Raw genomic sequence first — 48,101 nt, forward strand, 5'->3', positions numbered from 1 at the left:
GAGCGCCGAGACCTTGACGACCGGAACGTCGTCGCCCGGGAACTCGTACTCGGAGAGGAGCTCACGAACCTCGAGCTCGACGAGCTCCAGGATCTCCTCGTCGTCCACCATGTCGGCCTTGTTCAGCGCGACAACGATGTACGGCACGCCTACCTGGCGGGCCAGGAGCACGTGCTCCTTGGTCTGCGGCATCGGGCCGTCGGTGGCCGCGACCACGAGGATGGCGCCGTCCATCTGCGCCGCACCCGTGATCATGTTCTTGATGTAGTCGGCGTGACCCGGGCAGTCGACGTGCGCGTAGTGACGCTGCTCCGTCTGGTACTCGACGTGCGCGATCGAGATCGTGATACCGCGCTGGCGCTCCTCGGGAGCCTTGTCGATCTGGTCGAAGGCCGAGGCCTCGTTCAGGTCCGGGTACGCGTCGTGCAGCACCTTGGTAATGGCGGCCGTGAGGGTCGTCTTACCGTGGTCGATGTGACCGATGGTGCCGATGTTGACGTGCGGCTTAGTCCGCTCGAACTTTGCCTTCGCCACTGGGGTCCTCCTGAGTGGTTCTGTACGCCTTGCTTCATCGGCGCCAGGTGATCTTTGCTGGAATGCCGGTGCCGGGGGCATCCGCCACGCCGCTTACGCGGCGCTACGCATGCCCGACCGGGCTCCGGTGACAAGCCTAAAGCGTGAGCTCGGGAGAGCTACTCGCCCTTGGACTTCGCGATGATCTCCTCGGCGACGTTCCGCGGAACCTCGGCGTAGGAGTCGAACTGCATCGAGTAGCTTGCGCGACCCGAGGTCTTGCTGCGGAGGTCTCCGACGTAGCCGAACATCTCCGAGAGGGGCACGAGGCCCTTCACGACGCGAGCGCCGCTGCGCTCCTCCATGGCCTGGATCTGGCCACGGCGGGAGTTGATGTCGCCGATCACATCGCCCATGTAGTCCTCGGGCGTGGTGACCTCGACGGCCATCATCGGCTCGAGAAGCACGGGGGACGCCCTGCGGGCACCCTCCTTGAACGCCTGCGAACCGGCGATCTTGAAGGCCAGCTCCGAGGAGTCGACCTCGTGGTAGCCACCGTCGAGAAGGGTGATGCGGATGCCGACCATCTCGTAACCGGCCAGGATGCCGAACTGCATGGCTTCCTGAGCGCCCGCGTCCACCGAGGGAATGTACTCACGGGGGATGCGGCCACCGGTGACCTTGTTGACGAACTCGTAGGACGCGTCGCCACCCTCGATGGGCTCGATGGCGATCTGCACCTTCGCGAACTGGCCGGTACCACCAGTCTGCTTCTTGTGCGTGAAGTCGATACGGTCGACGGCCTTGCGGATCGTCTCGCGGTACGCGACCTGGGGCTTGCCGACGTTCGCCTCGACGCGGAACTCGCGCTTCATGCGGTCGACGAACACCTCGAGGTGAAGCTCGCCCATACCACCGATGATGGTCTGGCCGGTCTCCTCGTCCGTGTGCACCTGGAAGGAGGGGTCCTCCTCCGAGAGCCGCTGGATGGCGACACCCAGCTTCTCCTGGTCACCCTTGGACTTGGGCTCGATGGCGACCTGGATGACCGGCGCCGGGAAGTCCATGGACTCCAGGATCACCGGGTGCTTGTCGTCGGACAGCGTCTCACCCGTGGTGGTCTGCTTCAGGCCCATGACGGCGACGATGTCACCGGCGCCCACCGACGCGATCTCCTCACGCTTGTTCGCGTGCATGCGGTAGATCTTGCCGATGCGCTCCTTCTTGCCCTTGACCGAGTTCAGCACCGCGGTGCCGGCCTCGAGGCGACCGGAGTAGATCCGGACGAAGGTGAGCTTGCCGAGGTGCGGGTCGCTCGCGATCTTGAACGCCAGGCCGGAGAACGGCTCGTCGTCCGAGGGCTGGCGCTTGATGACCAGCTCCGGGTCCTTGACGTCGTGGCCCTCGATGGCCTCGACGTCCAGGGGGGAAGGCAGGTAGCGGACGACCGCGTCGAGCAGGGGCTGGACGCCCTTGTTCTTGAACGCGGTGCCACAGAACACCGGGGTGACGGTGACCGAGTCGGCGGTGCCCTTCGACGCGAGGGTGATCCGACGGACCGCCTCGTACAGCTGCTCCTCGGTGGGCTCGACGCCCTCCAGGTACAGCTCCATCATGGCGTCGTCGTTCTCCGAGACGGTCTCGAGGAGCTTGCCGCGCCATTCCGCGGCGGCCTCCTTGAGGTTGTCCGGGATCTCGACGGTGTTGTACATCTCGCCCTTGGCGGCCTCTTCGGGGTACACGAAGGCCTTCATCGTCACGAGGTCGACGACACCCGTGAAGTCGGCCTCGGCGCCGACGGGGAGCTGCATGACGATCGGGACAGCGCCGAGGCGCTGGACGATCATGTCGACGCAACGGAAGAAGTCCGCGCCGGTCCGGTCGAGCTTGTTGACGAAGCAGATACGCGGCACGCCGTAGCGGTCCGCCTGACGCCAGACAGTCTCGGACTGGGGCTCGACGCCGGCCACACCGTCGAACACGGTGACGGCACCGTCGAGGACGCGGAGCGAACGCTCCACCTCGACGGTGAAGTCGACGTGACCCGGGGTGTCGATGATGTTGATCGTGTGATCGACATCGTCGAGCGGCCAGTGACAGGTCGTCGCGGCGGACGTGATCGTGATGCCGCGCTCCTGCTCCTGCTCCATCCAGTCCATCGTGGCTGCGCCGTCGTGGACTTCACCGATCTTGTACGAAACGCCGGTGTAGAAGAGGATCCGCTCAGTGGTGGTCGTCTTGCCCGCGTCGATGTGGGCCATGATCCCGATGTTGCGGACCTTGGCCAGGTCAAGCGAAGTGGTGGCCATAAGGCTCAATCTTCTCTCGGTCTCGATGGGGTGAGCGACTACCAGCGGTAGTGCGCGAAGGCCTTGTTGGACTCGGCCATCTTGTGGGTGTCCTCGCGCTTCTTGACGGCAGCGCCAAGACCGTTGGAGGCGTCGAGCAGCTCGTTCATGAGGCGCTCGGTCATGGTCTTCTCGCGACGGGCGCGGGAGTAACCGACGACCCAGCGGAGCGCGAGGGTGGCGGCGCGACCGGGCTTGACCTCGATCGGCACCTGGTAGGTGGCGCCACCGACGCGGCGGGACTTGACCTCGAGCGAGGGCTTGACGTTCTCAAGCGCGCGCTTCAGCGTGATGACCGGGTCTGCACCGGTCTTCTCGCGCAGGCCTTCCATCGCGCCGTACACGATCCGCTCGGCGGTGGAACGCTTGCCGTCGAGGAGGATCTTGTTGATCAGCGAGGTGACAAGAGGAGAGCTGTAGACCGGGTCGATGATGACCGGGCGCTTCGGGGCGGGGCCCTTACGAGGCATTCTTACTTCTCCTTCTTGGCGCCGTAGCGGCTGCGGGCCTGCTTGCGGTTCTTGACACCCTGGGTGTCGAGCGAACCGCGGATGATCTTGTAACGAACACCCGGCAGGTCCTTCACACGGCCGCCACGCACGAGCACGATGGAGTGCTCCTGCAGGTTGTGTCCCTCACCCGGGATGTAAGCCGTGACCTCGATGCCGGAGGTCAGACGCACACGCGCGACCTTACGCAGCGCCGAGTTCGGCTTCTTCGGGGTGGTCGTGAAGACACGCGTGCAGACACCACGACGCTGGGGCGAACCCTCGAGCGCGGGCGTCTTGTTCTTCTCGACCTTGTCCTGCCGGCCCTTCCGGACCAGCTGCTGAATCGTAGGCACTACTTCTCCGGTTTCTGTGTGCCGTCGGTGAAACTAACCTGGAACACTCGCCGACCCACGCGGTCGGGTGTGTCGAATACTGCAGGCCCCTGCCGAAGGCAGGGGAGACACAGATTGCGGTGGCCACTTACGGACTCGCCATGCGGTTGAGGACACGCACCCGAGCCCAGGCACACCCCAGGCACAAGGCTTGAGCGTACCTACCTCACGGAGCTGGGTCAAAACAAATGCCGGTCGCCACGGGCCCATGAACCCGGCGGTCAGGCGAAACCGGACGTGACAGCCACCCCCGGCGGCTGCCGTCCGGTCGGCATACCCGCTCCCACCAGCGCGAACGCCCTGCCCGGTAGCCGTGACCACGTCATTTGCCCGGAAGTCGCCCGCCGCTCACCGGTCACCCCGGGTGACCGACCTCACGGTGGCGCGCGGACGGCACGCGGCGGGCACGCAGAAGGGCGGCCACCCCGCCGTAGCAGGATGGCCGCCCCTCTCACTCACTTCTACTGGTTGTACGGACCGTAGTCGTAGTCCTCCAGCGGAACGGCCTGGCCGGAGCCCGTGCCGAACGGCGAGTAGTCGATGTCGTCGTAACCGACGGCCGAGTACATCGCGGCCTTGGCTTCCTCGGTCGGCTCGACCCGGATGTTGCGGTAGCGGGACAGGCCCGTACCGGCCGGGATGAGCTTACCGATGATGACGTTCTCCTTGAGGCCGATCAGGGAGTCCGACTTGGCGTTGATCGCCGCGTCGGTCAGAACCCTGGTCGTCTCCTGGAAGGACGCCGCCGACAGCCACGACTCGGTGGCGAGCGAGGCCTTGGTGATACCCATCAGCTGCGGACGGCCGGAGGCGGGGTGACCGCCCTCGGTGACCACACGACGGTTCTCGGTCTCGAACTTCGAACGCTCGACGAGCTCGCCCGGCAGCAGCTCCGCGTCGCCGGACTCGATGATCGTCACACGGCGCAGCATCTGCCGGATGATGATCTCGATGTGCTTGTCGTGGATCGACACACCCTGCGAGTTGTAGACCTTCTGGACCTCGCCGACCAGGTGGACCTGGACCGCGCGCTGACCGAGGATCCGCAGCACGTCGTGCGGGTTGGTGGCACCGACGGTGAGCTTCTGGCCCACCTCGACCGCGTCGCCCTCGCCGACCAGGAGACGGGCACGCTTGGAGATCGGGAACGGCGTCTCCTCGCTGCCGTCGTCCGGGGTGACGACGAGCTTCTTGGTCTTCTCGGTCTCCTCGATCCGGACACGGCCCCTGGCCTCCGAGATCGGGGCGACACCCTTGGGCGTACGCGCCTCGAAGAGCTCGACGACACGCGGCAGACCCTGCGTGATGTCGTCACCTGCCACACCACCGGTGTGGAAGGTACGCATCGTCAGCTGGGTGCCGGGCTCACCGATGGACTGGGCGGCGATGATGCCGACCGCCTCACCGATGTCGACCAGCTTGCCGGTGGCGAGCGAGCGTCCGTAGCAGAAGGCACAGGTGCCGACCGCGGACTCACAGGTCAGGACCGAGCGGGTCTTGACCTCCTCGACGCCGGCGCCCACCAGGGCGTCGATCAGGACGTCACCGAGGTCGACGTTGGCAGGCGCGATGACCTTGCCGTCGACGACGACGTCCTCGGCGAGCATGCGGGCGTAGACCGAGGTCTCGACGTCCTCCGTCTTGCGGAGCACGCCGTCGGCGCCCTTGACGGCGATCTTCAGCTTGAGGCCACGGTCGGTGCCGCAGTCCTCCTCGCGGATGATCACGTCCTGCGAGACGTCCACCAGACGACGGGTCAGGTAACCCGAGTCGGCGGTACGCAGGGCGGTGTCCGCCAGACCCTTACGGGCACCGTGCGTGGAGATGAAGTACTCCAGGACGGTGAGGCCCTCACGGAAGGACGCCTTGATGGGACGAGGAATCGTCTCGTTCTTGGCGTTCGACACCAGACCACGCATACCCGCGATCTGACGCATCTGCATCATGTTTCCTCGGGCACCCGAGTCGACCATCATGAAGATGGGGTTCGTCTTCGGGAAGTTCGCGTTCATCGCCTCGGCAACCTCGTTGGTCGCCTTGGTCCAGATCGCGATGAGCTCCTGCGTGCGCTCGTCCTTGGTGATCAGACCGCGCTCGTACTGCTTCTGGACCTTCTCGTCCTGGTCCTCGTAGCCCTTGACGATGGCCTTCTTGGCCTCGGGCACGACGACGTCGGAGATGGCCACGGTCACACCGGAGCGGGTCGCCCAGTGGAAACCGGCCGCCTTCAGGTTGTCGAGCGTCGCCGCCACGATCACCTTGGGGTAGCGCTCGGCCAGGTCGTTGACGATCTCGGAGAGCTGCTTCTTGCCCACCGAGTAGTCGACGAACGGGTAGTCCTCGGGCAGCAGCTCGTTGAAGAGCGCGCGGCCCAGGCTCGTACGCAGCCGGAAGGTGTCACCCGGCTGGTACTCGGGCTCGCCCTCCTCGGCGACCGGCGGCACCCAGCCACGCGGCGGCATGGTGCCGACCGGGAAGCGGATGTCGACCTTCGCCTGGAGCGAGAGCTCCCGGGCGTCGAAGGCCATGATCGCCTCGGCCGTGGAACCGAAGGAACGGTCCGCGCCCTTGACGTTGCGGCCCTCGTCGTCCGTGGTGAGGAAGAAGAGGCCCAGCACCATGTCCTGGGTCGGCATGGTGACGGGACGACCGTCGGCCGGCTTCAGGATGTTGTTCGAGGACAGCATCAGGATGCGGGCCTCGGCCTGTGCCTCCGCGGAGAGCGGCAGGTGCACGGCCATCTGGTCACCGTCGAAGTCCGCGTTGAACGCGGTGCAGACGAGCGGGTGGATCTGGATGGCCTTGCCCTCGACCAGCTGCGGCTCGAAGGCCTGGATGCCGAGGCGGTGCAGGGTGGGCGCACGGTTCAGCAGCACCGGGTGTTCGGCGATGACCTCTTCGAGGACGTCGTACACGACGGTGCGGCCACGCTCGACCATGCGCTTGGCCGACTTGATGTTCTGCGCGTGGTTCAGGTCCACCAGGCGCTTCATCACGAACGGCTTGAAGAGCTCCAGCGCCATCGCCTTCGGCAGACCGCACTGGTGCAGCTTGAGCTGCGGACCGACGACGATCACGGAACGCGCGGAGTAGTCCACGCGCTTGCCGAGGAGGTTCTGACGGAAACGACCCTGCTTGCCCTTCAGCATGTCGCTGAGGGACTTCAGGGGACGGTTACCGGGACCGGTGACCGGGCGACCGCGGCGGCCGTTGTCGAACAGCGCGTCGACGGCCTCCTGCAGCATCCGCTTCTCGTTGTTCACGATGATCTCGGGGGCACCGAGGTCAAGGAGACGCTTGAGACGGTTGTTGCGGTTGATCACACGGCGGTACAGGTCGTTCAGGTCGGAGGTCGCGAAGCGGCCACCGTCCAGCTGCACCATCGGACGCAGGTCCGGCGGGATGACCGGGACGCAGTCGAGCACCATGCCCTTGGGCTTGTTGCTGGTCTGCAGGAACGCGGAGACGACCTTGAGGCGCTTGAGCGCACGGGTCTTCTTCTGGCCCTTGCCGGTACGGATGATCTCGCGGAGGCGCTCGGCCTCCTCGTCGAGGTCGAACGACTCCAGGCGCTTCTGCAGGGCGGCAGCGCCCATGCAGCCGTCGAAGTACGTGCCGAAGCGGTCACGCAGCTCCCGGTAGAGCAGCTCGTCGCCCTCGAGGTCCTGGACCTTGAGGTTCTTGAAGCGGCTCCACACCTCGTCGAGACGGTCGATCTCGCGCTGCGCACGGTCACGCAGCTGCTTCATCTCACGCTCGGCACCTTCGCGCACCTTGCGGCGAACGTCGGCCTTGGCGCCCTCGGCCTCAAGCTCGGCCAGGTCGGTCTCGAGCTTCTTGGCGCGGTTCTCGAGGTCCGAGTCGCGGCGGTTCTCGACCTGCTGGCGCTCGACGGAGACATGCGCCTCCAGCGACGGGAGGTCACGCGTGCGGCGCTCCTCGTCGACGAACGTGATCATGTACGCGGCGAAGTAGATGACCTTCTCGAGGTCCTTCGGCGCGAGGTCCAGCAGGTAGCCAAGACGCGACGGGACGCCCTTGAAGTACCAGATGTGGGTGACGGGAGCGGCAAGCTCGATGTGACCCATGCGCTCACGGCGCACCTTGGCGCGCGTGACCTCTACGCCACAGCGCTCACAGATGATGCCCTTGAAGCGGACACGCTTGTACTTGCCGCAGTAGCACTCCCAGTCCCGGGTCGGACCGAAGATCTTCTCGCAGAAGAGTCCGTCCTTCTCGGGCTTGAGCGTGCGGTAGTTGATGGTCTCCGGCTTCTTCACTTCGCCGTGGGACCAGGTCCGGATGTCGTCCGCGGTGGCAAGGCCGATCCGCAGCTCGTCGAAGAAGTTGACGTCGAGCACTTGTCGTCAATCCCTCTTTCGGGGGTTCGAGCCCCCTCGCATCACGCGAGAAATCGGGGCACTTCAGCAATGGTCTGAACGGGTCCGGGGAGAGCCGGCCGGATCACGAGGATCCGGCCGGCCAACCCGTCAGACCTCTTCGACGCTGCTCGGCTCGCGCCGGGACAGGTCGATACCGAGCTCCTCCGCCGCGCGGAAGACGTCCTCGTCCGTGTCACGCATCTCGATGGACATACCGTCCGAGGACAGCACCTCCACGTTGAGGCAGAGCGACTGCATCTCCTTGATGAGCACCTTGAAGGACTCGGGGATGCCGGGCTCGGGGATGTTCTCGCCCTTGACGATCGCCTCGTACACCTTCACGCGGCCGGTCACGTCGTCGGACTTGATCGTCAGGAGTTCCTGGAGGGCGTATGCGGCGCCGTAAGCCTCAAGGGCCCACACCTCCATCTCACCGAATCGCTGACCACCGAACTGCGCCTTACCACCCAGCGGCTGCTGCGTGATCATGGAGTACGGGCCGGTCGAACGGGCGTGGAGCTTGTCGTCGACCAGGTGGTGCAGCTTGAGGATGTACATGTACCCGATCGAGACCGGGTCCGGGAACGGCTCGCCGGAGCGGCCGTCGAACAGGTTGGCCTTGCCCGAGGGCTGGACCAGGCGGTCGCCGTCGCGGTTCGGGATCGTGGCCTGGAAGAGGCCGGTGATCTCGTCCTCGCGCGCACCGTCGAAGACGGGCGTGGCGACGTTGGTGCCGGGGTCGACCTGGTCGGCGCCGATGGCCTGCAGGCGCTGGGCCCACTCGTCACCGAGGCCGGAGACGTCCCAGCCGCGGCTGGCGAGCCAGCCGAGGTGGATCTCCAGGACCTGTCCCGGGTTCATTCGGGACGGGACACCCAGCGGGTTGAGGATGATGTCGACCGGGGTGCCGTCCTCGAGGAACGGCATGTCCTCGATCGGGAGGATCTTCGAGATGACGCCCTTGTTGCCGTGACGGCCGGCGAGCTTGTCACCATCGGTGATCTTGCGCTTCTGTGCGACGTAGACGCGGACCAGCTGGTTCACGCCGGGCGGCAGCTCGTCGCCCTCCTCGCGGTCGAAGACGCGGACGCCGATGACCTTGCCGATCTCGCCGTGCGGGACCTTCAGCGAGGTGTCGCGCACCTCGCGCGCCTTCTCACCGAAGATCGCACGGAGCAGACGCTCCTCCGGGGTCAGCTCGGTCTCACCCTTGGGCGTGACCTTGCCGACGAGGATGTCGCCGGCGACGACCTCGGCACCGATACGGATGATGCCGCGCTCGTCGAGGTCGGCGAGGACCTCCTCGGAGACGTTCGGGATGTCCCGGGTGATCTCCTCCGGGCCGAGCTTGGTGTCACGGGCGTCGACCTCGTGCTCCTCGATGTGGATCGAGGAGAGGACGTCGTCCTGCACGAGGCGCTGCGACAGGATGATCGCGTCCTCGTAGTTGTGACCCTCCCACGGCATGAACGCCACGAGCAGGTTCTTGCCCAGCGCCATCTCACCGTTCTCGGTGGCGGGGCCGTCGGCGAGCACCTGGCTCTCGATGACCCGGTCGCCCTCGGAGACGACGACCTTCTGGTTCACCGAGGTGCCCTGGTTGGAGCGCGAGAACTTCGAGATGCGGTACGTGGTGTACGTGCCGTCGTCGTTCGTCACGGTGATGTAGTCCGCGGAGACCTCCTGGACCACACCCGCCTTCTCCGCCTTGAGCACGTCACCGGCGTCGGTGGCACAGCGGTACTCCATGCCGGTACCGACCAGCGGCGCCTCGCTCTTGATGAGCGGGACGGCCTGACGCATCATGTTCGCGCCCATGAGGGCACGGTTGGCGTCGTCGTGCTCGAGGAACGGGATCATCGCGGTGGCGACCGACACCATCTGGCGCGGCGAGACGTCCATGTAGTCGACGTCGTCGCCGGGGATGTAGTCGATCTCGCCGCCACGGCGACGGACCAGGACGCGCGCCTCGCTGAAGCGCATGTCCTCGGAGAGCGTCGCGTTCGCCTGGGCGATCACGAAGCGGTCCTCTTCGTCGGCCGTCAGGTAGTCGACGTCGTCCGTGACGACGCCCTCGACGACCTTGCGGTACGGCGTCTCGATGAAGCCGAACGGGTTGATGCGCCCGTAGGAGGCCAGCGAGCCGATCAGACCGATGTTCGGGCCTTCGGGCGTCTCGATCGGGCACATGCGGCCGTAGTGCGACGGGTGAACGTCACGGACCTCGAAGCCGGCGCGCTCACGGGACAGACCACCCGGGCCGAGGGCGTTGAGACGACGCTTGTGCGTCAGACCCGACAGCGGGTTGTTCTGGTCCATGAACTGCGACAGCTGGCTGGTGCCGAAGAACTCCTTGATGGAGGCGACGACCGGCCGGATGTTGATCAGGGTCTGCGGCGTGATCGCCTCGACGTCCTGGGTGGTCATGCGCTCACGCACGACACGCTCCATACGGGCGAGACCCGTACGGACCTGGTTCTGGATGAGCTCACCGACGTTACGGATACGGCGGTTGCCGAAGTGGTCGATGTCGTCGGTCTCGACCATGATCGAGCGGCCGGACTCGCCGACCGTCTCGGTCTCACCGGCGTGCAGCTTCACCAGGTACTTGATGCTGGCGATGATGTCGTCGCTGGTGAGGACACCGGCGTCGAGCGGCTCGTCGGCGCCGAGCTTCTTGTTCACCTTGTAGCGGCCGACCTTCGCGAGGTCGTAGCGCTTCGGGTTGAAGTAGAGGTTCTCGAGCAGCGTCTGAGCAGCCTCACGCGTGGGCGGCTCGCCCGGACGCAGCTTGCGGTAGATGTCGAGCAGCGCGTCGTCCTGGCCCTGGGTGTGGTCCTTCTCCAGGGTGGCGCGCATGGACTCGTACTCGCCGAACTCCTCCAGGATCTGCTCGGTGGTCCAGCCGAGAGCCTTCAGGAGGACGGTGACGGACTGCTTGCGCTTGCGGTCGATGCGGACACCGACCATGTCGCGCTTGTCGATCTCCATCTCCAGCCAGGCACCCCGGGACGGGATGATCTTGGCGGAGAAGATGTCCTTGTCGGACGTCTTGTCGATGGAGGAGTCGAAGTAGACACCCGGCGAGCGCACGAGCTGCGACACGACGACACGCTCGGTGCCGTTGATGACGAAGGTGCCCTTGTTGGTCATGAGCGGGAAGTCGCCCATGAAGACCGTCTGAGACTTGATCTCGCCGGTCTCGTTGTTGGTGAACTCGGCCGTGACGAAGAGCGGCGCGGCGAACGTGAAGTCGCGCTCCTTGCACTCGTCGATCGAGTTCTTCGGGGGCTCGAAGCGGTGGTCGCGGAAGGTGAGCGACATCGACCCGGAGAAGTCCTCGATCGGGGAGATCTCCTCGAAGATTTCCTCCAGGCCGGACTTGGTGGGGACGTCTTGTCCGCTGTCCAGAGCAGCCTCGACGCGAGCCTTCCAGGCGGCGTTACCCAGGAGCCAGTCAAAGCTCTCGGTCTGCAGCGCGAGGAGGTTCGGAACCTCGAGGGGCTCCTTGATCTTTGCAAAAGAGATGCGCAGCGGGGCGGTGCTGGCACCGTTGTTCGTATTCGAGGTCGAGGCGTTGCGCGAGGCGGCCAAGAGGGGGTCCTTCCGAGGGCTCGGACTCACTACGCGCGTACCGGCCCCAAGCCGCACACAGAGACAGGAATCCCAAGGTCAGGGAATATCCGGTCATCGGTGCTAGGCGTGGGCATGCCCCTGGTGACGGGCAGGAGGCAGCTAACAGGCAGCGCAAAGGGTCAGTGTAGCCAAGCGGCACACTGATGTCCAGTCGGGGTTCTCAGAGACCCACGTTGCTCTCAACAGCTGTTCTCAACACCTATGAATAGCCCTCGCGCGGTGTGCGCTCTTCTTTACTGCCCTCTTCGCTCCCGATCCATGCCTCGGATGCGGATCGAGATGACGACGCGTCCTGAGAATTGCGCGCCGCGTGCGGTTCGTCAAGGCCCCCGAGTCCCGGCGAGCGCTCGTCGATCTTCACCTGCGCCAGAGGGACGCCTGTTGACGCCCCGTGGCGCCCCGGAGAAACGCACGGCGAAAGATCACCCTACTCGTCGCGCGCGGAAGATCAAGGCAGCCTCCGAGGGCACGCCAAAGGGCGATCACCCGGATGGGTGATCGCCCTTTGCGATGTGACATCCCGCCTCGCGGCAGGACGGTCCTACGGAGTCAGAGGACTCGCAGGGTCACTTGACCTCGACGGAAGCGCCGGCGGCCTTGAGGGACTCGGCAGCCTTCTCGGCGGCCTCCTTGGCGACCTTCTCGAGGACCGGCTTCGGGGTGCCGTCGACGAGGTCCTTGGCCTCCTTGAGACCCAGCGAGGTCAGCTCACGCACGACCTTGATGACCTGGATCTTCTTCTCGCCGGCACCCGTGAGGATGACGTCGAACTCGTCCTGCTCGGCCTCGGCCTCGGCGGCGGGGCCACCCGCGGCGGGACCGGCGACGGCGACCGCGGCGGCGGCGGTGACGTCGAACTTCTCCTCGAACGCCTTAACGAACTCGGAGAGCTCGATGAGGGTGAGCTCCTCGAACTGGGCGAGCAGGTCTTCCTGGCTGAGCTTCGCCATGATGGCGTCCTTCCACTAATTCGGCAGGTGCCGGATGTATATGTAGGCGGGCGTACGGGCCCGCTGCGAGCCGTGGACGCGGAGTGTTACTCCGCCACCTCGGCGTCGGCGGGAGCCGACGTGTCGGCACCGCCCTGCTCGGCCTTCTTGGCGCGAAGCGCTTCCGCGGTGCGGACGAACTTCGACGGCAGAGCCTGGAAGAGCTGCGCAGCCTGAGTCTGCTTGCCCTTCATGGCGCCGGCCAGCTTGGCGAGCAGAACCTCGCGGGACTCGAGGTCCGCGAGCTTCTTGAACTCGTCGGCGGACAGCGCCTTGCCATCAAGGACACCGCCCTTGATGACGAGGTCAGGGTTCTCCTTGGAGAAGTCACGAAGACCCTTCGCCGACTCCACCGGGTCACCGGTGACGAAGGCAACCGCCGTCGGACCCGTGAACAGGTCGTCCAGCGTGTCGATCCCGGCCTCGTTGGCCGCAATCTTGGTCAGCGTGTTCTTCACCACGGCGTACTGGGTGTTCTCACCGAGCGAACGGCGCAGCTCCTTGAGCTGTGCCACGGTGAGACCCCGGTACTCGGTCAGCACAGCGGCGTTCGAGCTGCGGAACTGGTCCGCCAGCTCGGCTACCGCGGCAGCCTTGTCGGGCCTTGCCATGAGCGTCGGCCTCCTTCCGGGTGATGAGGACCGCTCAGAAGGGACCGGGAAAGAAAAAACGCCCCGGCACAGGCGCCAGGGCGTAGCTCGACCGAATGAATCCGGGAGCCTTCCACAGTCACCTGCGCAGGTCGTCCGTTCTCGACGGATCCTTCGGTCACCGTCCCCTCTTACGAGGAAGCGGCGACGACCAGCGGTCTTTGGCTTCCTGGTGAGACTACGCGACCGGGACCGTTCGGAGCAAATCCGTCCCGGTTCGACCACTGCGAGAGGTTTAAGGGGCTTCCCGGCCGGCCAGGAGCTGCTGCCCCGGGGCCTCCATGACACGAGGACGGGCCCCGCGGTCTCCGAAGAGGCTGCGGGGCCCGTCCCATGCCATGACACGCGGCTGCCGGGTGAGCACGGGGGCTCAGACGGCGGCCGGGTCCTCCTCGACGAGGAGGTTGCGCACGCGGTTGGCGTCCAGCGGGATGCCGGGGCCCATCGTCGTGCTCATGGTCGCCTTCTTGATGAAGCGACCCTTGGCGGCGGACGGCTTCAGACGGAGGATCTCCTCCAGCGCCGCACCGTAGTTCTCGACCAGCTTCGTGTCATCGAAAGAGGTCTTTCCGATGATGAAGTGCAGGTTCGAGTGCTTGTCGACGCGGAACTCGATCTTGCCGCCCTTGATGTCGTTGACAGCCTTGACGACATCGGGGGTGACGGTGCCGGTCTTCGGGTTCGGCATCAGACCACGCGGACCGAGCACGCGGCCCAGGCGGCCGACCTTGCCCATGAGGTCCGGCGTGGCGACGACGGCGTCGAAGTCCAGACGGCCCTTCGCCACCTCGTCGATGAGCTCGTCGGCGCCGACGATGTCGGCGCCCGCGGCTTCCGCTGCCGCAGCACGGTCACCGGTCGCGAAGACCAGGACCCGGGCGGTCTTGCCGGTGCCGTGCGGGAGGTTCACGGTGCCACGGACCATCTGGTCGGCCTTGCGCGGGTCGACACCCAGCGCGAACGCGACCTCGACGGTGCCGTCGAACTTGGTGGTGGAGGTGTCCTTGGCGATCCGGACGGCCTCGAGCGGGGCGTACGTACGCTCCCGGTCGATCTTCGCGTCCGCAGCGCGGAGGTTCTTGCTGCGCTTCACATCTACTCCTGTGGTTTTCAGAGTGTGGAGTCGTGGTGCGGACCAGCGCTTGGTCCTACCACTGTGGGGCTACGAGGCTGACTCAGCCTTCGACCGTGATGCCCATGGAACGGGCGGTGCCAGCGATGATCTTCGACGCGGCGTCGAGGTCGTTGGCGTTCAGGTCGGGGAGCTTGGTCGTGGCGATCTCGCGCACCTGGTCGGCCGTGAGCTTGGCGACCTTGGTCTTGTGCGGCTCGCCGGAGCCCTTGTCCACGCCCGCGGCCTTGAGGATCAGCTTGGCGGCCGGCGGAGTCTTCGTGATGAAGGTGAAGGAGCGGTCCTCGTAGACCGTGATCTCCACCGGCACGACCATGCCACGCTGCGACTCGGTCGCGGCGTTGTAGGCCTTGCAGAACTCCATGATGTTGACGCCGTGCTGGCCCAGTGCGGGACCGACCGGCGGCGCCGGGTTGGCCGCACCGGCGTTGATCTGGAGCTTGATAAGCCCCGTGACCTTCTTCTTCTTGGGAGGCATTGCTCTCTCCGGGTCCTAGTGAGAGTGTTTCGCCGCCATTCCGGTCATCCGGATGGAGGCATACCGCACAACGATAACGGGTATAGCTGCGCGACCAAAAACCGAGCAGGTCAGACCGGCTGCGAAGCCTGTCTGACCTGCTCGGTAGGCATGTGTCCAGGAACGGGCGGAAAGACCGTCAGTTCTTCTGGATCTGGTCGAAGCTGAGCTCGACCGGGGTCTCACGACCGAAGATCTCGACGAGGCCCTTGACCTTCTTCGAGTCGGCGTTGATCTCGTTGATCGTCGCCTGCAGGGTCGCGAACGGGCCGTCGGTGACAGTGACCGAGTCGCCCACCTCGAAGTCCAGGACCTGCACCTCGACCTTGCGGGCCGGAGCCGGCTTGCCCTCGGCCTCGGCAGCCTCGCGGGCCGCCTTCTCCTCGGCCTCGGGGGCGAGCATCTTGACGATCTCGTCCAGGGTCAGCGGGTACGGGTCGTAGGCGTTGCCCACGAAGCCGGTGACGCCCGGGGTGTTGCGGACAACGCCCCAGGACTCGTTCGTCAGGTCCATGCGCACCAGGACGTATCCCGGGAGCTTGTTCTGACGGACGTTCTTCCGCTCACCGTTCTTGATCTGGACGATCTCTTCCTCGGGCACCTCGGCCTGGTAGATGAAGTCCTCGACGTTGAGCGAGACGGCGCGCTGCTCCAGGTTGGCCTTCACGCGCTTCTCGTAACCGGCGTACGTGTGGATGACGTACCACTCGCCGGGAAGTCCGCGCAGCTCGTCGCGGAGGGCGGCGACGGCGTCCACCGGCGCGGCCGGCTCGTCGGCCTCTTCGTCCTCGGAAGCGGCTTCGTCCTCCGCGACCTCGGCGGCCGCTTCGTCCTCGGCGGCCTCCTGGTCCTCGTCGGACTCGACACGGACAGCATCCTGCTCGGCGGGCTCGCCCGCGGCGGCGTCAGCAGCGTCGACCTGGTCCGGGGCCACGGCATCCGCCGCCTCGACGATGTCGAGCTCGTCCTCGGCGGACTCGACGGCGCTCGCCGTGGGCTCGGCGTCGTCGTTCAGGTTCGGGTCAGACACGATGGCTGCTTCTTCCTGGATACAAATGGGTGGAACATGCGAAAGGGGCGCCGGTGAGGCGCCCTCCGCGGGGATCAGCCGAAGACGTACTTGACGAGCCGCGCGAATCCGAAGTCAATCACGGTGACGAGGCCGATCATCACGACCACGAACACGATCACCACGGCCGTGTAGGTCGACAGCTGGCTGCGCGTGGGCCAGACGACCTTGCGGAGCTCGGCGACGATCTGGCGGTAGAACAGCGCGAGACGGCCCAGAGGGCCCTTCTTTCCGCGCTTGCCGCCCTTCCGTGTCTTCTTCTTCGACTCGGGGGCTTCGTCCTCGGCATCAGGCATGTCGATGGAGCCCACGGCGTCCGTCACGCTACTCACCTGATTCCGGGTCGTGGCCGTGCCGCGCCCGGTGGAGCCGCACGGCGGTGCATTGAAGTACGTACATGCGCACACATCCTGGCGAAGGAGTGTGTAGCAGGGCCGGAGGGACTTGAACCCCCAACCGCTGGTTTTGGAGACCAGTGCTCTACCAATTGAGCTACGACCCTTTGTGGTTTCCACCAACCTACCGCATCCCCTCCGGTGGGCCGGTCGGGAAAACGGTGTGGCTGATGAAGGCCAACGACAGGTGAGTGTACGTGTTCAGGGCCGCCGCGTCGAACAGACAACTACCGACCGGTCCTGTCCGAGTCCTGTCCGGTCCCTGAAACCCCTGTGCCGAGGGGATTTCCGGTCTGCGAGCATGGGGGCATGAGCGCTGCAACTTCTCCGTCCGAGCGCCGGGTTTCGGCCCGCATCGGTGCGATCTCCGAGTCCGCCACCCTCGCCGTCGACGCCAAGGCCAAGGCTCTCAAGGCCGCCGGACGTCCGGTGATCGGTTTCGGCGCCGGTGAGCCCGACTTCCCGACCCCCGGTTACATCGTGGACGCCGCTGTCGAGGCGTGCCGTAACCCGAAGTACCACCGCTACACCCCGGCGGGAGGACTCCCCGAGCTCAAGGCGGCCATCGCGGCGAAGACGCTGCGCGACTCCGGCTACGAGATCGACGCCTCCCAGGTCCTGGTGACCAACGGCGGCAAGCAGGCCATCTACGAGGCCTTCGCCGCGATCCTCGACCCGGGCGACGAGGTCATCGTCCCCGCCCCGTACTGGACGACCTACCCCGAGTCGATCCGTCTCGCCGGCGGTGTCCCGGTCGACGTGGTGGCCGACGAGACCACGGGCTACCGCGTCTCGGTCGAACAGCTCGAGGCCGCGCGCACCGAGCGCACGAAGGTCGTCCTGTTCGTGTCCCCCTCCAACCCGACGGGCGCGGTCTACACCGAGGCCGAGACCGAGGCGATCGGCCGCTGGGCCGTCGAGCACGGCCTGTGGGTGATGACGGACGAGATCTACGAGCACCTGGTCTACGGTGGCGCGTCCGCCGCCTCGCTCCCCGCGGTCGTGCCCGAGCTGCGTGACAAGTGCATCGTCGTCAACGGTGTCGCCAAGACGTACGCCATGACCGGCTGGCGGGTGGGCTGGATCATCGGCCCCAAGGACGTCGTGAAGGCCGCGACCAACCTGCAGTCGCACGCCACCTCCAACGTCAACAACGTCGCCCAGGCCGCCGCGCTGGCCGCCGTCTCCGGACCGCTGGACGCGGTCGCCGAGATGCGGACGGCCTTCGACCGCCGGCGGACGACGATCGTGCGCATGCTCAACGAGATCGACGGCGTGCTCTGCCCGGAGCCCGAGGGCGCGTTCTACGCGTACCCGTCGGTGAAGGGGCTGCTCGGCAAGGACATCCGTGGCAAGCGCCCGGCGGACTCCGTCGAGCTGGCCGCGCTCATCCTGGACGAGGCCGAGGTTGCGGTGGTTCCCGGAGAGGCGTTCGGCACGCCTGGTTACCTGCGGCTGTCCTACGCGCTGGGGGACGACGACCTCGTCGAGGGCGTCTCCCGCCTCCAGAAGCTGCTGGGTGAGGCGCGCGACTGATCAGCCCACTCACGTGAGTAGGCAAGTGGTCCCCGGCTCCGGCCGGGGGCCACTTCTTCGTTCGAGAGGTAACTCAGGAGGGGAACCGGCTACCGCCACACGCCCCGCATGCGGCAAGATCGGTCAATGGAGCGTGACGTACGGCTGTTGCCCAAGGCCCACCTGCACCTGCACTTCACCGGGTCGATGCGGCCCACGACCCTGCTCGAACTCGCGGACAAGTACGGCGTCCGCCTGCCCGACGCACTGACCGGCGGCGAGCCGCCCAAGCTGCGGGCCACCGACGAGCGCGGCTGGTTCCGTTTCCAGCGCCTCTACGACATCGCCCGGTCCTGCCTCCGCTCGCCCGAGGACATCCAGCGGCTCGTGCGCGAGACCGCCATGGAGGATGTCGCGGACGGTTCGGGGTGGCTGGAGATCCAGGTCGACCCCACCTCGTACGCCCCGCTGCTCGGCGGGCTCATCCCGGCGATCGAGATCATCCTGGACGCCGTGGACCGAGCGGCCCGCGAGACCGGGCTCGGGATCCGGGTGGTGATCGCGGCGAACCGGATGAAGCATCCGCTGGACGCCCGGACACTGGCCAGGCTCGCCGTGCGGTACGCGGACCGCGGCGTCATCGGCTTCGGTCTCTCGAACGACGAACGGCGCGGGATGGCCCGCGACTTCGACCGCGCCTTCGCCATCGCCCGCGAGGGCGGGCTGCTCGCCGCCCCGCACGGCGGTGAGCTCTCGGGCCCGTCCAGCGTCCGGGACTGCCTGGACGACCTGGACGCGGCCCGGATCGGGCACGGCGTACGGGCGGCCGAGGACCCGAGGCTGCTGCGCAAGCTCGCGGAGCGGGGCGTGACCTGCGAGGTCTGCCCCGCGTCCAATGTGGCGCTCGGGGTCTACGAGAAGCCCGCCGACGTGCCCCTGCGCACGCTGTTCGACGCCGGGGTCCCGATGGCGCTCGGCGCGGACGACCCGCTGCTCTTCGGTTCCCGGCTGGCCGCCCAGTACGACCTCGTACGCCGGCACCACGCGTTCACCGACGAGGAACTGGCCGATCTGGCCCGGCAGTCCGTACGGGGCTCGGTGGCGCCCGTCGACGTGCGGGAGAAGCTGCTGAGCGGGATCGACGCCTGGCTGGCACCGGTCAGCTGATGCCTGCCAGCAGGGTCCGCGCCAGGGACACCGCGAACGCGTCCAGCGACTGCGGGGCCGCGTCCATGTCGTAGGCGAAGGCACGCTGGGCGCAGGCACCCAGCAGCAGCGAGGCGGCCGCATAGGTGTCGGCTCCGGGGCCGACACGCCCCGCCTGCTGCTCGGCGCGCAGATAGGCGTCGAGGCCCTGGATCGGCTTGTGGGGGCCCGCGCCCATCTCGCGCATCGCCTCTTCGTGACGGTGCTTGAGCCGGGGCTCCGCGTACAGCGGGGCGATCATCGGGAAGGTCTGCTGATAGAAGAGGGCGGCCTGGCGGACGACCTCGGTGAGATTCCGCTCCAGGTCCCCCTCGCCCGCCCGCAGATCGCCCAGGAGCGGGCCGAGCCTCGGCATGCGCTCGCCGAGCACGGTGACGAAGAGCTCCTCCTTGCTCGCGAAGTACTTGTACAGCGCCGCCTCGGAGCAGCCGGCTGCCTTGGCGATCTCCTTCGTCGTCGTCCGCGCGAGGCCGATGCCGAGCATGAGCTCGTGTGCCGCGTCGACGATGCGCACGCGGGCGGGCTTCTGGTCCATGTCCATGAATGCTCCAACGCGTGCTTGACGGAGGGGTGAGCGTCCACTCACTCTAAGGGTGAGTGAATACTCACCCACTGAGACCTTCGAGAAGGGGCGTGCACGATGAGGCTCACAGTGTTCGGGGCGACGGGGGCCGTCGGCCAGGAGGTCGTGCGGCAGGCGCTGGTGGCCGGGCACGAGGTGACGGCGGTGGTCCGCGATCCCGCCCGGCTCCCGGAGGGGCTCCGCGGTGCCGCGCCGCACGGGGTCGTACCGCTGGGTGACAAGGCCGCGGTGCGCGGGGCGGTGGCCGGGCGGGACGCCGTGCTCTCCGGGCTCGGCTCGCGCGGCCGGAAGGCCGGCGATGTCGCGGAGCGGCTCACGGGTCAGGTGCTGGAGGCGATGGAGGCGGAGGGGGTGCGGCGACTGCTGGTCGTGAGCGCGGCCCCGGTCGGTCCCGCGCCGGCGGACGACCCGCTGCTGGACCGTGTGGCCCGCAAGGCGATCGGCGCGGTCCTCAGGGAGGTGTACGCCGATCTGACGCGCATGGAGGCCGCGTTGGCCGCGAGCGCGACGGACTGGACGTCGGCGCGTCCGCCGAAGCTGACGAACGGCCCGCTGACGGGGGCGTACCGGACGGTCGTGGGCGGCACCCCGCGCAGCGGCCGGTCCATCTCGCGCGCCGACGTGGCCCACGCGATGCTGGCGCTGATCGACGATCCGGCCGCGGTGCGGCAGGGCGTGGGAATCGCGTACTGAGACGGTTCCCCGTGCCCTCCGGCCGGGCTACAGGCTGACGCCCACCGTCACCGGTTCGTTGACGAGGGTGACCCCGAAGGCCTCGTGGACACCGGCGACGACCTCGCGGGCCAGGGCGAGCAGGTCCTCGGTGGTGGCGCCGCCCCGGTTGGTGAGGGCGAGCGTGTGCTTGGTGGAGATGCGCGCGGGTCCTGTGCCGTACCCCTTGGTGAAGCCCGCCTTGTCGATGAGCCAGGCGGCCGAGGTCTTCACCCTGCCCTCCCCCGCGGCGAAGACCGGGGGGGTGACATCCGCTCCGAGGCGCTCACCGACACGGCCGACGAACAGGGCGTGCTCCGCCTCGTCGAGGATCGGGTTGGTGAAGAAGGACCCGGCCGACCAGGTGTCGTGGTCCTCCGGGTCGAGCACCATCCCCTTGCCCGCCCGCAGCCGCAGGACGGTCTCGCTGGCGGAGGCGGCGGGCACACGGTCGCCCTGTTCGACGCCCATGGCCCTGGCCGTCTCGGGGTAGCGCAGCGGCGCGGACAGTCCGCCCGCGTCCTCCAGGCCGAACCTGACCCGGAGCACGACGAAGCGGTCGGGTTCGCCCTTGAAGCGGCTGTGGCGGTACGAGAACGCGCAGGCCTCGTTCGGGAGGGTGACGGTCTCCCCGGTGTGCCGGTCGTAGGCGACGACCTCGGTGATGACCGAGGACACCTCCTGCCCGTACGCCCCGACGTTCTGGATCGGTGTCGCCCCGGCCGACCCGGGGATCCCGGCGAGGCACTCGATCCCGGCCAGGCCCGCCTCGACCGTACGGGCCACGGCGTCGGTCCAGACCTCGCCTGCGGCCAGTTCGAGCGTCGTACCGGAGAGGGCGAAGCCCTTGGTCGCGATGCGCAGGGCCGTTCCGTCGAAGCCCTTGTCGCCGATGACGAGGTTGGACCCCCCGCCGATGACCAGGAGCGGGGTGCCGCTGTCGTCTGCCTCCCGTACGGCGGCGATCACCTCCGCGTCGGTGGTGGCCGTGAGCAGCCGCCCGGCCGGACCGCCGAGCCGGAAGGTGGTCAGGGGGGCGAGGGGGGCGTCATGGAGTTCCTGCACGGGGACAAGAGTACGGTCCATGCCCCGGGAGCGGGCCATGGACCGTACGCGCGGTCAGGTGGTGGCCGGGACCCGCTCATCGGCCGGCTCGGGCGCCGGCCGGGCGGGGGTGCGACTCGGGATGAGCAGGGCCGCGAGCGCGGCCAGGACCACCGCTCCGGCACCGATCCACACGGCGGGCACGGTCCCGTCGGTGAAGGACTGCGGGGACCCGTATCCGCCCCGGGCGGAGAAGACCGCGGCGAGCACGGCGATCCCGAGAGCCCCGCCGACCTCGCGCAGTGCGTTGTTGGCCCCGGCGGCGATGCCCTGCTCCTCCGGCCTGACGCTGGACATCACGAGGCTGGCGGCGGGCGCGAAGTACAGGGCCATGCCGATACCGCCGACGATCAGGCCTGGCAGCTGGACCGCGTAGGCGACATCCGGTTCGAGGACCATCGCGAAGAGGGCGAGCCCCACGGCCTGGAGGGCGAGACCGGTGACCACCACGGGGCGCCCGCCGAACCGGTCGGACAGATATCCGGCGATGGGTGCCACGAGCATCGGCATCCCCGTCCAGGGCAGCATCCGCAGGCCCGCCTCGGTCGGGGAGTAACCCAGAACACCCTGGAGGAACTGGCTGAGCAGGAAGATCGAGCCGAACATGCCGAGGAACATCAGCAGGCTCGCCATGTTGATCCCGAAGAAGGCCCGGTCACGGAAGAGCCGCATGGGCAGGACCGGGTTCTTCGCACGGAATCCGTGGCGGACGAAGACACCCATGAGCGCCGCCCCCGCGATCAGACCGGTCAGCACCACCGGGTCGCTCCAGCCGTCGCTCGTGCTGCTGACGAGCGCGTAGACGATGCCGAAGAGGCCGCCGCTGACCAGGACGGTGCCAGTCACGTCGAGCCGTGCCCCCGGGGCGTAGGACTCGGCCAGTCGCAGTCGCGCCAGAGGCAGCAGGATCATGCCGATCGGCACGTTCAGCCAGAAGATCCACTGCCAGGAGATGTGTTCGGTGAGGCTCCCTCCGATCAGGGGGCCGCTCGCCACCGCGAGTCCGGTGACCGCGCTGAACACGCCGAGGGCCATGCCTCGCCTGGCGGGCGGGACCGCGGCGGTGAGCAGGGTGAGGGTGAGCGGCATCATGACCGCGGCTCCGACGCCCTGGACGGCGCGGAAGGCGATGAGTTCGTTGATGCCCGGCGAGAGGGCCGCTGCCGCGGAGGCGGCGGTGAAGACGGAGAGACCTGCCAGGAAGAGCCGGCGCCGGCCGAAGCGGTCACCGAGTGCGGCACCGGTCATCAGCAGGACCGCGAAGGTGAGCGTGTACGCGTTCACCGTCCACTCGAGCTCCGCCAGTCGGCCACCGAGGTCCTCGCGGATGGACGGGAGGGCGGTGGTGACGACGAGGTTGTCGAGCGCTGCCATGAAGCCGGCGACGCTCGTGATGACCAGTGCCCAGACGGCTCCCCCGCCGCTGGATGCTTGCTGCTTCACTGCTTCCCCCAGGGGTTTGGACCGACCGGCACATGGAGGGCGGTCTTAGTGATCACTTACTAACTTGAGCGGGCAGAAATCGGCCGGGACACCGGACGAACGTCCGGCAGACCGGATGGATCCGTCCCACCGAAGGGCCCTCGGCGGGATGTGCGGTTCAGTCCGCCGAGCACGCCCCGGCCGTCAGGTCGAAGCCGGACCAGACGCGATGACCGGCCGGAAAGCCCATCGAGGCCAGCGTGTTGATGAGCATGCCGTACGCCCAGAACGAGGTGGTCTCGTCCTGGTCCGCCCCCAGCAGGACATGGACCTCGTCCCACAGCCCCTCCCAGCCGAGCCGCAGACGCTCGCCGAAGGCATGGTCACCCGCCGCTTCCGCCGCAGCGACGGCCGCGTACATCTGCATCTGCATCAGCAGCGTGTCGGGGTCGTCCACGATCAGCTGCCGGTACGCCGCCCCCAGAGCCAGCGACGCCTCCTCCCCCTCCAGCCCCTCGGCCGCCCGCAGGAACACCTCCCGGGCGTCCGCGAGGCACCGCTCGGACGCGGCGAGGAAGATCGCCTGCTTGCCGGTGAAGAGCCGGAACAGATACGGCTGCGAGACGCCGACACGCTTGGCGATCGTCTCCGTCGAGGTGCCGTGGTACCCGCTGCGGGCGAACTCGGAGACCGCGGCCCGCACGACACTCTCCCGCCTGTCCTCTGCGCTCATCCTTGCCATGAAAGTAAGTTATTGGTCACTCACTAACACGTCAAGGGCGACATCCGCGCTGTGACCGACGAGAAGGGGCGCCACTCGGGCGCCCCTTCCCTCACCGGCTGCGCGCGTTCAGGCCAGGCGGACGACGGCGCGGGCCATGCCCAGCACCTTCTTGCCGTCGTTCATCGCGGTCAGGTCGATCCGCACCGTGTTGTCGTCCAGCTTCGCGGCGACCTTGCCGCTGACCTCGATCAGCGCACCGGTGTCGTCGTTCGGCACGGCGACCGGCTTGGTGAACCGCACCCCGTACTCGACGACCGCGCCCGGGTCACCCGCCCAGTCGGTGACCACGCGGATCGCCTCGGCCATGGTGAACATGCCGTGCGCGATCACGTCAGGCAGGCCGACCTCGCGCGCGAACTTCTCGTTCCAGTGGATCGGGTTGAAGTCGCCGGATGCACCCGCGTACCGCACCAGCGCCGCCCGGGTCGCCGGGAACGACTGCGCCGGCAGCTCCGTACCGACCTCGACCGCCTCGTAGGCAATGCTCGCTGTCATCACGCCTCCTCGGCGGCGCGCGCCACCAGCTTCATCCACGCGGTCACCACGTGTTCACCGGACTCGTCGTGCACCTCGCCACGGACGTCCAGGATGTCGGTGCCCGCCATCGTCTTGATGGCCTCGATGGTCGAGGTGACCGTCAGCCGGTCCCCCGCCCGCACGGGGCGCTCGTAGGCGAACTTCTGGTCACCGTGCACCACACGGCTGAAGTCCAGGCCCAGCTGCGGGTCCGCCACCACCTGGCCGGCGGCCCGGTAGGCGATCGAGAAGACGAACGTGGGCGGGGCGATCACATCCGGATACCCCAGGGCCTTGGCGGCCTCCGGATCCGTGTACGCCGGATTCGCGTCACCCACCGCTTCCGCGAACTCCCGGATCTTCTCCCTGCCGACCTCGTACGCCGGGGTGGGCGGATAGGTCCGCCCCACGAAGGACTGGTCGAGCGCCATGTGCCCGGTACCTCCTGATGAAAAGTCGAATGGGGCCATGAGGCGACGAATCACCCGAGTCGCCGGATAAAACGACACGAGGCCGCCCCCAGTGGGGACGGCCTCGTGTACGAGCCTGTTTTCAGCGCGTTTCGCGGTGCGCGGTGTGCGAGTTGCAGCGCGGGCAGTGCTTCTTCATCTCAAGACGGTCCGGGTTGTTACGCCGGTTCTTCTTGGTGATGTAGTTCCGCTCCTTGCACTCCACGCAGGCCAGCGTGATCTTCGGGCGGACGTCGGTGGCAGCCACGTGAGTGCTCCTTGGACGGACGGATGGACGGATGAACGCAAAAAAGAGTAGCCGATCGAAGGACCGACCCCACAATCGGCTACCGTTAGTAGCGGTGACCGGACTTGAACCGGTGACACAGCGATTATGAGCCGCTTGCTCTACCGACTGAGCTACACCGCTTTGATGCCGGGTTTCCCCGCCGAAGCGGAGTTACCCGATCACCAGAGCCCCAATGCGGAATCGAACCGCAGACCTTCTCCTTACCATGGAGACGCTCTACCGACTGAGCTATTGGGGCGAGCGAGGAAGACATTACACGCTCTGTCGCCGATCGCCCAAATCCGTTTCCGCCGCCCCCACCGGACCCCCCGCCACCCCCGGGCGACCCCTGCGAACACCCCCCTGATCAGGGGCTTGATCAGCCGGTACGCCACCTCCGCGCACCGGCACGCGGGCCCCCGTGACGCACCTCTCCCCACCCGCCCCGCGGAGCCACATTCGTACGACTAATCCGCTGCTCCTCGGAGCCGGCGGGACAGCCCTTAGGCTCGGCTCACTCTGCGTGATCTTGCATTCCCTCCAGGAGCGCCGCGATGCCCGAAACCCCCGGCGAGGCACCCGCGCTCCTCCTCAGCGGCGCGCGGCTGGCGGACGGGCGCACCGTCGACGTGCGGATCGGCGGGACCCGTATCGAGGCCGTCGGCACAGCGGGCAGCCTCAGCACCTCCAGGAACCGTCTGGACCTGCGTGGATACCTTCTGCTGCCGGCCCCGGCCGAGCCCCACTCCCACGCCGACACCGCGCTCACCGGCGGCTCGGGCGGCCCGCCGTCCCGCCGCCCCGATGACGTCAGGCGCCGCGCGACCGAGGCCGCCCTGCTCCAGCTCAGCCACGGGGCCACCGCGCTGCGCGCCCATGTGCGCGTCGGTGGCGTACAGGGCCTCGGCCCCCTGGAGGGCGTCCTGGCGGCCGGCCGTTCGCTGCGGGGCCTCACCGAGCTGTCCGCCGTCGCGGTACCCCGGCTCCTCACGGGTGTCGCGGGCGCCGACGGCCGCGCCGCGCTCCGTGACGCCGTGGACATGGGGGCCGGCGTGCTCGGCGGCTGCCCCGACCTCGACCCCGACCCGGCCGGCCACACCGAGGCGGTCCTGGATCTCGCCGCCGCCCACGGGCTCCCCGTCGACCTGCACACGGACGGTGACGACCCGGCCCGCCTCGCCCGACTGACCGCCATGGCCGGCGGGCTCCGCCCCGGCGTCTGTCTCGGGCCCTGCACGGGCCTCTCACGGCTTCCCGTCGACGAGGCGGCCCGCGCCGCCGACCGGCTGGCCGCGGCCGCTGTGACCGTGGTCTGCCTCCCCCAGGGCGGCTGCTCAGGCGCCCGGCTGCGCGGAGCCCCTCCCATGGGGTTGCTGCGCGCCGCCGGGGTGCGGGTGGCCGCGGGCAGCGGGGCCCTGCGGGACAGCTCCAACCCGGTCGGCCGCGGTGACCCGCTGGAGGCGGCGTACCTGCTGGCCTCGCGGGAGGGCCTCGACCCCGGAGCCGCCTACGACGCCGTCGCCGGCTCCGCCCGAGCGGCACTCGGCCTGCCCCGCGTACGCGTCGAGGCCGGTTTCCCCGCCGAACTGCTCGCCGTGCGCGGGGATGAGCTGGCCGGGGCGCTCTCCCTCGCGTACAGCAGGATCGTGGTGCACCGCGGACGCGTGGTGGCTCGGACCAGCGCCGTACGCGAGTACAGCGACTCGGGCGCGGCGGCGGAGGCCCTGGACCTCCCCCGCCAGGGCCGCGCCGATTCCGGCCCCTGCGGCGGGCCTTGAGCGCGCGCGCCCCCCGCGGCGTACGGTCGGAAGTATGCGCATTGTCATTGCAGGTGGACACGGTCAGATCGCGCTGCGGCTGGAGCGGCTGCTCGCCGCGCGCGGTGACGAAGCGGTGGGCGTCATCCGCGACCCGCAGCAGAGCGAGGACTTGAGGGCGGCAGGGGCCGAGGCGGTCGTGCTCGACCTCGAATCGGCGTCCGTCGCGGACGTGGCGGAGGTCCTGCGGGGCGCGGACGCCGCGGTGTTCGCGGCCGGCGCCGGCCCGAACAGCGGTTCGGCACGCAAGGACACGGTGGACCGCGGAGCGGCCGTGCTCTTCGCGGACGCGGCGGAGCAGGCGGGGGTGCGGCGCTATGTCGTGGTGTCCTCCATGGGCGCCGACCCCGCGCACACCGGGGACGAGGTCTTCGACATCTACCAGCGGGCCAAGGGCGAGGCGGACGCGTACGTACGCTCCAGGGGCGGCCTGGACTGGACGGTCCTGCGCCCCGGGATGCTCACGAACGACGCCGGCACCGGCCAGGTCCTGCTCGCGGCATCGACGGGCCGCGGCCCGGTCCCTCGCGACGACGTGGCGGCGGTGCTGCTGGAGCTGCTGGACACCCCGGCGACGGCCGGGCTGACGCTGGAACTGATCAGCGGGAGCAAGCCGGTTGCGGTCGCGGTGAAGGACATCGCGGGGAACTGAGCGCGAGCGGCGCGAGTGCGGGTGCGAGTGCGGGCGCGGGTGCGAGTGCGGGTGCGAGTGCGGGTGCCGGTAACCCGACGGCACCCGCACCTACGCACGCTCCCGCGCTGCGAGGCGTTGCCGCCTGTCGGCCCGTCAGCGGGATAGCGTCGGCCGCATGGACGGTGGCCTGAACAGCCGGGGCTGGATCCCCTGCTACCTCAGCGGCGCGGTGTTCGCCGTGTGCATGGCGGGGACCACCCTGCCGACCCCGCTCTACGGCCTCTACCAGGACAAGCTCGGGTTCTCCGAGCTGACGGTGACCATCGTGTACGCCGTGTACGCCTTCGGCGTCATCGGGGTGCTGCTGCTGGCCGGAAACGCCTCCGACGCGCTGGGCAGACGCCCCGTACTGCTGTGGGGCCTGGTCTTCGCGGCGGCGAGCGCGGTCTGTTTCCTGTGCGCCGACGCCCTGGGCTGGCTCTTCGTGGGGCGGCTGCTGTCGGGCCTGTCGGCGGGGCTGTTCACCGGGGCGGCCACCGCGTACGTCATGGAGCTGGCGCCCCTCAAGGGCTCCTCCCGGGCCTCGTTCGTGGCGACGGCCGCCAACATGGGCGGCCTGGGCTGCGGGCCGCTGCTCGCCGGAATCCTCGCGCAGTACGCCCCCTGGCCGCTCCACCTTCCGTTCATCGCGCACCTGGCGCTGGTGGCCGTGTCGGCGGCCCTTCTGATCGGCCTGAAGGAGACGGTGGGCGAGCGGCGGCCCCTGCGCACCGTACGGCCGCAGCGTCCCGGGCTGCCGCCGCAGGTCCGGGCGGTGTTCGGGCCCGCTGCGCTCGCCTCCTTCGTGGGGTTCGCCCTGTTCGGGGTGTTCACCTCGGTCAGCCCTGCGTTCCTCTCCGAGTACCTGGACGTGGACAACCACGCCGTGAGCGGACTGGTCGTCGCGCTGGCCTTCTTCGCCTCGGTCGCCGGCCAGTCGACGGTCGGCCGGATCGGTGAACAGCGTTCACTGCCGCTGGGCTGTGTGGGCCTCCTGGCCGGTCTGGCGCTGCTCGCCGGCGCGCTCTGGTGGCAGCTGCTGTCCCTGGTCGTGCTGAGCGCGCTCCTCGGCGGCGCGGGTCAGGGGCTCGCGTTCCGGGCAGCCCTGTCGCAGGTGGCCGCGGCGTCGCCAGCGGACGGGCGAGCGGCGGTGATCTCCACGCTGTTCGTGGTGGCGTACGCGGGCATCTCGCTGCCGGTGATCGGCGTGGGCATTCTCTCGGGCCCTATCGGGCTCCAGGACGCGGGACTCGTCTTCATCGCCTGCATGGCCGTCCTGGTCACCTGCGCCGGCCTCTACCTCCTGCGGCGCCCGGCCCCTACCCGGGCATGAATCCGGCCGGCTCGACGGCAGGACAGCCGGCACCGCGGGGCGGGACCTCCAGCGAGATCAGATAGGCGTCGACCACGTCCTGCACGCAGGGGCTGCTGTTGTACGTCCCATGGCCCCAGCCCTCGTACGTGTGCAGGACCGCGCTGTTGCCGAGCTGCTCGGCCACACGCGTGGCCCAGTTGTATCCGGACGCCGGGTCATGAACCGAGTTGGTGAGCAGGACGGTCCCACTGCCCCTCACCTTCAGCCGGTGCTGCGGATTGCCCGGCTCGGGTGCGCCGAGACAGGCCGAGACGGACATCAGGGCGCGGGGGTACTTCATGTCGGGGGCGATCCTGGCGACGCGGCGCAGCTCCTGTTCGTACCCCTGGTAGCCGCGGACCGGCAGGCGCCAGTCCTGGCAGAAGACCTCGAACGCGTTGTCCGCGAGCGCGGTTTCCTGCCCGGCCCGTCCGGCCTGCCCCGCCTGCCCGGCCTGCCCGGCCGCCTTCGTCACTTGTCCCGCTTGTGTCTCCTGCCTCGCCGGCGGCGTGCTCTCCCCCAGCTCGCGCAGTTCCTTGCCCAGCCTCGTCCACTCCGGACCGTACAGCCGCTTCATCACCATGACGTTGAGGTCGAACGCGGTCGGTGCCGTGCCCCCGTACGACAGCTCGCCGCGCCCGGCGCGGTCCAGCAGCTCCGCCCAGAGTGCCCGTACGTCCGAGCCGTGCAGGGCGCAGCTTTCCGTCCTTCCGCACCATGCGACGAATTCGTCGAAGGAGTCCTGGAGCGTGGCGGCCTGCGTGGAGAGGAACGCCCTCGTCCCCAGGCTGTGGTCCACCACGGCTTCCAGGACCAGGGCACGGACTCGCTCCGGATACTGCTCCGCGTACTGTTCGCCGAGCAGCGTGCCGTAGGAACTGCCGTGGAAGGTGAGGGACTTCTCGCCGAGAGCGGCCCTGACGGCATCGAGGTCCTTCACCATGCTGAGGGTGTCGACGTGGTCGAAGAGCCCGTGCTCGGTGTTCTTCCTGCAGTCCGCCCGCAGTTCACGGTTGTAGCTCGCCGTGGCATCGAACTCGGCGCGGCTCCTCATGACCGGCGACGGACGCCTGTCCAGGAGCTCTTTCGAACAACGGACCGGGTTGCTGAGCCCCACACCGCGCGGGTCGAAACTGACGATGTCGAAGCGGCTGCGGAGCCGGTCACTGAAGCGGCCGATGTTGCCCTCCCCCACGATCCGGTTCACGCCCGAGTCGCCGGGCCCGCCGGGCCCGAACACCATGGAGCCGACCCGTGCGTCAGGGTCCGTGGCCCTGCGCCGGGCGAGCTGGAGGTCGAACCGCTGCCCGTCCGGCTCGCCCCAGTCCACCGGCAGGGAAAGCGCGCCGCACTCCGCCGATGGGTCCTCCTCGCACGGTTTCCACCGGATGTCCGTATCCGCCCCGACGGGCCCCGGCGCCACGCCCTCCCCTGGGCCTGGCGCGCCGTTCGCGATCTCCACACTCACAAAACAGACCGCCACGGCCAACGCCGCGCTCCGGACGAACCGCGACCACCCTCTCCCGCGCCGGCTACGCCGCTCACCCGATACACGACCACGCACACTGTTCCCCACGCCCTGCCCCTCACCTCGGCCAAGGCCACAAGCATCGACCGCGCACGCTCCAGCCGGTATCCGGCAAGACCCTGGACGGCCCCTTAGGGGCACTGCGACGGAGCCGGGGGAGAGGAGGGCCCCTGAGGGGCCGAGACGCCGGGCCATGCAAAAGGGCCCGTGAGCAGCATTTCTGCTGTTCACGGGCCCTCTCGTTCGTGTGGCGGCGCCAGGGTTCGAACCTGGGTAGGCTGAGCCGGCAGATTTACAGTCTGCTCCCTTTGGCCACTCGGGCACACCGCCTCGAACGACGCGCCGGATCCCGGTGAGGGGTCCTTGGCGACGTCGTAAACGATACCTGATGCCCGGGGGTGCTACGCCACCTGGTTGATCAGCGCCGGGCACGCGCGGCGGTGGCTAGGCTTTGCGCTGTACCCATCGCATACGACGCAAGGAGCCACACGTCATGGCCGACTCCAGTTTCGACATCGTCTCGAAGGTCGAGCGGCAGGAGGTCGACAACGCCCTCAACCAGGCCGCCAAGGAGATCTCCCAGCGCTACGACTTCAAGGGCACGGGCGCGTCGATCGCCTGGTCCGGCGAGAAGATCCTGATGGAGGCGAACGGCGAGGAGCGGGTCAAGGCGATCCTCGACATCTTCCAGTCCAAGCTGATCAAGCGAGGCATCTCCCTGAAGTCGCTGGACGCGGGCGAGCCGCAGCTTTCCGGCAAGGAGTACAAGATCTTCGCCACGATCGAGGAGGGCATCTCCCAGGAGAACGCCAAGAAGGTGGCGAAGATCATTCGCGATGAGGGCCCGAAGGGCGTCAAGGCGCTGGTCCAGGGCGACGAGCTGCGGGTCAGCTCCAAGAGCCGTGATGACCTGCAGACCGTGCAGGCGCTGATCAAGGAAAAGGACCTCGACTTCGCGGTGCAGTTCGCCAACTACAGGTAAAGGGTTCGCTGTCAGGTGCAGTGGCTACGGGGCGGGTCGTGCCGATGGGCACGACCCGCCCCGTAGCCACGTTCGATAAGGGCTGTGCGGGGCGCGGTCAGCGGCGGTTGCGGGAGTTGCCGAAGAGCAGCCGGTAGGCGATCAGCAGGACGAGGGAACCGGCGATGGCCGCGACCCATGTGGCCGTGTCGTAGAAGTCCGTACTGATCGGACGGTCGAGGAAGCGGGACGACAGCCAGCCACCCAGGAAGGCTCCCACGATGCCTATGAGGGTCGTGCCGACGATGCCACCGGGGTCGCGGCCCGGCAGGAGAAACTTGGCTATTGCTCCGGCCAGCAGCCCGAGGATGATCCAACTGATGATGCTCATGTTCGCGTACCTACCCGTCACTTGTTCCTGCAAGCCAAGACGTTTGCGGGGACGCGTGCGGTTGCTTGCCGGGACCCCTTTCCAGCAGGTCCGGCAGGTCTAGCGGGTCGCGAACGGCTGGTTCGTGCTGACGATCTCCTTGCCGAAGGGCATCAGCGAGACCGGGATGAGCTTGAAGTTCGCTATGCCCAGCGGAATGCCGATGATGGTGATGCAGAGGGCGATGCCGGTGAAGATGTGGCCGAGTGCGAGCCACCAGCCGGCCAGGATCACCCAGAGGACGTTGCCGATGAGGGAGGCACCTCCGGCGTCGCGACGGTCGACGACGGTGTATCCGAAGGGCCAGAGGGCGTAGACGCCGATGCGGAACGACGCCACGCCGAAGGGGATGCCGATGATCGTGATGCAGAGCAGGACCCCCGCGGCCAAGTAGCCGAGGAACATCCAGAATCCGCACAGGACCAGCCATATGACGTTCAGGATTGTCTTCACGGTCGATAGCCTGCCATCTGCTCGAGCCTGGCGATGCGTTCAGCCATGGGCGGGTGGGTGGAGAACATCTTCGACATGCCCTGACCTGGGCGGAACGGATTCGCGATCATCATGTGGCTCGCGGTCTCGATCCGTGGTTCGGGCGGCAGCGGAAGCTGCTTCGTCCCGGCGTCGAGCTTGCGGAGGGCGGACGCCAGGGCGAGCGGGTCGCCGGTGAGCTGGGCGCCGGACGCGTCGGCCTCGTACTCACGGGAACGGCTCACGGCGAGCTGGATCACGGAGGCGGCGAGCGGGCCGAGGATCATGACCAGGAGCATTCCGAGGAGGCCGGGACCCTCGTCGTCGTCGGACCGGCCCATGGGGATGAGCCACGCGAAATTGACCAGGAACATGACGACGGAGGCGAGGGCGCCGGCGACGGAGGAGATGAGGATGTCGCGGTTGTAGACATGGCTCAGCTCATGGCCGAGTACGCCACGCAGCTCGCGCTCGTCGAGGATCTGGACGATCCCCTCGGTGCAGCACACGGCTGCGTTGCGCGGGTTGCGGCCGGTGGCGAAGGCGTTGGGTGCCTGGGTCGGGGAGATGTAGAGCCGGGGCATGGGCTGGCGGGCTGCCGTGGAGAGCTCGCGGACGGTGCGGTAGAGCCGCGGCGCCTCGAATTCGCTGACCGGGCGTGCCCGCATGGCGCGCAGGGCGAGCTTGTCGCTGTTCCAGTACGCGTAGGCGTTGGTGGCGAGCGCGATGAGGAGCGCCACGATCAGGCCGGCCCGTCCGAAGAAGCTGCCGATGACGATGATGAGGGCCGAGAGGCCCCCGAGGAGTACAGCGGTTTTCAGCCCGTTGTGCCGGCGGTGCACGGTACGCCCTCCAAGTGGTGCAGCAGGGGAACCCTTGCTCTGTGGTGCTCCACTCCCCCAGTGGAGCCTCCCGTACTGGTCAACGCGAGGCGACGGAAGCTAGTTCCCTTGTGCGAGGTGGCCACGAGCACAGGCGAAAAGGGGCGGATCCGGGTGGATCCGCCCCTGAGCCGTACGGGTGGATGTGCGCTGCGGGTGCAGTCGCGGAGGGCGCCAGTGCGCCTGCGCGGGCCTGTGCGGCCGGCCTCAGCGGGTCAGCGCTGGGCGGGGAGTCCCGCGAGCGCGAGGGCTTCCGCGTCCGGTTCGACCTCGCTGGTGCAGTGGGAACAGCGGCTGGCGACGGACGGGATCTCGCTGTAGCAGCGGGGGCAGTCGCGGAGGGCGGCCTTGATGTCGGCCTTCTCCTCCTCTTCCTTGGTCGTGAAGCGGTTCTGGACCTTGGCCATGGGGACGACGACCAGGAAGTAGAGGACCGCGGCGGTGATGATGAAGGCGATGGCCGCGCTGATGAAGAGGCCGTAGGGGAAGATCGCGCCGTCGACGGTGAAGGTGGCCTCGGCGAAGTCGCCGGTACCGCGGGTGACGAGGCCGATCAGCGGCACGATGAACGCGTTGCTGAAGCCGGTGACCACGGCGGTGAAAGCGGCTCCGACGGCGAGGCCGATCGCCATGGAGATGACGTTCCCGCGAAGGATGAAGTCCTTGAACCCGTTCAGCACCGCTCTGGCTCCTCTGTGCTCTTCTGATCTGCTCTTCATGCGTCCAGGCGACGCGTGCACGCATGACCATGCCCTGTGCGCGGCTCCTCGGGCAAGCCGGGCGGAGTCGGTCAGAAGAGGCTGAGGGCGGCGAAACGGAGGATGAGCTGGGGGGCTCCGGAGAGTGTGATTCCGGCTACGGCGGTGAGGACGATCACCAGGGTGAGCGGGGCGGGGACCCGGTGCTCGGGCGCGGTGGGCGTCTTCTCGGAGGCCGCCTCGGATGCCGGGGCCTGGGCCGGGGTCCTGAAGAGGGCCGCGGTCCACCGAAGGTAGTAATACAAGGCGATCACCACGTTGACGGCCATGACGACGGCGAGCCAGCCGAGCCCGGCGTCGACGGCCGAGGAGAAGACCGTGACCTTGGCGAAGAGGCCGATGATGCCCGGTGGCAGGCCGGCCAGGCAGAGCAGGAAGAAGCCCATCGCGAGCGCGGCCAGGGGGCGGGTGGCGTAGAGGCCGCGGTAGTCGCCGAGCCGGTTGCCGGGGTGGGTGCGGGCGACGAGTGCGGCCACCGCGAAGGCACCGAGGTTCACGACGGCGTACATGAGCGCGTAGGCCACCGTCGCCCCGGCCTGTGCGTCGTCGGCGTACGCGGCGGCGGCGATCGGGACGAGGAGGTAGCCCGCCTGGCCGACGGACGACCAGGCGAGGAGGCGTACGGCGCTGCGGGCGCGGGTGGCGGTCTGCCGGAGCGCGGCGAGGTTGCCGATGGTCATGGTGAGCGCGGCGAGTACGGCCAGGGCGGGTCCCCAGACGTGCGCGTACGACGGGAAGCCGATCACCGTGACGAGGATGAGGCCGGAGAAGCCGACCGCCTTGCCGACGACCGAGAGGTAGGCGGCGACGGGGAGCGGAGCCCCGACGTAAGTGTCCGGAACCCAGAAGTGGAACGGCGCGGCAGCCGTCTTGAAGGCGAAGCCGACGAGGGTGAGGACGACGCCGGTCTCGGCGAGGGTGGAGAACTCGCCCGGTACGTCGTCGAGGCGGCCCGCGATCTCCGTGAGGTGCAGGGTGCCGGTGGTCGCGTAGACGAAGCTGACGCCCAGGAGCATCACGGCGGTGGCGACGACGGATGACAGGAAGAACTTCAGGGCCGCTTCGGAGGAGCGGCGGTCGCCCCGCTTGATGCCGACGAGCGCGAACGCGGGCAGCGAGGCGACTTCGAGGGCGACGACGAGGGTGGCGAGGTCCCGGGCCGCCGGCAGCAGTGCGGCGCCCGCGGCGGAGGACAGCAGCAGGAACCAGAACTCGCCCGCGGGGAGCTTGCGGGTGTCGCCGATCGAGAGCAGCACGGTCAGCAGGGCTCCGCCGAGCACGAGCGCCTGGATGACGAGGGCGAAGTGGTCGGCGGTGTAGCTGCACGCCTGGGTGGCGCCGGTGAGGCAGAAGGTGGAGCGGTCCCCTGCGCGCAGGGGGATGAGCATGGCGAGCGCGGCGACGAGCCCGGCGACCGCTCCGTAGCCGAGGAGGGGCTTGCGGCGTTCACCGGTGAAGAGGTCGGCGACGAGGACGAGCAGGGCCGTGGCCGCCGCGATGACGGGGGGTGCGATCGCGAGCCAGTCGACGGACTGGACGAGGCTTGCCGCCCCGGTTGCGCTGCCGGCTGCCACGGTCACGACTTGCCTCCTGCGAGGAGCTTCTGCACGGCCGGGTCGGTGAGGCCGAGGAGGACGGCGGGCCAGAGTCCGGCGAGGACGGTCAGGGCGGCGAGCGGGGTCCAGGCGGCGAACTCGTGGCGCTGGATGTCGGCGACCGGGTGCGGCTGGTCACGGTGCTCTCCCATGCAGACGCGACGTACGACGATCAGCATGTACGCGGCGGTGAGCAGGGTGCCGATCGCGCCGATGGACATGAAGGTGAGGAAGGCGGGGCGGCTGAGCCCTTCGGCGGGGTCGAAGGCGCCGAACAGCGTGAGCATCTCGCCCCAGAATCCGGCGAGGCCGGGAAGTCCGAGCGAGGCGACGGCGGCGAAGGCCAGGAGGCCGCCGAGGCGGGGCGCGCGGCCGTAGAGAGCGGCCCCTGTGGCGCCGGACAGGGTGTCGAGGTCCGCCGTGCCGTAGCGGTCCTTGATGGCGCCGACCAGGAAGAACAGCAGGCCGGTGATGAGGCCGTGGGCGATGTTCGCGAAGAGCGCGCCGTTCACACCGGTGGGTGTCATCGTCGCGATGCCGAGGAGCACGAAGCCCATGTGGCCGACGGACGAGTAGGCGATGAGGCGCTTGAGGTCACCCTTGGCGCCCGGGCGGGCGAGGGCGAGGCAGGCGAGGGAACCGTAGATGATCCCGGCGACGGCGAACGCCGCGAGATACGGCGCGAACGTCCGCATCCCGTCGGGTGCGATCGGGAGCAGGATCCGGACGAATCCGTACGTACCCATCTTCAGCATGACGCCGGCGAGGAGGACCGAGCCGACGGTCGGAGCCGCGGTGTGGGCGTCGGGGAGCCAGCTGTGCAGGGGCCACATCGGGGTCTTCACCGCCAGCCCGACACCGACCGCCAGTACGGCGATGACCTGCACGGATGTGGTCAGTCCCCGGCCGTTGTCAGTGGCGAGTGCCACCATGTCGAATGTGCCGCTCTTCAGTCCGACGAGGAGCAGCCCCAGCAGCATGATCACGGAGCCGAGCAGCGTGTAGAGGATGAACTTCCAGGCGGCGGGCTGCTTCCGGTCGCCGCCCCAGCGGGCGATGAGGAAGTACATCGGGATGAGGACCATCTCGAAGGCCAGGAAGAACAGCATCAGGTCGAGGACGGCGAAGGTCGCGAGGGTGCCGGACTCCAGGACGAGGACCAGGGCGACGAAGGCCTTCGGGGAGGGGCCCGCTGGGAGCTTGAAGTAGCTGTAGAGCGCGCAGAGGAAGGTCAGCAGCGCGGTCAGCACGAGAAGGGGGAGCGAGATGCCGTCGGTGCCGAGGTGGATCCGCACGTCGAGTGCGGGGATCCAGCTGATGTCCGTGGTGGCCTGCATCTTCGACGGGTGGGCGTGGTCGAAGCCCGCGGCCAGGACGAGCGCCGCGAGGAGCACGGCGCCGGTCACGGTCACTCCGTGGCGGAGCACGGCCTGGCCGGGGTTCCTGCCCTTGAGCCCGGGAGGGGCGGGGAGGAGCGCGGCGACCGCGCCGAGGAGCGGGACGACGACGATGAACGCCAGAAGGAACTGCATCACGGACGCGTTGATATCGAACACGGTTCACGCCCCGGCGTAGACGTTGGCAAAGACGACGGCGGCGATCGCCAGGACAAGGGTTCCGGCGAGCAGCGCGCCGAGGTAGGTCTGCACGTTGCCGGTCTGGGCGCGGCGGATCAGCGTGCCGAGTCCACGGGCGACGCTGCCCGCGCCGCGTACATAGGTGTCGACGACCTCACGGTCCAGGAAGCGGACGAGCCGTGCGGCGGCCCCCACGGGGCGGACGAACAGCGCCGTGTACAGCGCGTCCAGGTGGAAGCCGGTGACCGCGTGGCGGTGCAGCGGGCCGAGCAGGAGCCTGCCGGGGTCCGAGGGGTCCGGGGCGTCCGCGACCGTGCCGTACGCGGCGGTGTGCGAGGTGATGGCCTCCGCCTCGACCAGCGCTGGCTCGGCCTGGGGGTGGGCGGCGACCGCTCCGACCGGGGGGCGGTCGGCGAGCACCGTGGTGTGGCGCCATGCCCCGTAGGTGACGAGTCCGCCGACGAGCCCGACCCCGGTGGACAGGACGGCGGTCGTCAGGGAGGGGGTGAGGCTCTGTCCGTCGAACCAGTCGGTGAGGACGCCGGTGGTGAGACCGAAAGCGATGGTGGGGACGGCGAGGACCCAGAGGACGGAGGTCATCGCGGCGGGCTGCCTGCCGTGGTCGGGGGTCTCGGGGCCGCGTCCGCGGAAGGCGAGGAGCCACAGTCGGGTGGCGTAGGCGGCGGTGAGGACCGCGGCGGCGAGTCCGGCGACGAGGACCGTCCAGCCGGCCGCGGCCGGGGCGATGTCGCGGTCCCCGAAGGCGGTGTGCTCGGCGGCGACGAGGACGGCTTCCTTGGAGAAGAAGCCGGCGAACGGAGGGATGGCGGCGAGCGCCAGGAGGGCGACGGTCATCGTCCAGTAGGCGTCGGGGATGCGCTTGGTCAGTCCGCCCATACGGGACATGGCGGCGAGCGAGTTGGTTCCCGCCGCGTGGATGACGACACCCGCCGCGAGGAAGAGGACGGCCTTGAACGCACCGTGCGACAGGAGGTGGAAGACGGCGGCCCCTCGGTCGCCGACGGCCAGGGCGCCGGACATGTAGCCGAGCTGGCCGATCGTCGAGTACGCGAGGACACGCTTGATGTCGTCCTGTGCGAGCGCGGCGAGCCCGGAGCCGACCATCGTGACGGCCGCCATGACGGCGAGGACGACGAGGGCGGCGCCGGAGGCGGCGAAGACGGGGAGGAGCCGGGCCACGAAGTAGATGCCGGCGGCGACCATCGTCGCGGCGTGGATGAGCGCGGATACGGGGGTGGGGCCGGCCATCGCGTCGGGCAGCCAGGTGTGCAGGGGGAACTGCGCGGACTTGCCCGCGACCCCGGCGAGGAGCAGCAGTGCGATGAGGGTGGGGTGGTCGAGTCCGCCGTTGGTGACGGCGGCCAGGATCCCGGTGATGCGGAAGGTGCCTGTGTCGGCGGCGAGCGCGAACAGGCCGATGAGGAAGGGCACATCGCCGAGCTTGGTGACGAGGAAGGCCTTGAGGGACGCCGCGCGGGCCTCGGGGGTCTCCCAGTAGTGGCCGACGAGGAAGTACGAGCAGATGCCCATGATCTCCCAGCCGACCAGGAGCACCATGAGGTCGCCGGAGTAGACGACGAGCAGCATCGCGGAGGTGAAGAGCGAGACGAGTGCCGCGTACGAGGGGTAGCGGGCGTCGTCCTTGAGATAGGCCGTCGAGTAGATCTGCACGCAGGTCGCGACGAGCCCGACGAGCACGGCGACGAGCACGGCGAAGCCGTCCAGGTGCAGGGCGAGATCGATGGGGACCGAGCCGGTGGGGGTCAGTTGGGTCGCGGCGTCGATGGCCCGGCCACCGCCCTGGCGTGCGGCGACGACGGCGGCGATGACGGCGGCCGTGAGGGTCGGCAGGACGGCGAGGGGGCGGACGAAGCCGGGCGCCCTCCTGCCCAGGAGCAGTCCCGCGACGGCGCCAAGGAAGGGGAGGAGGGGGACGAGGACGGCGAGGGTCGTGATGGTCACGGGGTGGCCTCTGCCTTCTTTGCCTTCCCTGCCGGAGCAGTGGCCTGGTCTGCGGGGGTGTCCCGGGCGCCGCCTGCGCCGACGGCACCGTCGACACTGTCGGCACCGTCGTCGGGGAGGTTTTCGGCGTCGTCGGTCTCAGCGGTGTCGCGGAGGCGGTCGACGTCCGAGCTGCCGCGGTTGCGGTACACGGCCAGGACGATCGCGAGGCCGATACCGATCTCGGCCGCGGCGATGGCGATCGTGAAGAGGGTGAGCGCCTGGCCCGCGTGGAGCGCGTCGCGGAGCCAGACGTCGAAGGCGACCAGGTTGAGGTTGACGGCGTTGAGCATGAGCTCGACGGACATCAGGACGAGGATCGCGTTGCGCCGGGCGAGTACCCCGTACAACCCGATGCAGAAGAGGAGGACGGCGAGGACGGCCGGATAGGCGAGGTGCATCAGCTCTTGTCCTCCCCGTTCGCGGCTGCCGGCTGTTCCTGCCCCTGCCCGGCCCGGTCCGCCAGGCCCACCGGGCCCACCGAGTCGGCCTGGCGGTCCTTGCGGGACAGGACGATCGCGCCCACGAGCGCGGCGAGCAACAGGACGGAGAGCGCCTCGAAGGGGAGCACCCAGTTCCGGAAGAGGAACTCTCCGGAGGCCTTGGTGGAGCCCTGGGCGGGGCCGTCCAGGTCGATCCAGGTCGTACGGAAGGCGTCCACGACGACCCAGACGAGGGCGGCAGCGGAGGCGACGGAAGCGGCGAGCGCGATCCACCGGTTGCCTGAATCGGCGTCCGGGGAACGGCCGATGGGGGCTCTGGTCAGCATCAGCCCGAAGAGGAGGAGGACCACGATGGAACCGACGTAGATCAGGACCTGCACCCAGGCGATGAACTCGGCCGTGAGGAGCAGGTACTCCACCGCGATGCCGCCGAGCGCCACGACCAGCCAGAGGGCCGCGTGCACGAGTTGCTTGGTCGTGACGGTGATGAGGGCCGCGCCGAGGGTGACGAGGCCGACCAGGAGGAAGGCGATCTCGACGCCGGTCGGTGAGAGGAAGCCGGGATGGCCGGCAGCAGCAGCGAGGGTCACTCCTGGCCCTCCTGTTCCGGCCGGTCCGGCCGGTCCGGCCGGTCCTCAGACGCGGCTTCCGCGGCTGCCGCAGCCTCTGCGGCCTCTGCGGCCTCCTTGGCCTGGAGTTTGTCGGCCGTCTTGCGGGCGGCGGCGATCTCCTTGGGCTCCTCGGCTCCAGGGTCGAGCGCGGGCGGCTCGGGAACAGTCCACATCCACTCACGGAGCTTGTCGCGCTCGTGGGTGAGCTCGTGGATGTCCGTCTCCGCGTACTCGAACTCGGGTGACCAGAACAGCGCGTCGAAAGGACAGACCTCGATGCAGATACCGCAGTACATGCACAGGGCGAAGTCGATCGCGAAGCGGTCCAGGACGTTGCGGCTGCGCTCGCGGCCACCGGGGGCGGCCGGAGGCACCGTCTCCTTGTGGGAGTCGATGTAGATGCACCAGTCGGGGCATTCACGGGCGCAGAGCATGCAGACCGTGCAGTTCTCCTCGAACAGTCCGATGACGCCCCTGGTGCGGGGCGGCAGTTCGGGCTGGACGTCCGGATACTGCGCGGTGACCGTGCGCTTCGTCATGGTCCGCAGGGTGACGGCGAGACCCTTGGCCAGGCCTGAGCCGGGGATCGGGGGCACTAGTTGATCGCCACCTTCACGATGCCGGTGAGCGCGATCTGCGCGAGAGCGAGGGGGATGAGCGTGGTCCAGGCGAGCTTCTGCAACTGGTCCTCGCGCAGCCGGGGATAGGTGACCCGGAGCCAGATGACGACGAACGCGAGGACGCCGGTCTTGAGCAGGGTCCAGACCCAGCCGAGCCCGTCACCGCCGAGCGGTCCGTGCCATCCGCCGAGGAAGAGGACGGTGGTCAGACCGCACAGGACGACGATCCCGGCATACTCAGCGAGCAGGAACAGCGCGAACCTGAGGCCGGTGTACTCCGTGTACGCCCCGAAGATGATCTCCGAGTCGGCGACCGGCATGTCGAAGGGCGGGCGCTGGAGTTCGGCGAGTCCCGCCACGAAGAAGACCAGCGCACCGACGATCTGCCAGGGCAGCCACCACCACTCGAAGGCGTCGAGGATACCGGGGAGCGAGACGGTGCCGGCCGCCATGGCCACGGAGGCCGCGGCGAGCAGCATCGGCAGTTCGTAGGCCAGGAGTTGCGCGGCGGTACGGAGGCCGCCGAGGAGGGAGAACTTGTTGGCCGATGCCCAGCCCGCCATCAGCGAGCCGAGCACGCCGACGCCCATGACGGCCAGCACGAAGAAGATGCCCGCGTCGATGACCTGGCCGACCGCGCCTTCGCCGGGGCCGATCGGGATGACCACGATGACGAGGAGGTACGGGAGCAGGGCTACGGCGGGTGCCAGCTGGAAGATGCGGCGGTCCGCCTCGGCGGGCACGACGTCTTCCTTCTGCGCGAACTTCACCCCGTCCGCGACGAGCTGGGCCCAGCCGTGGAAGCCACCCGCGTACATGGGGCCCAGGCGGCCCTGCATATGGGCCATCACCTTGTGCTCGGCCTGCCCCACGACGAGCGGGAGCACCATGAACACGGCGAAGACGATGACGAGGCGGAGGGCGACGTCGAGTACGTCGTTCACGCGGTATCGCCTCCGGCGGGGGTGTCGGGTTCACCGGGCTTGCTGGATTCACCGGATGCGCCGGGTTCACCGGATTGGCCAGGTCCGCCGGATCGGCCGGGCTCACCGGGCGGTTCTTCGAATGCCGGACGGGCGTCGTGCCACGGTGCGTCCGGCGGGGTCGTCGGCGGCTGCTGGCTCGCCGAGCCCTGGGAGGCGCTGCGGGCGCGACGTGGGCGTGACGGTTCCTCCGCCGCCGCGGTGCCCTCGGCCGACGGGGTTGCCTCGCTCGCGCTGCGGGACCGGCGTGCCGGGCGGTCGCCCGCCGCGCGCGCTCCCCGGGCCGGGCGCGCCGGTGCGGGCGGGAGCTGCCCCTTGAGCGGCCCCCATTCGTTGGGGTCGGGCACCCCGGGCGGCAGCATGGTGCGCCGCTTCGGCCCGCCGTGCTCGGACTCGCCCGGCTCCTTCGCCCCCGGCCAGGCCTTGGCGACCCGGGCTGCCAGGACGAAGTCCTTGCGCAGCGGATGACCCTCGAAGCTCTCCGGCAGCAGCAGCGGCACCAGATGGGGGTGGTCGTCGAAGCCGATCCCGAACATCTCGTGCGTCTCGCGCTCGTGCCACTCGGCGCCCGCGTAGACAGCGACGGCGGTGGGCAGGGTGGCCGCGTCGTGCGGGACGGTCGTACGCACCAGCAGGCGTCGGACCGTGCCGCCGCCGACGGCCGCGACATGGGCGCAGACGCGGAAGCCCGTGCCCGGTTCGTCGACGGCGCTCAGCCAGTCGAAGTAGGTACAGGCCAGCTCGTCGCGTGCCGTCCGGAGCGCGGCGGTCCAGGAGCCGGCGGGGACGTCGACCGTCAACAGGTCGTAGGCGTACGCGGCGGTGGCCTCGTCGCCGAAGACGTCGGTGACGGCCTCGGGCAGCCGGGCGTAGGCCTCCGAGGCCGAGGAGGCGGAGACGGAGGAGGAGGCGGAGACGGAGTCCGGTGAGGTCACTTCGCCTCCTCCCCCGATGCCTTCGCGTCCTTCGCGTCCTTCGGGGCCTTCGGGGCCTTCGCGTCCTTCGGGGCCTCGACGAGACCGCTGCGGAGCGCGGCGGCCGAGGGCCGGGCCGTGTCCTGCGTGCTGTAGCGCTCGGCGAGCGACTCCCGGGCGATCTTCTCCTGGAGCTTGAGGATGCCCTGGAGGAGCGCCTCGGGCCGGGGCGGGCAGCCGGGCACATAGACATCGACGGGAATGATCTGGTCGACGCCCTTCGTCACGGAGTACGAATCCCAGTACGGCCCGCCGCAGTTGGAACAGGCGCCGAAGGAGATGACGTACTTCGGCTCGGGCATCTGCTCGTAGAGCCGCTTCACCGCCGGGGCCATCTTGTCCGTCACCGTGCCGGACACGACCATCAGGTCGGCCTGCCGTGGGCCGGGCGCGAAGGGGATGACGCCGAGCCGGATGAAGTCGTGCCGTGCCATGGAGGCGGCGATGAACTCGATGGCGCAGCAGGCGAGTCCGAAGTTGAAGACCCAGAGGCTGTAGCGGCGGCCCCAGTTGAGGACCACCTTCATCGGTTCGGGCGCGAGCCGGGACAGCACGCCGAGCTTCTTCGGCTCGGGCAGCGTCGTCGGGTCGGGCAGTGACACGGGGGGTTCGGGGTTCGGCCGGCTCGTCACGCCCATTCGAGGACGCCCTTCTTCCATGCGTAGAGCAGTCCCACGGCCAGGAAACCGAGGAAGATGAACATCTCCACCAGCGTCGTCGCCCCGTATCCGGGGGCCGCGAACACCGTCGCCCACGGGAACAGGAAGATCGAGTCGACGGCGAAGATCACGTACAGGAAGGCGTACACGTAATAGCGAACCTGGGTGTGGGCCCAGCCCTCGCCCACGGGGTCGACACCGCACTCGTACGTGAGGAGTTTCTCCGGCGTCGGGACCACGGGCCTCAGCAGCTTGCCGGCCCCGAAGGCGACGGCGACGAAGAGCACGCCGACCAGGGCGAGCAGTCCGACCACTGAGTAGCTCTGGAAGTAGTCCGACGCGAGAACGTTCGGATCCGGTACGTCCGCCACGTCCGCCCCCTCGCTCCCTCAACCTGTTCGACGGTCTGTACGCACGGGAGTCTAGGCCCTGTTAAAGAGACCGTAAGCAGCCCCGTCGCACAACAGGCGGGGCAGGAGGTGACAGGAGAGGCGCGACGCAGGGCGGACGCGGGGTGGGGTTATCCCTACCCGGCCTCACCCACGAACCCCATGGCGTGGGCGGGCCCGGCCCGGCACGCTGGTCGTATGACCATGAGCCCCTCCCTGCCGGACCCCGACCGGCCGCCGCCCGCGCGCTTCGCCTTCGACCGGTGGACGTGGAAGGAGATCGCGTTTCTCCTCGCCAATCTCCCGATGGCGATCGTCGGGTTCGCGTACACGGTGGTCGTGGTCTCCGTGGGCGCCGCACTCTCCGTCACCGTGATCGGGCTGCCGCTGCTCGCACTCGGGCTGCAAGGTGCCCGCGGCCTCGGCCGGGCCGAGCGCGGGCGGGCGCGGAAGCTGTTGGGGGTGCGGATCGAGGAGCCGAGCCCCATGCCGCGCGGCCGTCGGGGCCGGGGCTTCTTCACCTGGCTGTGGTCGTGGCTGAAGGACCCGGTGGGCTGGCGGGCGTTGCTGTACGCGTTCATCCGGCTGCCGTGGGGTGTGGCGACGTTCGCCGTGACCCTGGTGAGCCTGTTCGTCCTCTGGCCCGTGCTGCCCTATCTCGCGCGCGGGATGGTGAACGTGGACCGGGCGATGGTGCGGGGGCTGCTCCCGCCCTCCGACGAGTTGGAGCACAGGATCGCCGAGCTGGAGTCGGACCGGGGCGTGGTCGTGGACACGGCCGCGGCTGACCTGCGCCGTATCGAACGCGACCTCCACGACGGAGCCCAGGCCCGCCTCGTCGCCCTCGCCATGGGTCTGGGGCTGGCGAAGGAGAAGCTCACCGACGACCCCGAAGCCGCGGCCCGCATGGTCGACGAGGCACACGGCGAGGTCAAGGTCGCCCTCCAGGAACTCCGCGACCTCGCACGCGGCATCCACCCCGCCGTCCTCACCGACCGAGGCCTCGACGCCGCACTCTCCGCCATCGCATCCCGCTGCACCGTCCCCGTCGAGGTGACTGTGCAGCTGTCCGGCCGGCCGGCCGAGGCCATCGAGGGCATCGCCTACTTCACGGTCTCCGAACTCCTCCAGAACGTCAGCAAGCACAGCCGCGCCAGGTCGGCGTCGGTCGGCGTATGGCGGTCGGGCGACCGGCTCATGCTCCAGGTCAGCGACAACGGGGTGGGCGGTGCGCGGCTCGACGGCGGTACGGGCATGTCGGGGCTGGCTGAGCGGCTGGGCGCGGTCGACGGGCTGTTCGTCCTGGACTCCCCCGAGGGCGGCCCCACCACGGTCACCGCGGAGCTGCCCTGGCGTGACCGCCTGCCCGCCGGAACCGGGGCAGGTGCCGAACGGGCCGGTGCGGCATGACATCACCACGTGCGGGGTGGGGAAAACCCCCTGCCGGATACGGAGACCCACCTCATGGCGCGGAGACCCCCGGCACAGCAGTCTTGAGATATCAGCCGTTGTATCGGCCCGCGGGGAGTTCCCGCTCAGAAGAAACGGACGGACGCCACTGATGGCCACGGCATACGGACCGGACACGCGGGACCAGCACAGGCCCGGTACCGGGTCGGGGGACCACCCGCCGGCGAAACACGTCTTCCCCGCGGCACTGCGCGCCCCCTTCGAGGCACGTACGTGGCGCGAGCTGGCCTATGTGTTCCTGAGCCTGCCGATCAGCGTGGTGCTCTTCAGCTTCGCGGTCACCATGACGTCCCTGGGTCTCGGACTGCTGATCACCTTCCTCGGCATTCCGGTGCTCGCCGCCACCCTCGGCATGTGCCGGGGCTTCGGTGTCATGGAGCGTGGCAGGGCGCGCGGGCTGCTGAAGCTGGACGTCGCGGAGCCCGCGCCGGTGCGCGGGAAGGGCGGCCTGATGTCCTGGGTCGGCGCGGCGCTGAAGAGCGGGGTGTCCTGGCGGCATCTCCTCTACTCGGTGCTGCACCTGCCGTGGGCGGTGTTCGCGTTCACCGTCGCCGTGATGTTCTGGTCGTACGGCTGGGCGGCGTTCACCTATCCGCTGTGGCGCTGGGTCTTCCCGGCGTACGTGGGTGTCGACGGCATCCAGCTCTACGGCGACAACACGCACCAGGTCTACCTCGACTCGCCCTTCGAGCTGGCCGTCACCTGCGCCATCGGCCTGGCGCTCGTCCTGATCACTCCATGGGTCATCCGCACCCTGGTGTTCGTGGACCGGGCGATGGTCCTGGGCCTGCTCAGCCCTTCCCGGCTGGCCACCAGGGTCTCGGAGCTGGAGTCGGACCGGGGCGTGGTCGTGGACACGGCCGCCGCTGACCTGCGCCGTATCGAACGCGACCTGCACGACGGAGCCCAGGCCCGCCTCGTCGCCCTCGCCATGGACCTCGGCCTGGCGAAGGAGAAGCTCACCGACGACCCCGAGGCCGCGGCCCGCATGGTCGACGAGGCACACGGCGAGGTCAAGGTCGCCCTCCAGGAACTCCGCGACCTCGCACGCGGCATCCACCCCGCCGTCCTCACCGACCGAGGCCTCGACGCCGCACTCTCCGCCATCGCATCCCGCTGCACCGTCCCCGTCAACGTGACCGTGGACCTGGAGTCGCGGCCGGCGCAGGCCATCGAGGGCATCGCCTACTTCACGGTCTCCGAACTCCTCCAGAACGTCAGCAAGCATGCCCGGGCCACCCGGGCCACCGTCGACGTGTGGCGGGTGGCCGACCGGCTGATGCTCCAGGTCGGGGACGACGGCCGCGGCGGAGCCGGTACGGCGACGGGCAGCGGGCTGGCCGGGCTGGCCGAGCGGCTGGGCGCTGTGGACGGCATCCTCGTCGTCGACTCCCCCACCGGCGGCCCGACGACCGTCACGGCCGAGCTGCCCTGGCGCGGCTGACCGAACGCCGGGCTGACCTGACCGGGCGCGGGCTGTCCCGGACGAAGGACACCCGCCACGAGTGCCCCGGCCGCCGTCACGGCGGCCGGGGCACCCTGGCGCGTCGGGTCCCGGCCGAACCGCTGGTGTACGGCCCATCGGGGCCCCGATGCTGGGATGCTGGACACACAGGCGGCTGTGCGAACAGCGGCGTACACAGGGAACACGGACAGTGGGGGACACAACGTCGTGGAGGAAAGAGTGCGGGTCGTCATCGCCGAGGATTCGGTGCTGCTCCGGGAAGGGCTCACCCGGCTGCTGACCGATCTCGGGCACGATGTCGTCGCGGGGGTCGGGGATGCCGAGGCGCTGATCAAGACGGTGGACGACCTCGCGGGCCAGGACGCCCTGCCGGACGTGGTGGTCGCGGACGTACGGATGCCGCCGACCCATACCGACGAGGGTGTCCGGGCAGCGGTGCGGCTGCGCAAGGACCACCCGGGCGTCGGGGTGCTGGTGCTCTCCCAGTACGTCGAGGAGCAGTACGCCACCGAACTGCTGGCCGGCAGCAGCCGCGGGGTCGGGTATCTGCTCAAGGACCGGGTCGCCGAGGTCAGGGAGTTCGTGGACGCCGTCGTGCGGGTGGCGCAGGGCGGTACCGCCCTGGACCCCGAAGTGGTGGCTCAGCTCCTGGGCCGCAGCCGCAAGCAGGACGTCCTGGCAGGGCTCACGCCGCGCGAGCGGGAGGTCCTCGGCCTGATGGCTGAGGGGCGTACGAATTCAGCCGTCGCCCGGCAGCTCGTGGTCAGCGACGGAGCGGTGGAGAAGCACGTCAGCAACATCTTTCTCAAACTCGGCCTGTCCCCCAGTGATGGGGATCACCGACGCGTTCTCGCCGTTCTCACTTATCTGAACTCATGACGAAGCGATGATCTACTCACGATGATCCGGATGATCCGCCGGCAGCGAGGGCGGATCGTCCGGTGACCGATGGATCCGGAAAAATATGGCAAAGCGTGATGCATTCAAGTATCGAAAACGCGTCCGCCATATGACCGGTCCGAGGAAGGCGACCCTTACAGAAGTAGGGTGGGGCCTGGACCGCCGGCGGGCCGGCCGGTCCCGAGCCGCCGCCCCGAGGGAGGTCCAGTTCAGTGACCAGCCAGGTCAGTAGCCCAGCCGGAAAGTCCGATGAGGCCAACGAGGCTGTCGTCGGGGAGCAGCGAGCCCCGCGCATTGATCGTGCGGGTACCGCCGAGAAGGAAATCCGTCGCCTGGACCGGGTGATCATCCGTTTCGCGGGTGACTCGGGTGATGGTATGCAGTTGACGGGTGACCGGTTCACGTCGGAGACGGCGTCGTTCGGGAA

Annotated in this window: 44 protein-coding genes, 4 tRNA genes and 1 pseudogene (1 of these 49 cut by a window edge); 11 read left to right on the forward strand and 38 right to left on the reverse strand. The window is 68.9% G+C overall.

Annotated features, from left to right (window positions below):
• The 13 genes from tuf to AB0C75_RS09205 form a co-directional block, all read right to left on the reverse strand.
• Nucleotides 1–534 carry the start of an elongation factor Tu gene (tuf, locus tag AB0C75_RS09145; protein ID WP_362888580.1) on the reverse strand. 660 nt of this gene lie to the left of the window's left edge, so the window shows 534 of its 1,194 coding nt (coding positions 1–534); it begins with the start codon at nucleotides 532–534; its stop codon lies beyond the left edge, outside the window.
• 158 nt (nucleotides 535–692) lie between these two features.
• Nucleotides 693–2,822: an elongation factor G gene (gene fusA / locus AB0C75_RS09150; protein WP_362888582.1), complete on the reverse strand. Its 2,130-nt coding sequence runs from the start codon at nucleotides 2,820–2,822 to the stop codon at nucleotides 693–695.
• A 38-nt stretch (nucleotides 2,823–2,860) separates the two neighbouring features.
• Complete coding sequence (rpsG, locus tag AB0C75_RS09155) at nucleotides 2,861–3,331, reverse strand: 30S ribosomal protein S7 (protein WP_018101248.1); 471 nt, start codon at nucleotides 3,329–3,331, stop codon at nucleotides 2,861–2,863.
• A gap of 2 nt (nucleotides 3,332–3,333) precedes the next feature.
• Nucleotides 3,334–3,705, reverse strand: a complete 372-nt coding sequence (gene rpsL, locus AB0C75_RS09160; RefSeq protein WP_003948652.1) for a 30S ribosomal protein S12 — start codon at nucleotides 3,703–3,705, stop codon at nucleotides 3,334–3,336.
• 500 nt (nucleotides 3,706–4,205) lie between these two features.
• On the reverse strand, nucleotides 4,206–8,105 hold the full coding sequence (locus AB0C75_RS09165) for a DNA-directed RNA polymerase subunit beta' (protein WP_362888584.1): 3,900 nt from the start codon (nucleotides 8,103–8,105) through the stop codon (nucleotides 4,206–4,208).
• 129 nt (nucleotides 8,106–8,234) lie between these two features.
• A complete protein-coding gene (gene rpoB / locus AB0C75_RS09170) occupies nucleotides 8,235–11,720 on the reverse strand; it encodes a DNA-directed RNA polymerase subunit beta (RefSeq protein ID WP_362888586.1) in 3,486 nt (1,161 codons plus the stop codon).
• Between the two features lie 608 nt (nucleotides 11,721–12,328).
• Entirely contained in the window at nucleotides 12,329–12,712 is a 384-nt protein-coding gene (gene rplL, locus AB0C75_RS09175) for a 50S ribosomal protein L7/L12 (protein WP_362888588.1), read from the reverse strand.
• Nucleotides 12,713–12,798: 86 nt separating this feature from the next.
• On the reverse strand, nucleotides 12,799–13,362 hold the full coding sequence (gene rplJ, locus AB0C75_RS09180; protein ID WP_362888590.1) for a 50S ribosomal protein L10: 564 nt from the start codon (nucleotides 13,360–13,362) through the stop codon (nucleotides 12,799–12,801).
• Between the two features lie 409 nt (nucleotides 13,363–13,771).
• On the reverse strand, nucleotides 13,772–14,494 hold the full coding sequence (gene rplA, locus AB0C75_RS09185; RefSeq protein ID WP_362888592.1) for a 50S ribosomal protein L1: 723 nt from the start codon (nucleotides 14,492–14,494) through the stop codon (nucleotides 13,772–13,774).
• 82 nt (nucleotides 14,495–14,576) lie between these two features.
• Nucleotides 14,577–15,011 (reverse strand): 50S ribosomal protein L11, encoded by a 435-nt coding sequence (gene rplK, locus AB0C75_RS09190; RefSeq protein WP_018550660.1) that lies wholly within the window; start codon nucleotides 15,009–15,011, stop codon nucleotides 14,577–14,579.
• 178 nt (nucleotides 15,012–15,189) lie between these two features.
• The gene (gene nusG / locus AB0C75_RS09195) at nucleotides 15,190–16,080 is read right to left on the reverse strand and encodes a transcription termination/antitermination protein NusG (RefSeq protein ID WP_362888594.1); all 891 of its coding nucleotides are present in this window, start codon (nucleotides 16,078–16,080) and stop codon (nucleotides 15,190–15,192) included.
• 74 nt (nucleotides 16,081–16,154) lie between these two features.
• Nucleotides 16,155–16,442, reverse strand: a complete 288-nt coding sequence (gene secE / locus AB0C75_RS09200) for a preprotein translocase subunit SecE (RefSeq protein WP_362888596.1) — start codon at nucleotides 16,440–16,442, stop codon at nucleotides 16,155–16,157.
• A gap of 106 nt (nucleotides 16,443–16,548) precedes the next feature.
• Nucleotides 16,549–16,621 (reverse strand) — tRNA-Trp (locus tag AB0C75_RS09205).
• Between the two features lie 202 nt (nucleotides 16,622–16,823).
• On the opposite strand from AB0C75_RS09205, the gene AB0C75_RS09210 reads away from it, so the two are divergent.
• Nucleotides 16,824–18,050, forward strand: coding sequence for a pyridoxal phosphate-dependent aminotransferase (locus AB0C75_RS09210; protein ID WP_362888598.1), 1,227 nt, complete (start codon nucleotides 16,824–16,826; stop codon nucleotides 18,048–18,050).
• Between the two features lie 126 nt (nucleotides 18,051–18,176).
• Nucleotides 18,177–19,196, forward strand: coding sequence for an adenosine deaminase (locus tag AB0C75_RS09215; protein WP_362888600.1), 1,020 nt, complete (start codon nucleotides 18,177–18,179; stop codon nucleotides 19,194–19,196).
• Here AB0C75_RS09215 and AB0C75_RS09220 read toward each other — a convergent pair.
• A complete protein-coding gene (locus AB0C75_RS09220; protein ID WP_362888674.1) occupies nucleotides 19,189–19,770 on the reverse strand; it encodes a TetR/AcrR family transcriptional regulator in 582 nt (193 codons plus the stop codon). The two genes, AB0C75_RS09215 and AB0C75_RS09220, sit on opposite strands and share 8 nt — an antisense overlap.
• A gap of 105 nt (nucleotides 19,771–19,875) precedes the next feature.
• On the opposite strand from AB0C75_RS09220, the gene AB0C75_RS09225 reads away from it, so the two are divergent.
• Nucleotides 19,876–20,511 carry an NAD(P)H-binding protein gene (locus tag AB0C75_RS09225; RefSeq protein ID WP_362888602.1) on the forward strand — a complete coding sequence of 212 codons (636 nt, stop codon included), beginning with the start codon at nucleotides 19,876–19,878 and terminating at the stop codon, nucleotides 20,509–20,511.
• 27 nt (nucleotides 20,512–20,538) lie between these two features.
• On the opposite strand, the gene AB0C75_RS09230 is transcribed toward AB0C75_RS09225, so the two are convergent.
• From AB0C75_RS09230 to AB0C75_RS09265, 8 genes are all read right to left on the reverse strand, one after another.
• Entirely contained in the window at nucleotides 20,539–21,594 is a 1,056-nt protein-coding gene (locus AB0C75_RS09230) for a UDP-N-acetylmuramate dehydrogenase (RefSeq protein ID WP_362888603.1), read from the reverse strand.
• Nucleotides 21,595–21,648: 54 nt separating this feature from the next.
• Nucleotides 21,649–23,076: an MFS transporter gene (locus AB0C75_RS09235; RefSeq protein ID WP_362888605.1), complete on the reverse strand. Its 1,428-nt coding sequence runs from the start codon at nucleotides 23,074–23,076 to the stop codon at nucleotides 21,649–21,651.
• Nucleotides 23,077–23,233: 157 nt separating this feature from the next.
• Entirely contained in the window at nucleotides 23,234–23,797 is a 564-nt protein-coding gene (locus AB0C75_RS09240) for a helix-turn-helix domain-containing protein (protein ID WP_362888607.1), read from the reverse strand.
• A 108-nt stretch (nucleotides 23,798–23,905) separates the two neighbouring features.
• Nucleotides 23,906–24,334: a MaoC family dehydratase gene (locus tag AB0C75_RS09245; protein WP_362888609.1), complete on the reverse strand. Its 429-nt coding sequence runs from the start codon at nucleotides 24,332–24,334 to the stop codon at nucleotides 23,906–23,908.
• Complete coding sequence (locus tag AB0C75_RS09250) at nucleotides 24,334–24,786, reverse strand: MaoC family dehydratase N-terminal domain-containing protein (RefSeq protein ID WP_362888611.1); 453 nt, start codon at nucleotides 24,784–24,786, stop codon at nucleotides 24,334–24,336. The genes AB0C75_RS09245 and AB0C75_RS09250 overlap by 1 nt, the downstream gene beginning before the upstream one ends.
• A gap of 121 nt (nucleotides 24,787–24,907) precedes the next feature.
• Nucleotides 24,908–25,072, reverse strand: a complete 165-nt coding sequence (rpmG, locus tag AB0C75_RS09255; RefSeq protein WP_003956487.1) for a 50S ribosomal protein L33 — start codon at nucleotides 25,070–25,072, stop codon at nucleotides 24,908–24,910.
• Nucleotides 25,073–25,161: 89 nt separating this feature from the next.
• Nucleotides 25,162–25,234, reverse strand: a tRNA-Met gene (locus AB0C75_RS09260).
• Nucleotides 25,235–25,279: 45 nt separating this feature from the next.
• Nucleotides 25,280–25,352 (reverse strand) — tRNA-Thr (locus tag AB0C75_RS09265).
• Nucleotides 25,353–25,647: 295 nt separating this feature from the next.
• Here AB0C75_RS09265 and AB0C75_RS09270 point away from each other — a divergent pair.
• The 3 genes from AB0C75_RS09270 (at nucleotide 25,648) to AB0C75_RS09280 (ending at nucleotide 28,916) form a co-directional block, all read left to right on the forward strand.
• Nucleotides 25,648–26,871 (forward strand): amidohydrolase family protein, encoded by a 1,224-nt coding sequence (locus AB0C75_RS09270; protein WP_362888613.1) that lies wholly within the window; start codon nucleotides 25,648–25,650, stop codon nucleotides 26,869–26,871.
• A 34-nt stretch (nucleotides 26,872–26,905) separates the two neighbouring features.
• A complete protein-coding gene (locus AB0C75_RS09275) occupies nucleotides 26,906–27,562 on the forward strand; it encodes an SDR family oxidoreductase (protein ID WP_362888615.1) in 657 nt (218 codons plus the stop codon).
• A 157-nt stretch (nucleotides 27,563–27,719) separates the two neighbouring features.
• A complete protein-coding gene (locus AB0C75_RS09280; protein ID WP_362888617.1) occupies nucleotides 27,720–28,916 on the forward strand; it encodes an MFS transporter in 1,197 nt (398 codons plus the stop codon).
• Here the strand turns inward: AB0C75_RS09280 and AB0C75_RS09285 are convergent.
• On the reverse strand, nucleotides 28,903–30,360 hold the full coding sequence (locus AB0C75_RS09285) for an alpha/beta hydrolase (protein WP_362888619.1): 1,458 nt from the start codon (nucleotides 30,358–30,360) through the stop codon (nucleotides 28,903–28,905). The genes AB0C75_RS09280 and AB0C75_RS09285 overlap by 14 nt on opposite strands.
• A 353-nt stretch (nucleotides 30,361–30,713) precedes the next feature.
• Nucleotides 30,714–30,795 (reverse strand) — tRNA-Tyr (locus AB0C75_RS09290).
• A 163-nt stretch (nucleotides 30,796–30,958) separates the two neighbouring features.
• On the opposite strand from AB0C75_RS09290, the gene AB0C75_RS09295 reads away from it, so the two are divergent.
• Complete coding sequence (locus AB0C75_RS09295; RefSeq protein ID WP_362888621.1) at nucleotides 30,959–31,447, forward strand: YajQ family cyclic di-GMP-binding protein; 489 nt, start codon at nucleotides 30,959–30,961, stop codon at nucleotides 31,445–31,447.
• Nucleotides 31,448–31,544: 97 nt separating this feature from the next.
• On the opposite strand, the gene AB0C75_RS09300 is transcribed toward AB0C75_RS09295, so the two are convergent.
• The 14 genes from AB0C75_RS09300 to AB0C75_RS09365 all read right to left on the reverse strand — a co-directional run bounded on the left by AB0C75_RS09300 (nucleotide 31,545) and on the right by AB0C75_RS09365 (nucleotide 43,821).
• On the reverse strand, nucleotides 31,545–31,817 hold the full coding sequence (locus AB0C75_RS09300) for a GlsB/YeaQ/YmgE family stress response membrane protein (RefSeq protein ID WP_362888623.1): 273 nt from the start codon (nucleotides 31,815–31,817) through the stop codon (nucleotides 31,545–31,547).
• A gap of 99 nt (nucleotides 31,818–31,916) precedes the next feature.
• Nucleotides 31,917–32,309 carry a YccF domain-containing protein gene (locus tag AB0C75_RS09305; RefSeq protein WP_362888625.1) on the reverse strand — a complete coding sequence of 131 codons (393 nt, stop codon included), beginning with the start codon at nucleotides 32,307–32,309 and terminating at the stop codon, nucleotides 31,917–31,919.
• Nucleotides 32,306–33,169 (reverse strand): zinc metalloprotease HtpX, encoded by an 864-nt coding sequence (gene htpX, locus AB0C75_RS09310; RefSeq protein ID WP_362888627.1) that lies wholly within the window; start codon nucleotides 33,167–33,169, stop codon nucleotides 32,306–32,308. The genes AB0C75_RS09305 and htpX overlap by 4 nt, the downstream gene beginning before the upstream one ends.
• Nucleotides 33,170–33,423: 254 nt before the next feature.
• On the reverse strand, nucleotides 33,424–33,888 hold the full coding sequence (gene mscL, locus AB0C75_RS09315; RefSeq protein WP_362888629.1) for a large conductance mechanosensitive channel protein MscL: 465 nt from the start codon (nucleotides 33,886–33,888) through the stop codon (nucleotides 33,424–33,426).
• Between the two features lie 110 nt (nucleotides 33,889–33,998).
• Nucleotides 33,999–35,546 (reverse strand): NADH-quinone oxidoreductase subunit N, encoded by a 1,548-nt coding sequence (locus AB0C75_RS09320; RefSeq protein WP_362888631.1) that lies wholly within the window; start codon nucleotides 35,544–35,546, stop codon nucleotides 33,999–34,001.
• A complete protein-coding gene (locus tag AB0C75_RS09325; protein ID WP_362888676.1) occupies nucleotides 35,543–37,093 on the reverse strand; it encodes an NADH-quinone oxidoreductase subunit M in 1,551 nt (516 codons plus the stop codon). The genes AB0C75_RS09320 and AB0C75_RS09325 overlap by 4 nt, the downstream gene beginning before the upstream one ends.
• Before the next feature lie 27 nt (nucleotides 37,094–37,120).
• A complete protein-coding gene (locus AB0C75_RS09330; RefSeq protein ID WP_362888633.1) occupies nucleotides 37,121–39,121 on the reverse strand; it encodes an NADH-quinone oxidoreductase subunit L in 2,001 nt (666 codons plus the stop codon).
• A complete protein-coding gene (gene nuoK / locus AB0C75_RS09335; RefSeq protein ID WP_362888635.1) occupies nucleotides 39,118–39,561 on the reverse strand; it encodes an NADH-quinone oxidoreductase subunit NuoK in 444 nt (147 codons plus the stop codon). The genes AB0C75_RS09330 and nuoK overlap by 4 nt, the downstream gene beginning before the upstream one ends.
• Nucleotides 39,561–40,193: an NADH-quinone oxidoreductase subunit J gene (locus tag AB0C75_RS09340; RefSeq protein WP_362888637.1), complete on the reverse strand. Its 633-nt coding sequence runs from the start codon at nucleotides 40,191–40,193 to the stop codon at nucleotides 39,561–39,563. The genes nuoK and AB0C75_RS09340 overlap by 1 nt, the downstream gene beginning before the upstream one ends.
• Nucleotides 40,190–40,810, reverse strand: a complete 621-nt coding sequence (locus AB0C75_RS09345) for an NADH-quinone oxidoreductase subunit I (RefSeq protein ID WP_362888639.1) — start codon at nucleotides 40,808–40,810, stop codon at nucleotides 40,190–40,192. The genes AB0C75_RS09340 and AB0C75_RS09345 overlap by 4 nt, the downstream gene beginning before the upstream one ends.
• Nucleotides 40,810–41,778 (reverse strand): complex I subunit 1 family protein, encoded by a 969-nt coding sequence (locus AB0C75_RS09350; RefSeq protein ID WP_362888641.1) that lies wholly within the window; start codon nucleotides 41,776–41,778, stop codon nucleotides 40,810–40,812. The genes AB0C75_RS09345 and AB0C75_RS09350 overlap by 1 nt, the downstream gene beginning before the upstream one ends.
• Complete coding sequence (locus AB0C75_RS09355) at nucleotides 41,775–42,752, reverse strand: NADH-quinone oxidoreductase subunit C (RefSeq protein ID WP_362888643.1); 978 nt, start codon at nucleotides 42,750–42,752, stop codon at nucleotides 41,775–41,777. Before AB0C75_RS09355 ends, AB0C75_RS09350 begins: the two co-directional genes overlap by 4 nt.
• Nucleotides 42,749–43,429, reverse strand: coding sequence for an NADH-quinone oxidoreductase subunit B family protein (locus AB0C75_RS09360; protein WP_362888645.1), 681 nt, complete (start codon nucleotides 43,427–43,429; stop codon nucleotides 42,749–42,751). The genes AB0C75_RS09355 and AB0C75_RS09360 overlap by 4 nt, the downstream gene beginning before the upstream one ends.
• Nucleotides 43,420–43,821: an NADH-quinone oxidoreductase subunit A gene (locus tag AB0C75_RS09365; protein WP_362888647.1), complete on the reverse strand. Its 402-nt coding sequence runs from the start codon at nucleotides 43,819–43,821 to the stop codon at nucleotides 43,420–43,422. The genes AB0C75_RS09360 and AB0C75_RS09365 overlap by 10 nt, the downstream gene beginning before the upstream one ends.
• Nucleotides 43,822–44,037: 216 nt before the next feature.
• Here AB0C75_RS09365 and AB0C75_RS09370 point away from each other — a divergent pair, with 216 nt between their 5' ends.
• The 4 genes and pseudogenes from AB0C75_RS09370 to AB0C75_RS09385 form a co-directional block, all read left to right on the forward strand.
• The gene (locus tag AB0C75_RS09370; protein WP_362888649.1) at nucleotides 44,038–45,249 is read left to right on the forward strand and encodes a sensor domain-containing protein; all 1,212 of its coding nucleotides are present in this window, start codon (nucleotides 44,038–44,040) and stop codon (nucleotides 45,247–45,249) included.
• Between the two features lie 151 nt (nucleotides 45,250–45,400).
• Nucleotides 45,401–46,753 (forward strand): sensor domain-containing protein, encoded by a 1,353-nt coding sequence (locus AB0C75_RS09375; protein ID WP_362888651.1) that lies wholly within the window; start codon nucleotides 45,401–45,403, stop codon nucleotides 46,751–46,753.
• 240 nt (nucleotides 46,754–46,993) lie between these two features.
• Nucleotides 46,994–47,653 (forward strand): response regulator transcription factor, encoded by a 660-nt coding sequence (locus AB0C75_RS09380; RefSeq protein ID WP_362888678.1) that lies wholly within the window; start codon nucleotides 46,994–46,996, stop codon nucleotides 47,651–47,653.
• Between the two features lie 233 nt (nucleotides 47,654–47,886).
• Nucleotides 47,887–48,101, forward strand: a pseudogene (locus AB0C75_RS09385) (2-oxoglutarate ferredoxin oxidoreductase subunit alpha); the annotation flags it as partial.

Origin of the sequence: Streptomyces sp. NPDC048565, from assembly GCF_040650935.1 — a bacterium.
Lineage (GTDB): Bacteria > Actinomycetota > Actinomycetes > Streptomycetales > Streptomycetaceae > Streptomyces.

Coding starts and splice junctions, on each gene's coding strand:
- fusA (WP_362888582.1), bottom strand. CDS start 2,822: ATGGCCACCACTTCGCTTGACCTGGCCAAGGTCCGCAACATCGGGATC.
- rpsG (WP_018101248.1), bottom strand. CDS start 3,331: ATGCCTCGTAAGGGCCCCGCCCCGAAGCGCCCGGTCATCATCGACCCG.
- rplL (WP_362888588.1), bottom strand. CDS start 12,712: ATGGCGAAGCTCAGCCAGGAAGACCTGCTCGCCCAGTTCGAGGAGCTC.
- rplJ (WP_362888590.1), bottom strand. CDS start 13,362: ATGGCAAGGCCCGACAAGGCTGCCGCGGTAGCCGAGCTGGCGGACCAG.
- rplK (WP_018550660.1), bottom strand. CDS start 15,011: ATGCCTCCCAAGAAGAAGAAGGTCACGGGGCTTATCAAGCTCCAGATC.
- AB0C75_RS09210 (WP_362888598.1), top strand. CDS start 16,824: ATGAGCGCTGCAACTTCTCCGTCCGAGCGCCGGGTTTCGGCCCGCATC.
- AB0C75_RS09215 (WP_362888600.1), top strand. CDS start 18,177: ATGGAGCGTGACGTACGGCTGTTGCCCAAGGCCCACCTGCACCTGCAC.
- AB0C75_RS09220 (WP_362888674.1), bottom strand. CDS start 19,770: ATGGACCAGAAGCCCGCCCGCGTGCGCATCGTCGACGCGGCACACGAG.
- AB0C75_RS09225 (WP_362888602.1), top strand. CDS start 19,876: ATGAGGCTCACAGTGTTCGGGGCGACGGGGGCCGTCGGCCAGGAGGTC.
- AB0C75_RS09240 (WP_362888607.1), bottom strand. CDS start 23,797: ATGGCAAGGATGAGCGCAGAGGACAGGCGGGAGAGTGTCGTGCGGGCC.
- AB0C75_RS09245 (WP_362888609.1), bottom strand. CDS start 24,334: ATGACAGCGAGCATTGCCTACGAGGCGGTCGAGGTCGGTACGGAGCTG.
- AB0C75_RS09250 (WP_362888611.1), bottom strand. CDS start 24,786: ATGGCGCTCGACCAGTCCTTCGTGGGGCGGACCTATCCGCCCACCCCG.
- AB0C75_RS09270 (WP_362888613.1), top strand. CDS start 25,648: ATGCCCGAAACCCCCGGCGAGGCACCCGCGCTCCTCCTCAGCGGCGCG.
- AB0C75_RS09275 (WP_362888615.1), top strand. CDS start 26,906: ATGCGCATTGTCATTGCAGGTGGACACGGTCAGATCGCGCTGCGGCTG.
- AB0C75_RS09280 (WP_362888617.1), top strand. CDS start 27,720: ATGGACGGTGGCCTGAACAGCCGGGGCTGGATCCCCTGCTACCTCAGC.
- AB0C75_RS09295 (WP_362888621.1), top strand. CDS start 30,959: ATGGCCGACTCCAGTTTCGACATCGTCTCGAAGGTCGAGCGGCAGGAG.
- AB0C75_RS09300 (WP_362888623.1), bottom strand. CDS start 31,817: ATGAGCATCATCAGTTGGATCATCCTCGGGCTGCTGGCCGGAGCAATA.
- AB0C75_RS09325 (WP_362888676.1), bottom strand. CDS start 37,093: ATGCAGTTCCTTCTGGCGTTCATCGTCGTCGTCCCGCTCCTCGGCGCG.
- nuoK (WP_362888635.1), bottom strand. CDS start 39,561: ATGCACCTCGCCTATCCGGCCGTCCTCGCCGTCCTCCTCTTCTGCATC.
- AB0C75_RS09360 (WP_362888645.1), bottom strand. CDS start 43,429: ATGGGCGTGACGAGCCGGCCGAACCCCGAACCCCCCGTGTCACTGCCC.
- AB0C75_RS09370 (WP_362888649.1), top strand. CDS start 44,038: ATGACCATGAGCCCCTCCCTGCCGGACCCCGACCGGCCGCCGCCCGCG.
- AB0C75_RS09375 (WP_362888651.1), top strand. CDS start 45,401: ATGGCCACGGCATACGGACCGGACACGCGGGACCAGCACAGGCCCGGT.